At 72.2% G+C, this 56,627-nt stretch carries 52 protein-coding genes, 1 tRNA gene and 1 riboswitch (2 of these 54 running past the window's edge); of the genes, 35 read left to right on the forward strand and 18 right to left on the reverse strand.

The features are described from left to right. On the reverse strand, window positions 1–671 hold the 5' portion of the coding sequence (locus tag ACIPXM_RS17445) for a helix-turn-helix domain-containing protein (protein ID WP_401656015.1). 172 nt of this gene lie to the left of the window's left edge; only the first 671 of its 843 coding nucleotides appear in the window; the start codon lies at window positions 669–671; its stop codon lies beyond the left edge, outside the window. 146 nt (window positions 672–817) lie between these two features. Between ACIPXM_RS17445 and ACIPXM_RS17450 the strand changes: the two genes are divergently transcribed. Beyond that, window positions 818–1,213 (forward strand): hypothetical protein, encoded by a 396-nt coding sequence (locus ACIPXM_RS17450; protein ID WP_401656017.1) that lies wholly within the window; start codon window positions 818–820, stop codon window positions 1,211–1,213. Here the strand turns inward: ACIPXM_RS17450 and ACIPXM_RS17455 are convergent. After that, complete coding sequence (locus tag ACIPXM_RS17455; RefSeq protein WP_401656019.1) at window positions 1,202–3,559, reverse strand: YfhO family protein; 2,358 nt, start codon at window positions 3,557–3,559, stop codon at window positions 1,202–1,204. The genes ACIPXM_RS17450 and ACIPXM_RS17455 overlap by 12 nt on opposite strands. Before the next feature lie 124 nt (window positions 3,560–3,683). Between ACIPXM_RS17455 and ACIPXM_RS17460 the strand changes: the two genes are divergently transcribed. The 4 genes from ACIPXM_RS17460 (at window position 3,684) to ACIPXM_RS17475 (ending at window position 7,005) form a co-directional block, all read left to right on the forward strand. Next, a complete protein-coding gene (locus tag ACIPXM_RS17460; protein ID WP_401656197.1) occupies window positions 3,684–4,721 on the forward strand; it encodes a glycosyltransferase family 2 protein in 1,038 nt (345 codons plus the stop codon). Between the two features lie 2 nt (window positions 4,722–4,723). After that, entirely contained in the window at window positions 4,724–5,140 is a 417-nt protein-coding gene (locus ACIPXM_RS17465; protein ID WP_401656199.1) for a GtrA family protein, read from the forward strand. A 90-nt stretch (window positions 5,141–5,230) separates the two neighbouring features. Continuing rightward, the gene (locus ACIPXM_RS17470; protein WP_401656022.1) at window positions 5,231–5,872 is read left to right on the forward strand and encodes a SurA N-terminal domain-containing protein; all 642 of its coding nucleotides are present in this window, start codon (window positions 5,231–5,233) and stop codon (window positions 5,870–5,872) included. Window positions 5,873–5,982: 110 nt separating this feature from the next. Further along, the gene (locus ACIPXM_RS17475) at window positions 5,983–7,005 is read left to right on the forward strand and encodes a nucleoside triphosphate pyrophosphohydrolase (protein ID WP_401656024.1); all 1,023 of its coding nucleotides are present in this window, start codon (window positions 5,983–5,985) and stop codon (window positions 7,003–7,005) included. Between the two features lie 68 nt (window positions 7,006–7,073). Here ACIPXM_RS17475 and ACIPXM_RS17480 read toward each other — a convergent pair whose 3' ends face one another. Continuing rightward, window positions 7,074–8,285: a globin domain-containing protein gene (locus tag ACIPXM_RS17480; RefSeq protein WP_401656026.1), complete on the reverse strand. Its 1,212-nt coding sequence runs from the start codon at window positions 8,283–8,285 to the stop codon at window positions 7,074–7,076. A gap of 106 nt (window positions 8,286–8,391) precedes the next feature. Here ACIPXM_RS17480 and ACIPXM_RS17485 point away from each other — a divergent pair, with 106 nt between their 5' ends. From ACIPXM_RS17485 to ACIPXM_RS17530, 10 genes are all read left to right on the forward strand, one after another. Next, the gene (locus ACIPXM_RS17485; protein WP_401656028.1) at window positions 8,392–9,759 is read left to right on the forward strand and encodes a cytochrome P450; all 1,368 of its coding nucleotides are present in this window, start codon (window positions 8,392–8,394) and stop codon (window positions 9,757–9,759) included. Window positions 9,760–9,977: 218 nt separating this feature from the next. Continuing rightward, complete coding sequence (locus tag ACIPXM_RS17490; protein WP_401656030.1) at window positions 9,978–11,012, forward strand: transglycosylase family protein; 1,035 nt, start codon at window positions 9,978–9,980, stop codon at window positions 11,010–11,012. 257 nt (window positions 11,013–11,269) lie between these two features. Beyond that, window positions 11,270–11,444, forward strand: a riboswitch (cyclic di-AMP (ydaO/yuaA leader). Between the two features lie 3 nt (window positions 11,445–11,447). Further along, on the forward strand, window positions 11,448–12,191 hold the full coding sequence (locus ACIPXM_RS17495; protein WP_401656032.1) for a transglycosylase family protein: 744 nt from the start codon (window positions 11,448–11,450) through the stop codon (window positions 12,189–12,191). A 333-nt stretch (window positions 12,192–12,524) separates the two neighbouring features. Continuing rightward, window positions 12,525–13,811, forward strand: coding sequence for a phosphopyruvate hydratase (gene eno, locus ACIPXM_RS17500; protein WP_401656034.1), 1,287 nt, complete (start codon window positions 12,525–12,527; stop codon window positions 13,809–13,811). A gap of 119 nt (window positions 13,812–13,930) precedes the next feature. Then, entirely contained in the window at window positions 13,931–14,401 is a 471-nt protein-coding gene (locus ACIPXM_RS17505; protein ID WP_401656036.1) for a septum formation initiator family protein, read from the forward strand. A 16-nt stretch (window positions 14,402–14,417) separates the two neighbouring features. Then, window positions 14,418–14,987 (forward strand): DUF501 domain-containing protein, encoded by a 570-nt coding sequence (locus tag ACIPXM_RS17510; RefSeq protein ID WP_401656038.1) that lies wholly within the window; start codon window positions 14,418–14,420, stop codon window positions 14,985–14,987. Continuing rightward, window positions 14,984–15,898, forward strand: a complete 915-nt coding sequence (locus ACIPXM_RS17515) for an exopolyphosphatase (RefSeq protein WP_401656040.1) — start codon at window positions 14,984–14,986, stop codon at window positions 15,896–15,898. The genes ACIPXM_RS17510 and ACIPXM_RS17515 overlap by 4 nt, the downstream gene beginning before the upstream one ends. A gap of 413 nt (window positions 15,899–16,311) precedes the next feature. Then, entirely contained in the window at window positions 16,312–17,697 is a 1,386-nt protein-coding gene (locus ACIPXM_RS17520) for an NAD(P)/FAD-dependent oxidoreductase (RefSeq protein WP_401656042.1), read from the forward strand. A 185-nt stretch (window positions 17,698–17,882) separates the two neighbouring features. Beyond that, a complete protein-coding gene (locus tag ACIPXM_RS17525) occupies window positions 17,883–19,286 on the forward strand; it encodes a class I SAM-dependent methyltransferase (protein WP_401656202.1) in 1,404 nt (467 codons plus the stop codon). A gap of 143 nt (window positions 19,287–19,429) precedes the next feature. Further along, window positions 19,430–20,638, forward strand: a complete 1,209-nt coding sequence (locus ACIPXM_RS17530; RefSeq protein ID WP_401656044.1) for a phosphatidylserine/phosphatidylglycerophosphate/cardiolipin synthase family protein — start codon at window positions 19,430–19,432, stop codon at window positions 20,636–20,638. Window positions 20,639–20,740: 102 nt separating this feature from the next. On the opposite strand, the gene ACIPXM_RS17535 is transcribed toward ACIPXM_RS17530, so the two are convergent. Together ACIPXM_RS17535 and ACIPXM_RS17540 are read right to left on the reverse strand one after the other, a co-directional pair. Next, entirely contained in the window at window positions 20,741–23,272 is a 2,532-nt protein-coding gene (locus tag ACIPXM_RS17535) for an ABC transporter permease (protein WP_401656046.1), read from the reverse strand. 87 nt (window positions 23,273–23,359) lie between these two features. Beyond that, complete coding sequence (locus tag ACIPXM_RS17540; RefSeq protein WP_401656048.1) at window positions 23,360–24,130, reverse strand: ABC transporter ATP-binding protein; 771 nt, start codon at window positions 24,128–24,130, stop codon at window positions 23,360–23,362. Window positions 24,131–24,597: 467 nt separating this feature from the next. Here ACIPXM_RS17540 and ACIPXM_RS17545 point away from each other — a divergent pair. Together ACIPXM_RS17545 and ACIPXM_RS17550 are read left to right on the forward strand one after the other, a co-directional pair. Then, a tRNA-Leu gene (locus ACIPXM_RS17545) sits at window positions 24,598–24,679 on the forward strand. A 111-nt stretch (window positions 24,680–24,790) separates the two neighbouring features. Further along, the gene (locus ACIPXM_RS17550; RefSeq protein ID WP_401656050.1) at window positions 24,791–25,693 is read left to right on the forward strand and encodes a Bax inhibitor-1/YccA family protein; all 903 of its coding nucleotides are present in this window, start codon (window positions 24,791–24,793) and stop codon (window positions 25,691–25,693) included. Window positions 25,694–25,783: 90 nt separating this feature from the next. Here the strand turns inward: ACIPXM_RS17550 and ACIPXM_RS17555 are convergent, their stop codons facing one another. Continuing rightward, window positions 25,784–26,014, reverse strand: coding sequence for a DUF4287 domain-containing protein (locus tag ACIPXM_RS17555; RefSeq protein ID WP_401656052.1), 231 nt, complete (start codon window positions 26,012–26,014; stop codon window positions 25,784–25,786). Window positions 26,015–26,123: 109 nt separating this feature from the next. Between ACIPXM_RS17555 and ACIPXM_RS17560 the strand changes: the two genes are divergently transcribed. Further along, window positions 26,124–26,453 carry a hypothetical protein gene (locus tag ACIPXM_RS17560; protein ID WP_401656054.1) on the forward strand — a complete coding sequence of 110 codons (330 nt, stop codon included), beginning with the start codon at window positions 26,124–26,126 and terminating at the stop codon, window positions 26,451–26,453. Between the two features lie 52 nt (window positions 26,454–26,505). Here ACIPXM_RS17560 and ACIPXM_RS17565 read toward each other — a convergent pair whose 3' ends face one another. The 3 genes from ACIPXM_RS17565 to ACIPXM_RS17575 all read right to left on the reverse strand — a co-directional run bounded on the left by ACIPXM_RS17565 (window position 26,506) and on the right by ACIPXM_RS17575 (window position 30,482). Next, entirely contained in the window at window positions 26,506–27,393 is an 888-nt protein-coding gene (locus ACIPXM_RS17565) for a hypothetical protein (protein WP_401656056.1), read from the reverse strand. A gap of 556 nt (window positions 27,394–27,949) precedes the next feature. Next, the gene (locus ACIPXM_RS17570) at window positions 27,950–29,170 is read right to left on the reverse strand and encodes an acetyl-CoA C-acetyltransferase (RefSeq protein WP_401656059.1); all 1,221 of its coding nucleotides are present in this window, start codon (window positions 29,168–29,170) and stop codon (window positions 27,950–27,952) included. 241 nt (window positions 29,171–29,411) lie between these two features. After that, the gene (locus tag ACIPXM_RS17575) at window positions 29,412–30,482 is read right to left on the reverse strand and encodes an SGNH/GDSL hydrolase family protein (protein WP_401656061.1); all 1,071 of its coding nucleotides are present in this window, start codon (window positions 30,480–30,482) and stop codon (window positions 29,412–29,414) included. Between the two features lie 142 nt (window positions 30,483–30,624). Between ACIPXM_RS17575 and ACIPXM_RS17580 the strand changes: the two genes are divergently transcribed. Further along, on the forward strand, window positions 30,625–32,013 hold the full coding sequence (locus tag ACIPXM_RS17580) for a cystathionine beta-synthase (protein ID WP_401656063.1): 1,389 nt from the start codon (window positions 30,625–30,627) through the stop codon (window positions 32,011–32,013). 339 nt (window positions 32,014–32,352) lie between these two features. Beyond that, window positions 32,353–33,186: a MurR/RpiR family transcriptional regulator gene (locus ACIPXM_RS17585; RefSeq protein WP_401656065.1), complete on the forward strand. Its 834-nt coding sequence runs from the start codon at window positions 32,353–32,355 to the stop codon at window positions 33,184–33,186. Between the two features lie 34 nt (window positions 33,187–33,220). Here the strand turns inward: ACIPXM_RS17585 and ACIPXM_RS17590 are convergent, their stop codons facing one another. From ACIPXM_RS17590 to ACIPXM_RS17615, 6 genes are all read right to left on the reverse strand, one after another. Next, on the reverse strand, window positions 33,221–33,592 hold the full coding sequence (locus tag ACIPXM_RS17590) for a hypothetical protein (protein ID WP_401656067.1): 372 nt from the start codon (window positions 33,590–33,592) through the stop codon (window positions 33,221–33,223). 101 nt (window positions 33,593–33,693) lie between these two features. Then, a complete protein-coding gene (locus tag ACIPXM_RS17595; protein ID WP_401656069.1) occupies window positions 33,694–34,086 on the reverse strand; it encodes a roadblock/LC7 domain-containing protein in 393 nt (130 codons plus the stop codon). Between the two features lie 41 nt (window positions 34,087–34,127). After that, window positions 34,128–34,946: a transcriptional regulator gene (locus tag ACIPXM_RS17600; protein ID WP_401656071.1), complete on the reverse strand. Its 819-nt coding sequence runs from the start codon at window positions 34,944–34,946 to the stop codon at window positions 34,128–34,130. Beyond that, on the reverse strand, window positions 34,943–35,362 hold the full coding sequence (locus ACIPXM_RS17605) for a hypothetical protein (protein ID WP_401656073.1): 420 nt from the start codon (window positions 35,360–35,362) through the stop codon (window positions 34,943–34,945). The genes ACIPXM_RS17600 and ACIPXM_RS17605 overlap by 4 nt, the downstream gene beginning before the upstream one ends. A gap of 206 nt (window positions 35,363–35,568) precedes the next feature. Beyond that, a complete protein-coding gene (locus tag ACIPXM_RS17610) occupies window positions 35,569–36,048 on the reverse strand; it encodes an SRPBCC family protein (RefSeq protein WP_401656075.1) in 480 nt (159 codons plus the stop codon). Continuing rightward, on the reverse strand, window positions 36,045–37,445 hold the full coding sequence (locus tag ACIPXM_RS17615; RefSeq protein WP_401656077.1) for a diaminopimelate decarboxylase: 1,401 nt from the start codon (window positions 37,443–37,445) through the stop codon (window positions 36,045–36,047). Before ACIPXM_RS17615 ends, ACIPXM_RS17610 begins: the two co-directional genes overlap by 4 nt. A gap of 115 nt (window positions 37,446–37,560) precedes the next feature. Here ACIPXM_RS17615 and hutU point away from each other — a divergent pair, with 115 nt between their 5' ends. Genes hutU through hutI form a run of 4 tightly spaced genes read left to right on the forward strand, consistent with a single transcriptional unit; the run spans window position 37,561 to window position 43,122 of the window. Next, window positions 37,561–39,273, forward strand: a complete 1,713-nt coding sequence (hutU, locus tag ACIPXM_RS17620) for a urocanate hydratase (protein ID WP_401656079.1) — start codon at window positions 37,561–37,563, stop codon at window positions 39,271–39,273. A 17-nt stretch (window positions 39,274–39,290) separates the two neighbouring features. Then, window positions 39,291–40,490: an allantoate amidohydrolase gene (locus ACIPXM_RS17625; protein ID WP_401656204.1), complete on the forward strand. Its 1,200-nt coding sequence runs from the start codon at window positions 39,291–39,293 to the stop codon at window positions 40,488–40,490. Further along, window positions 40,481–41,821 carry a formimidoylglutamate deiminase gene (locus tag ACIPXM_RS17630; protein ID WP_401656081.1) on the forward strand — a complete coding sequence of 447 codons (1,341 nt, stop codon included), beginning with the start codon at window positions 40,481–40,483 and terminating at the stop codon, window positions 41,819–41,821. Before ACIPXM_RS17625 ends, ACIPXM_RS17630 begins: the two co-directional genes overlap by 10 nt. A 35-nt stretch (window positions 41,822–41,856) precedes the next feature. Beyond that, window positions 41,857–43,122: an imidazolonepropionase gene (gene hutI, locus ACIPXM_RS17635; protein WP_401656083.1), complete on the forward strand. Its 1,266-nt coding sequence runs from the start codon at window positions 41,857–41,859 to the stop codon at window positions 43,120–43,122. Between the two features lie 52 nt (window positions 43,123–43,174). Here the strand turns inward: hutI and ACIPXM_RS17640 are convergent, their stop codons facing one another. Beyond that, on the reverse strand, window positions 43,175–44,008 hold the full coding sequence (locus ACIPXM_RS17640; RefSeq protein ID WP_401656085.1) for an RNA polymerase sigma factor SigF: 834 nt from the start codon (window positions 44,006–44,008) through the stop codon (window positions 43,175–43,177). Between the two features lie 197 nt (window positions 44,009–44,205). Between ACIPXM_RS17640 and ACIPXM_RS17645 the strand changes: the two genes are divergently transcribed. From ACIPXM_RS17645 to ACIPXM_RS17670, 6 genes are all read left to right on the forward strand, one after another. Next, window positions 44,206–44,577, forward strand: coding sequence for an STAS domain-containing protein (locus tag ACIPXM_RS17645; protein WP_401656087.1), 372 nt, complete (start codon window positions 44,206–44,208; stop codon window positions 44,575–44,577). Between the two features lie 91 nt (window positions 44,578–44,668). Beyond that, window positions 44,669–45,100, forward strand: coding sequence for an ATP-binding protein (locus ACIPXM_RS17650; RefSeq protein WP_401656089.1), 432 nt, complete (start codon window positions 44,669–44,671; stop codon window positions 45,098–45,100). 184 nt (window positions 45,101–45,284) lie between these two features. Beyond that, window positions 45,285–45,986, forward strand: coding sequence for a peptidase (locus ACIPXM_RS17655; RefSeq protein WP_401656206.1), 702 nt, complete (start codon window positions 45,285–45,287; stop codon window positions 45,984–45,986). Beyond that, window positions 45,986–46,960 (forward strand): hypothetical protein, encoded by a 975-nt coding sequence (locus tag ACIPXM_RS17660; protein ID WP_401656091.1) that lies wholly within the window; start codon window positions 45,986–45,988, stop codon window positions 46,958–46,960. Before ACIPXM_RS17655 ends, ACIPXM_RS17660 begins: the two co-directional genes overlap by 1 nt. After that, complete coding sequence (locus ACIPXM_RS17665) at window positions 46,957–48,075, forward strand: hypothetical protein (RefSeq protein WP_401656093.1); 1,119 nt, start codon at window positions 46,957–46,959, stop codon at window positions 48,073–48,075. The genes ACIPXM_RS17660 and ACIPXM_RS17665 overlap by 4 nt, the downstream gene beginning before the upstream one ends. A gap of 47 nt (window positions 48,076–48,122) precedes the next feature. After that, window positions 48,123–49,553 carry a hypothetical protein gene (locus tag ACIPXM_RS17670; protein ID WP_401656208.1) on the forward strand — a complete coding sequence of 477 codons (1,431 nt, stop codon included), beginning with the start codon at window positions 48,123–48,125 and terminating at the stop codon, window positions 49,551–49,553. Window positions 49,554–49,692: 139 nt separating this feature from the next. On the opposite strand, the gene ACIPXM_RS17675 is transcribed toward ACIPXM_RS17670, so the two are convergent. Beyond that, the gene (locus tag ACIPXM_RS17675) at window positions 49,693–51,213 is read right to left on the reverse strand and encodes a peptide MFS transporter (RefSeq protein WP_401656095.1); all 1,521 of its coding nucleotides are present in this window, start codon (window positions 51,211–51,213) and stop codon (window positions 49,693–49,695) included. Window positions 51,214–51,697: 484 nt separating this feature from the next. On the opposite strand from ACIPXM_RS17675, the gene ACIPXM_RS17680 reads away from it, so the two are divergent. Together ACIPXM_RS17680 and ACIPXM_RS17685 are read left to right on the forward strand one after the other, a co-directional pair. After that, window positions 51,698–52,375, forward strand: a complete 678-nt coding sequence (locus ACIPXM_RS17680) for a response regulator transcription factor (protein ID WP_351577187.1) — start codon at window positions 51,698–51,700, stop codon at window positions 52,373–52,375. A gap of 58 nt (window positions 52,376–52,433) precedes the next feature. Then, the gene (locus ACIPXM_RS17685) at window positions 52,434–53,708 is read left to right on the forward strand and encodes an ATP-binding protein (RefSeq protein WP_401656097.1); all 1,275 of its coding nucleotides are present in this window, start codon (window positions 52,434–52,436) and stop codon (window positions 53,706–53,708) included. Between the two features lie 82 nt (window positions 53,709–53,790). Here the strand turns inward: ACIPXM_RS17685 and ACIPXM_RS17690 are convergent, their stop codons facing one another. After that, window positions 53,791–54,306, reverse strand: coding sequence for a GtrA family protein (locus tag ACIPXM_RS17690; RefSeq protein ID WP_401656099.1), 516 nt, complete (start codon window positions 54,304–54,306; stop codon window positions 53,791–53,793). Window positions 54,307–54,504: 198 nt separating this feature from the next. On the opposite strand from ACIPXM_RS17690, the gene ACIPXM_RS17695 reads away from it, so the two are divergent. The 3 genes in view from ACIPXM_RS17695 to ACIPXM_RS17705 are tightly spaced (at most 50 nt apart) and all read left to right on the forward strand, a layout consistent with a single transcriptional unit that may run on beyond the window. After that, window positions 54,505–55,656, forward strand: coding sequence for a 5-(carboxyamino)imidazole ribonucleotide synthase (locus ACIPXM_RS17695; protein ID WP_401656101.1), 1,152 nt, complete (start codon window positions 54,505–54,507; stop codon window positions 55,654–55,656). A gap of 43 nt (window positions 55,657–55,699) precedes the next feature. Continuing rightward, a complete protein-coding gene (purE, locus tag ACIPXM_RS17700; RefSeq protein ID WP_401656210.1) occupies window positions 55,700–56,197 on the forward strand; it encodes a 5-(carboxyamino)imidazole ribonucleotide mutase in 498 nt (165 codons plus the stop codon). Between the two features lie 50 nt (window positions 56,198–56,247). Continuing rightward, a protein-coding gene (locus tag ACIPXM_RS17705; protein ID WP_401656212.1) for a dipeptidase crosses the window boundary here: on the forward strand, window positions 56,248–56,627 show its start. The gene runs 823 nt beyond the window's last position; only the first 380 of its 1,203 coding nucleotides appear in the window; its start codon is at window positions 56,248–56,250; the stop codon falls past the right edge of the window.

Consider the following 56,627-nt stretch of genomic DNA (forward strand, 5'->3'; position numbering starts at 1 on the left):
GCACCACCCTCTCCGGGTTGGAGGAACATGGTGTGTGTGTTCCCCATCGCGTGCGGCCCGGCCGAGAACGGCAGTACCTGGACGGTCACATTGCGGCGCTCGCTCATCATCAGCAAGTCGTTCAGCTGCTCCTGCCAGTGCTCCCGCTCGGGCAGGGGCGTACGCAGCACCGCCTCCGAGAGGATCGAGCGGAACGTAGGGGCGGGATCCTCCGTCAGGAGGTCCCGGCGCCCTATGCGCGCCTCCACCTGTTTGGTCAGCTCTTCGCCCTCGAATCCGCCCTCGCTGAGCAGCGTGTGGGCGTACGCCCGGGTCTGGAGCAAGCCGGGCAGTGCGCTCACCGCGTAGTGCCACAGGCTCAGGGCCTCCGCCTCCAGGGCCATGTACTGCTGGTATCGCGCCTTGAACTGCGACTTGTCCCCTGCCGCCAGCTCCCACAGCGTCAGTAGCAGCCCCGGCAACCGGTAATACGTGTCCAGCGCCTGGACGACCTCCGGCCCGCCGATCGTCTCCCCCTTCTCCATCTTCGAGAAGAGCGTCGCGTCCCAGCCCGGCGCGGCCCCCAGCATCCGGTAGCTCAGCTTGTGTTCCAGTCGGAGCTTGCGCAGCTCCTCCGCGAAGCGCTTCCTCGGCTCCTGGCTGCGTCCCGTGATCACCCGTCTCGGTGGCATCGCACCACGCGCCTCTCGTGGAAGGTGTGGAAGTACCGGAACGGCCACGGGATCAACAGCCGCGAATCCGGCCTCTCCACCCTGCCCCGGCTCCATTCTCGACATGCCTCATTACGGAGGGTAGCCCAACACCTAGGACGGTTGTCATGAAGCTCGGCGATTTCGTGTACGACGAAGTGGCTTGCGTGGTAGCGGAGTTCATGGGCCACCTCGGCCCCTACGCCATGCTCCGCCCCCTCGGCGGCGGCCGTGAATGGCAGGCCGAGCCCGCCCGCGTACGCCCCGCCACCCCTGATGAGCGGCTGACCGCCGGAGTGCGCGCGGTCAACGCGCGGGCGCGGGCCGCTGCCGTCGTGCCGCTCGACGTGGAGCTGCCCCCGCTGCCCCGGCCCGTACCCGGGTGTGCGGAGTGTGACGGTCTTGCCGCGCGGCGGCGGGAGGCGCGGCTGGGGTACGACGGGAGTGCGGAGGCCGACGCGAACGTGTTGCTCCGCCGCCACTTGAAGGCGGCGGCGGAGCAGCACGCCCCGCTACACCGGTGACGCCGTCTCCAGCGGTTCGCTCGCCGCCGGGGCGGACGGGCCCCGCGCGTCGGCCGTGGCCCGGCGGCGGGTCCGTACCGTCGCCAGGGTCACCCACAGGGCGAGGCCCAGCAGACCCGCGCCGCCCGCCGCGAGGCCCGCGGTCAGGCCCGGTGGGCGGAAGGTGCAGGAGACTTCGCGCTGGCCCGCCGTGACCGGGGCGGCGAGCAGGCCGCCGTACGTGCCGGCCGGGTGGCCCTGGCAGGTCCAGCCGTCGATGCTCGGGGCGGAGAGGACGACCGTGCCGGGGCCCGCGCCCGGGCGGAGTTCGGCGCGGAAGCCGTTGTCCGTGACGTGGACGGCGGTCGGGGCGGTGGCGCGCAGCCGGTCGACGGCGGCGCGCAGGCGCGTGTGGTCCAGGCAGGCCAGTTCGCCCTTGGGCGGGAGCTGCGGGCGCTGGCCCGCGACCTTCTGGACGCCGAGGGAGACCATGGCGGCCCGCCACTTCAGGAGCTGGCCGCGCAGCTTCACCGTGCGCTTCCCGAGCCGCGCGGTGCCGGTGTAGTCGGGGGACCAGAAGAAGACCTCGGTGCCGACCCGGCAGGCGCCGGAAGCGGTCGGGGGCTCGTACACCCGCGCGCCGAGCAGCGCTTCCTGGTTGCGGAAGGCGGAGGCCCCGTACACCGGTCCGGGTCCCGGCGGCCGGACCGTCACCAGCGGCAGCCGGGTGTCCGTACGGATCACCTTGCCGTCGCGCCAGCGGGCGCCGACCGCGAACAGGGCGTCGGTGACCGGGTTGTCCAGGCTCTGCAGGTTGCGGCCGCGTGAGGTCCAGCCGCCGCCGAGCGCGGCCATGGTGCGGGTCAGCACGTCCGGGGTGAGGCTGCTGTAGTAGGAGCCGCCCTGGGTGCCGAGCGCCAGCGGTTCGTTGCCGACCCGCTGCGGGCGGCCGGAGTCGGTGCGGTAGACGGGCCAGCCGTCGGCCCGGCGCAGCGCGTCGGCGCGCCGGGTGTCGGACGCCTTCCACGCCGGATAGTCGTCGAGCCGGGCGAGCCGTTCCTTGTCGCCCCAGGCGGTGGTCGCGGCGGCCTGCGCGAGCAGCACACCGACCACCAGGGCGGCGGCCAGCCGCCGGTGGCGCAGCAGGACGAGGCCGACGGCGGCGGCGAGACCGGCCGCGAACAGGATCCAGCTGACCGCCGTCGTCTCCTCGTTGCCGATCGCGGCGAGCGCGAGCACGCCGACGACGGCGGTGCCGCCGAGCACCTGGCGCCGCTCGGGCAGGCCGTCGGCGACGGCGGCCCAGGCGCCGATCACCAGGACGCCGGTGAGGACGAAGGTCTGCCGGTACGGGCTGCCGTTCGGCGTCGCGAAGATGTGCCAGGCCAGGTGGGTCGGGCCGAACTGCAGGGACAGCGCGATGCCGGTGGCGAGCGCGGGCCACAGCCACTGGCGGCGGAACAGCAGCGACGCGGCGAGCACCGGGACGGCGGTGAAGACGAACAGCGCCGGGGTGGAGAAGCCGTAGGTGGCGGGCAGCAGCCGGGCGGCGAGGTCGCCGCCGCCGGCCGGGGCGAAGTCGCGGACGACGCCGGGGTACGCCTGCTTGGTGCCGAGGTAGAGCGGGACCAGGACCGGGGCCGACAGGGCCACGCCGGTCAGCACGGTGAGCGCGCCGCGCAGGATGACCCGCCAGTGCGGGGCGGTCACGATCAGCACGAGGGCCGCGCCGAGGGTGGCCATGTAGGCGGTGTAGAAGTTCGCGGTCCAGCAGACGGCGACGACCAGCGGTCCGAGCAGCGGGCGGCGGCGCTCGCGCGCCCACACGCCCACCAGGCAGAGCAGCGGAAAGGCGATCAGGCCGTCCATCCACATGGGGTTGTAGACGGCTTCGAGGACCGACCAGCCGCACAGTCCGTAGGCGGCGCCGAGCAGGCCCGCCGCCCACCAGGCGCGCGGGTCGCCCGCCGGGCGCAGCCGCCCCAGCAGGAAGGCCATCGCGGCGGCGGCCGCGGCCATCTTCAGAAGGGTGACGGCGTACAGCGCGTATTCGAGGTCCGCGCGCGGCGCGAGGGCGACCAGCGGGGCGAACGGGCTGGTCAGATAGGTGCCCAGGTCGGGCAGGAAGCCGGTGCCCCAGCCGGACTGCCAGTTCAGGAACAGGCCGCCGTCGGCGCGGCCGTGCAGCAGGTCCCACAGGTGCGCGTGGAACGGGACGAACTCGTTGCCGAGGTCGTTGACGCTGCGCCGGTGGTGGCCGAAGGGGAAGGTGGTGGCGACGGCGTCCCCCGCGCACACGGCGACGGCGGTGAGCAGTGCCGCGAGCAGGGGGGCCCGTCCGGTGGTTCGCGGAATCGGGATCTTCATCGTGGTTCGAATATCGCACTCGAATGCACGAAATGGTCACCCGCGCCGGGCAGTTCATTCATTGGTCGCCTCGTTGTCACCGCCGGAATCCGGGCCGGACATCCTGACCGGTTGTGGTGTCGTGGTGCTGCTCTCGATCGTGGTCCCGTGCTTCAACGAAGAAGAGATCATCGGTCGCTTCCACGACCATGTGACGAAGGAACTCTCCCGCATCGACGGAGATTTCGAGATCGTCTACGTGGACGACGGAAGCCATGACCGAACGCTCCCCCTCCTGGAAGGGATCGCCGCCGACGATCCCCGGGCGCGCTATGTCTCGTTCAGTCGCAACTTCGGCAAGGAGGCCGCCATGCTGGCCGGTCTCCAGCACGCGAGCGGTGACGCCGTCGTGATCATGGATGCCGACCTCCAGCACCCGCCGGAGCTGGTGCACCGCATGCTGGCGCTGCATGCCGAGGGATACGACCAGGTCATCGCCCGGCGCACGCGCAAGGGCGACCGGGTCACCCGGACGGTGACCGCCCGCGCCTACTACTGGGCGATAAACCGCCTGGTGGACGTCGAGCTCGTGGACGGCGTCGGCGACTTCCGGCTGCTCTCGCGCCGTACCGTCGACTCGATCCTGGAACTCAGCGAGTACAACCGGTTCTCCAAGGGCCTGTTCGCCTGGGTCGGATTCAAGTCGACGACCTTCGAGTACGAGAATGCGATCCGCGAGGACGGGCGTTCCAAGTGGACGTTCGGAAAGCTCCTCAATTACGGACTCGACGGACTCCTCTCGTTCAACAACAAGCCACTCCGGGCGGCCGTCTATCTCGGTTTGACCCTGGTCGCCGTGGCATTCGCGTACGCCGCGTGGATCGTCGGTGTCGCCATGGTGAACGGCGTGGACACCCCCGGTTATGTCACCCTGCTCGTGACGGTCACGGCGCTCGCCGGCGTCCAGATGGTGATGCTGGGACTGGTCGGCGAGTACGTCGGCCGTATCTACTACGAGGTGAAGCGCCGCCCGCACTATCTGGTGAAGGCCACCAACGCGGCCGTGCCGACCCCGCGCGCCCGCGACCAGCGGCCCGCGCACCGGGCGGACGACGGTACGGACAACCAGGTGGACGACCGCGTGGACGACCGCGTGGACGACGAGGAGCTGCTCCGCCGATGAGCATGACCACGACCTGGCAGGTGATCCGCTTCGGCCTGGTCGGCGTCGTCAACACCGGCACGTACTACGGGCTCTACCTGCTGCTCGGCCTGCGGCTGCCGTATCTCGTCGCCCATGTCACCGCGTTCGCGCTGTCCATGGTGGGGTCCTTCTTCCTCACCACGTACTTCACCTACCGCACCCGGCCCACCTGGAAGAAGTTCCTGCTCTTCCCGTTGACCAACGCGGCGAACTTCGTGATCACCACGGTCGGCGTGTACGTCCTCGTCGACCTGCTCGGCATGGACAGCCGGTACGCCCCGCTGGTCGCCGCCGCGTCGGCCATCCCCATCACGTTCGTGCTCTCCCGGACGATCATGCTGGGGCCCGACACCACCCGAACACGTGAGTCGTTGACCGAAACAGTCGCATCGAAGTAATCGAAGTAGTGGCCCGGGCCACGGCGACTGCCTAACATCGATCACCGCACGGTCGTCCCACTGACGCACGACCCACGCCGGGAGGCTCCTTTGCACCGCCGCACCGCGCTCTCCTTCTCCGCCGCCGCCCTGATCGCCGCGGCCCCGTTGCTCACCGCCTGCGGCGGCGACGCCCACCCGGGCGCGGCGGCCGTCGTCGGCGGGCAGCGGATCGAGGTGTCCAGTCTCCAGGCCCAGGTCGCGGACGTGCGCAAGGCGCAGGAGCGCTCGCCCGACGCCACCCGGCTGATCCAGGAGAGCGGCGGACTCAGTCGGCAGAAGCTGCACGACATGATCTTCGACCGGGTGGCGGACAAGGTCGCCGAGGACAACGGCGTGACCGTCAGCCGCGGCGAGATCCAGCAGGCCAGGGCCGACTTCGTGAAGCAGAGCGGCGGCGAGGAGCAGCTGCGCAGCGCGCTGCTCCAGCAGCGCGGGGTCGCGCCGGACCAGATCGACGACGTGGCCCGGCGGGCGGTCCTGATGAACAAGCTCGCCGAGAAGCTGGGGGTCACCAACACCCCCGAGGGCCAGAAGAAGCTCACCGACGCCTTCAGCCAGGCGTCCAAGGCCCTGAAGATCGACGTGAACCCGCGCTTCGGCGCCTGGGACGACGCGAAGATCCAGCTGGGCACGTACACGGCGCCGTGGGTGCGGCAGATCAGCAAGGCGCCCGAGCCCCAGACCCTCTGACCTGCGGCTGACCGCCCGGCTGACCGCCCGGCTGACCGCCCGGCCGAGAGGCCGGGCGGGTGGCCGGGCGGGGCGTTCGACGCCGCGCGGTGGGGCGGTAGGTTCGAGGGGTGAACACCCAGAGCCCCGACACCCCCGCGCAGCCCGGCGCCACCGGCCGCGTCGTCCTGCTCACCGCCAGCCACCGGGTGGCGCCGGGACTGCTGTCCTGGCCCGCCTGGCAGACGCTGCGGGCGGCGGACCGGGTGCTGTGCCCGGACCCGGACCACCCCCAGCTGCCGTATCTGCGCGAGGCCGGGGTGGCCGTCGAGGTGCTGCGGCCGACCGCCGCCGAACTGGTCGAGGCGTGCGCCGGTGACCGTACCGTCGTCGTCCTGCCGTCCGGCGAGGGCGACCAGGCGCTCACCGACGGGCTGGCCAGGATGGCCGGGTCAGGACGCTTCGCCATGCCCGACCTGGAACTGCTGCCCGGCTCGTACGACCTGCCGGGCGCGCGGCTGCTCGACCTGGTGCAGGTGATGGACCGGATCCGGCGCGAATGCCCCTGGTCCTCCCGGCAGACCCACCAGGGCCTCACCAAGTACGGCATCGAGGAGGCGTACGAACTCGTCGAGGCGATCGAGGACGACGACCGCGAGGCGCTGCGCGAGGAACTCGGCGACGTGCTGCTCCAGGTGGTGTTCCACGCCCGGATCGCCGAGGAGGACGCCGAGGAGCCGTTCTCGGTCGACGACGTCGCCGGGACCATCGTGGAGAAGCTGATCCACCGCCACCCGCACGTCTTCGGCGACGCCGTCGCCGAGACCCCCGAGGACGTCAAGGCGCACTGGCTGCGCACCAAGGCCGAGGAGAAGCAGCGCGCCTCGGTCACCGACGGGGTGCCGCTCGGCCAGCCCGGGCTCGCCCTCGCGGCGAAGCTCGCGGGCCGGGTCCGCACCGCGGGGCTCGACGTGACGCCGCCCGGCGGGGACGGTTTCGGGTACGAACTGCTCGCGCTGGCCGTACGGGCGGAGGCCGCCGGGGTCGACCCGGAGGCGGCGCTGCGGGCGGCCGGACGGGTCTACCGGGACGCGATCCGGGCGGCGGAGGGCGTGGACGGGGTGGACGGCGTGGACGGCGTGGACGGCGTCTGAGGAGGCGTCCGTGGAAGGCGCCTGACGGCGCACCGGGACCTGCCGGTACGGCCTGACGGCCTGACGGCCTACGGCTCGCGCGGGGCGCGGGCCTCGGGGTTGTGCCAGTGCAGCGGGGGCGGTTCGAGCAGCCACTCGGCCCGGCTGCCGGGGCGGGCCGGGATCCGGCCGACGGCGGGCAGCCGGTCGTGGAACACCCGGGCCGGATCGGCGCCGAGCGCGGTCAGCTCCTCGGTGGCCTCGGTGAGCAGCGCGGGCGGCCCGGCGAGATAGACGTCGTGGGCGGGCCACTGCACCGAGGCCCGCAGCGCCTGGAGCAGCCGCTCGGTGGCCTGGTCGCGCGGTCGGCCGGGGGCGGCGGTGATGCAGGTGACGTGGAGTCCGGGGAGCAGTACGGACAGCCGCTCGGCCTCGGCGAGGCCGTACAGGTACTCCCTGGCGCGGGCCACCAGGAACAGTCGCCCCGCCAGCTCCGGCTCGTCCTCGGCGGCCTCCTCCAGGAGCGCCCGTATCGGCGCCCAGCCGGTGCCGCCCGCTATATAGGTGCGGGGTTTGCCGGGCGGGGTGCGGGCGGTCAGCGCGCCGCCGGGGGTGCTGAGCCGCAGCGTCTCGCCCACCCGCAGCCGGTCGGTGAGCGCGGTGCTCATCAGCCCGCCCTCGATCCGGCTGATGTGCAGCTCCAGGATGCCGTCCGGGCGCGGGGCGCCCGCGAGCGAGTAGGTCCGCCAGACCCGGGGCACGTGGAGGCTGCTGACGCTGACGTACTGGCCCGCGGTGTACGGGTAGGGGCGGCGCGGCCGCAGGGTGAGCCGGGTCAGGTCGTCGCCGTACCGCTCGTGGCCCACCACGTCCGCGTCCCACCAGGCGGGCTCGCCCTCGGCCGCCGACTCCTCGGCGCCGGCCAGCATCAGCTCGGCGACCCGTCCGTACGCCTCCGTCCACTCCTTCTCGGCCTCGATCGACCAGGCGGCCCCGGCGGCGTGCGCGAACGCGGCGACCAGGCTGCCGCCGACCGCGCTGTAGAGCGCCGGGGTGGCGAGGAACTTCCGGTGGTCGCGGCCCAGCTGCCCGAGGTAGTGCGCGAGCCCGGGGTCCTCCAGGTGCGTCACCAGATGAGTGAGGGCGGCGAACAGCCGGTCGCGCTGCGGGGTCAGGTCCTTCGGGAACAGCTCGCGTACGCCCGGGTTGTGCCAGAAGAGGTGCGAGTAGAAGAACGTGACGGCGTGCTCGGCGCGTCTTTCGACGACCGCGAACGTGCTTCTGAGCAGCTGGGCATCCACCCGGGTGAATCTAGTTCACGGAGTGTCACCGCGCGTGCCGTCTTCGTACTTCCGCGGCCTTCCCCTTGTTCTCCCCGCTCCGCGAGCGCCTTGTACGGTCGGGGGCGTGAGCACCACCGGCACCGCCCCCGACCAGCCCCCCGTACCGCACGTACCGCACGTACCGCACGCACCGCACGCACCGGCCGTACCGGCCGTCCCGCACGGTCCCGCGCCCGAGCTCTTCACCTGGGAGTTCGCCGCCGACCCCTACCCGGCGTACGCCTGGCTGCGCGAGCACGCGCCGGTGCACCGGGCGAAGCTGCCGAGCGGGGTGGAGGCATGGCTGGTCACCCGGTACGCCGACGCCCGGCAGGCGCTGGCGGACCAGCGGTTGTCGAAGAACCCGGCGCACCACGACGAGCCCGCGCACGCCAAGGGCAAGACGGGGATCCCCGGGGAGCGCAAGGCCGAGCTGATGACGCATCTGCTCAACATCGACCCGCCGGACCACACCCGGCTGCGGCGGCTCGTCTCCAAGGCGTTCACGCCCCGCCGGGTCGCCGCCTTCGAGCCGCGGGTGCGGGAGCTGACCGACCGGCTGATCGACGGGTTCGCGGAGCGGGGGAGCGCCGACCTCATCCACGAGTTCGCGTTCCCGCTGCCCATCTACGCGATCTGCGACCTGCTCGGCGTGCCGCCGGAGGACCAGGACGACTTCCGGGACTGGGCCGGGATGATGATCCGGCACGGCGGCGGGCCGCGCGGCGGCGTCGCCCGCTCGGTGAAGAAGATGCGCGCCTATCTCGGCGAGCTCATCCACCGCAAGCGCGCCGGTCTCGGCGACGACGGCGCCGACGACCTCATCTCCGGCCTGATCCGCGCCTCGGACCACGGTGAGCACCTCACCGAGAACGAGGCCGCCGCGATGGCCTTCATCCTGCTCTTCGCCGGGTTCGAGACCACGGTCAACCTGATCGGCAACGGCGTCCACGCGCTGCTGCGCAACCCCGGCCAGCGCACCCGGCTGCAGGACGCGCTCGCCGCCGGGGACACCGGGCTCCTGGAGACCGGGGTCGAGGAGCTGCTGCGCTACGACGGCCCGGTGGAGCTGGCGACCTGGCGGTTCGCGACCGAGCCGCTGACGCTCGGCGGGCAGCGGATCCCGGCCGGTGACCCGGTGCTCGTGGTGCTTGCCGCCGCCGACCGCGACCCCGAGCGCTTCGACCGGCCGGACACCCTGGACCTGGCCCGGCGGGACAACCAGCACCTCGGGTACGGGCACGGCATCCACTACTGCCTGGGCGCGCCGCTCGCCCGCATGGAGGGGCAGATCGCGCTCGCCACGCTGCTGACTCGGCTGCCGGACCTGCGACTTGGGGCCGATCCCGACGAACTGCGCTGGCGCGGCGGGCTCATCATGCGGGGGCTTCGTACCCTTCCGGTGGAGTTCACCCCGGAAGTCCGGCCGGGCACGGGGCCACGGCCCGTCTGAACGGAACGGGCGCAACAGTCCTGACGGGTCATCAGAACTGTGATCTTCGCGTGATCTCCGCTGCATCGACTTGTGACTCACGTTCGAATGCCGCTACGTTCACCCGCAGCCCAGCAGTCACGCGAAAGGCCCTCCGCATGCGCTCCGGGAACGGACGTCACCGCAGACCCCGCCAGGCCCCCGCCCTCGTCGTCGCGGCGGGAGTCACCGGATCGGCCATGGCACTGCCGTTGCTCGCCACCGGCTCCGCCTCCGCCGCCGATGCCCCGACCTGGGACCGGGTCGCCGAATGCGAGTCGGGCGGCGCCTGGAGCGCCAACCTCGGCAACGGCCTCTACGGCGGCCTGCAGTTCACCCAGGAGAGCTGGGAGCGGCACGGCGGCCTCGCCTACGCGCCCAGCGCCGACCTGGCCAGCCGCGCCCAGCAGATCGCCGTCGCGGACCGCGCCTTCGCGGCCGGTGACACCCAGTGGGCCACCTGCGCCCCGATCGCCGGACTGACGCACGACGGCAAGAAGCCCGCCGTGCACCCCGGCCCCGGCACCGCCCCGCGCGCCACCGGCCCGGTCGGCGAGTCGAACCGCACCTCCGGCCTGCCCGCCGGACCCGCCACCCCGGCCGCCCCCGGCAGCGGTGCCGACGGTCGTACGGCGACCCCGTCCGCACCGGCCACCGGACCGGCGACGCCCACCACCCCGGGCACACCCACCACTCCGGGTACGCCCACCACGCCGGGCACCCCGGGCTCCACGGTGACTCCGACCACGCCCGCCACTCCCGGCACGCCCACCACACCCGTATCGCCGGGCACGCCGGGCACGCCGGGCACGCCGGGCTCATCGGTGACGCCCGGTACGCCGGGAACGTCCGGAACGCCGGATGCGTCCGCGACCCCCGGTAACGGCAAGCACCGGGGTGACGCCGCGACAGATGAATCGGGCATCCCGGGCAACAGCTCTGATTCCGGACGGCATGCCGCTCCGACTGACGGGGTGAAGGGTGACGCAACCGACGGTAAGGCGCCGGGGAGTGGGCTCGGCGGGGTGCTCGGCTCCGACAAGACGGACAAGGCGGACGAATACACCGTCAGGCCGGGCGACAGCCTCTCGGCGATCGCACACGACAACGGCCTCACCGGCGGCTGGACGGCGCTCTATGACGCCAACAAGAACACGGTCGGATCCGACCCCGACCTCATCCTCCCTGGTCAGAGCCTTGAGTTGGGATCCGGGGCGGTTCCGTCCGAGGGGTAGTCAGTCCCTGAATGTCCGTTCTGCGTAAGTGAGACATGGGTCTCTCTTGCCGAACTGGCGTGTCACGTCCGCAAACTTTGCCCGCTTCGCCCCTCACCTGCGCAAACAGCAGCTGACGGGGCGCAAGTAGGGGCGATTTTTCCGGGTTGATGGTCTTTGAACTTCTCCCGGGCTTGTGTCTACGGTCGTCACCGCTCGCCACCGCGGGCCCCGTCACCGGAACGCCGAATCCTGCCGCCGGCCCGACGGGAACAGTCGTCGCGCAAGCGCCGTAGGCAGGAGCGGGGGACCCAAGGTAAGTGCCGGCCCCGGCCGTTGAGACAGACGGCCGACGATCGGCTTGGGGTGAAGCCGCGTGCTAGGTCACGCGGCCGGGCAACTCACTACGCCCGAACCCGACAGCTCACCTCGTAGGCGTCGGTGAGGAGAATTTCCATGCTGCTTTCCGGCAAGGGCAAACACCGTCGTCCCTCCAAGGCCACCCGCGTCGTCACGCTCGCCGGTGTGGCGGGCGTCGCCGTCGCCGCCCCGCTGATGACCGCGGGCTCCGCCAACGCCGCCACCGCCTCCGAGTGGGACCGGGTCGCGCAGTGCGAGTCCGGCGGCAACTGGTCCATCAACACGGGCAACGGCTACTACGGCGGCCTGCAGTTCTCGGCCTCCACCTGGGCCGCGTACGGCGGCACCGCCTACGCCTCGACCGCCAACCAGGCTTCGAAGTCGCAGCAGATCGCCATCGCCGAGAAGGTCCTCGCGGGCCAGGGCAAGGGCGCCTGGCCGAGCTGTGGCGTGGGCCTCTCCGGCGCCTCGTACAACGGCGGCGGCTCCTCGTCCTCCTCCTCGAACGACTCCGGCAGCGCCTCGAAGCCGTCGAGCTCCGCCAAGAACTCCACCAAGCGCAGCACGCAGCAGCCGACCACCCGCAGCGAGCAGCGCCAGGCGCCGAAGAGCACCCCGAGCGCCAAGCCGAGCACCTCGCAGAAGACCGTCACCACGCCCACCGGCAAGACGGTCAAGAAGGGTGACGGCGAGTACAAGGTCGTGGCCGGCGACACGCTGAGCAAGATCGCCCAGGCGCACGGCGTCAAGGGCGGCTGGCAGAAGCTGTTCCAGCTGAACAAGGACGTCGTCCAGGACGCCGACCTCATCTACCCGGGTCAGCAGCTCCACCTGAAGTGAGCTGAGGGGCGCATCGCGCCCCTGACGACCCCGCGGTGACCACCCCGGTCCGGAGCGCCCTTCCCCCGTGCGCTCCGGACCGGGGTTTCCCATGCCAGGGCCCCGCCGGTACGGGGTTCCCGGCCGGGTCCCCGGCCGGGTTCCGGGCCGCCGGTCCGTTACCGATCAGTAGGTCTTGGGCCTTTCGCCTCTAAATGCATGCCCTTGGGTCCTTTTTCGTCCCAGCGGGCGGTCGCCCGGCTGGCCGGACCCGCTGAGCCGGTTAGGCTCTTGTCGCAAGGCGAACGAGACCTTGCCGCATGCGTCACAACCAGCGTCACATCCCAGAAGGAGATGCTCGTGCCGTCCATCGACGTCGTCGTAGCCCGGGAAATCCTGGACTCCCGAGGCAACCCCACGGTCGAGGTCGAGGTCGGCCTCGACGACGGCAGCACCGGTCGTGCTGCTGTTCCGTCCGGTGCTTCCACCGGTGCGTTCGAGGCCCTCGAGCTCCGCGACGGTGACCCCAACCGTTACCAGGGCAAGGGCGTGGAGAAGGCCGTTCTCGCCGTCATCGAGCAGATCGGCCCCGAGCTGGTCGGCTACGACGCCACCGAGCAGCGTCTGATCGACCAGGCGATGTTCGACCTGGACGCCACCCCGGACAAGTCCTCGCTCGGCGCCAACGCCATCCTCGGCGTCTCCCTCGCCGTCGCGCACGCCGCCTCCGAGGCGTCCGACCTGCCGCTCTTCCGCTACCTCGGCGGCCCGAACGCGCACCTGCTGCCCGTTCCGATGATGAACATCCTGAACGGCGGCTCGCACGCCGACTCCAACGTGGACATCCAGGAGTTCATGATCGCGCCGATCGGCGCCGAGTCGTTCTCCGAGGCCCTGCGCTGGGGCACCGAGGTCTACCACACCCTCAAGTCCGTCCTGAAGACCAAGGGGCTGTCGACCGGTCTCGGCGACGAGGGCGGCTTCGCCCCGAACCTGGACTCCAACCGCGCCGCCCTCGACCTCATCGTCGAGGCCATCAAGCAGGCCGGCTACGTCCCCGGCAAGGACATCGCGCTCGCCCTCGACTGCGCCGCCTCCGAGTTCTACAAGGACGGCAAGTACGAGTTCGAGGGCAAGTCCCGCTCGGCCGCCGAGATGACCGAGTACTACGAGGAGCTCGTCGCCGCGTACCCGCTGGTCTCCATCGAGGACCCGCTGTTCGAGGACGACTGGGCCGGCTGGAAGGTCATCACCGACAAGCTCGGCGCCAAGGTGCAGCTCGTCGGCGACGACCTGTTCGTCACCAACCCGGAGCGCCTCGCCCGCGGCATCGAGGAGGGCAGCGCCAACGCCCTCCTGGTCAAGGTCAACCAGATCGGTTCGCTGACCGAGACCCTGGACGCCGTCGAGATGGCCCAGCGCAGCGGCTTCAAGTGCATGATGTCGCACCGCTCCGGCGAGACCGAGGACGTCACCATCGCCGACCTGGCCGTCGCCACCAACTGCGGCCAGATCAAGACCGGCGCCCCGGCCCGCTCCGAGCGCGTCGCCAAGTACAACCAGCTGCTGCGCATCGAGGAGATCCTCGACGACGCCGCGGTCTACGCCGGCCGCAGCGCCTTCCCGCGCTTCAAGGGCTGACACCCGCACTGATCCGTACGTCCCCGCACTCGGTCCCGTACCGTGTGCGGGGACGTACGTCTGAGCAGGGCGGGCGACGGGAAGCCGAGGCGAGCAGCGCGAAGGGGAGTGCGGACGACATGGCCGTGAAGGACCGGGACCGCTTCTCGACCGCGACCCGGATCAAGCTGCTCGGGGAGCAGACCGCCGCCCGCGTCTACCGCTCCCAGACCCGCCGCCAGGCCCGCCGCTCCCGGCTCACCGGCCGTGCGGCGTTCCTGGCGCTCGTCGTCTGCTCCCTGGTGGTGGCGCTCGCCTACCCCATGCGGCAGTACGTCTCCCAGCAGGGTGAGATCGCCGACCAGGAGCGCAAGGCCGCCGAGGCCGCGCAGCGGGTCGAGGAGCTGCGGGACGAGAAGGCCCGGCTCCAGGACCCGGCGTACGTACGCCGCCTGGCCCGCGAGCACCTGCACTACGTGATGCCCGGCGAGACCGGCTTCACCGTGAACGACCCGGAAGCGGAGCACCGGCCCCGCACCGACCAGGGCGCGACGGACCGCCCCTGGTACGACAACCTGTGGGACGGCGTGGACAACGCCGACCGCCACTGACCAACCCAGGATCATGATGGAAACGCCCCCTCCGCAGACCGAACGCACCGAGCCGACCGACGCGGACGTCGCCGCGTTCGAGGCCCAGCTCGGCCGGCCGCCGCGCGGCCTGCGCGCCATCGCCCACCGCTGCCCGTGCGGCAACCCCGACGTCGTCGAGACCGCGCCCCGGCTGCCGGACGGCACCCCGTTCCCGACCACGTACTACCTGACCTGCCCGCGTGCCGCCTCCGCGATCGGCACCCTGGAGGCCAACGGGGTCATGAAGGAGATGCAGGGCCGGCTCGCCACCGACCCGGAGCTCGCCGCCGCCTACCGCGCCGCGCACGAGGACTACATCGCCCGCCGCGACGCGATCGAGGTCCTTGAGGGCTTCCCGAGCGCCGGTGGCATGCCGGACCGGGTCAAGTGCCTGCACGTGCTCGTCGGCCACTCGCTGGTCGCGGGCCCCGGGGTCAACCCGTTCGGCGACGAGGCGCTCGCGATGCTGCCCGAGTGGTGGGCCAAGGGCCCCTGCGTGAACCCGTGCGGCGACAAGCCGCAGGCCGGGGCCGCCGCGGAGGAGAACAAGGAGGGCGGCGCGTGACCCGGGTCGCCGGAATCGACTGCGGTACGAACTCCATCCGCCTCCTCGTCGCCGACGTCGACCCGGAGACCGGCGAGCTGACCGAGCTCGACCGCCGGATGACCGTGGTCCGGCTCGGTCAGGGCGTGGACCGCACCGGTCGGCTCGCGCCCGAGGCCCTGGAGCGCACCTTCGCCGCCTGCCGCGACTACGCGGCCGTCATCGAGGAGCTCGGCGCCCGCAAGATCCGCTTCGTCGCCACCTCCGCGTCCCGCGACGCCGAGAACCGCGACGAGTTCGTGCGCGGGGTCGTCGACATCCTGGGCGTCGAGCCCGAGGTGATCACCGGCGCCCAGGAGGCCGAGTTCTCCTTCACCGGCGCCACCGGCGAGCTCACCGGGGACGACCGCCGCCTGGTCGTCGACATCGGCGGCGGCTCCACCGAGTTCGTGGTCGGCAACCGGCACGTCGAGGCGGCCCGCTCGGTCGACATCGGCTGCGTCCGGCTCACCGAGCGGCACGTCCAGAACGACCCGCCGACCGCCGACGAGGTCGCCGCGATCCGCGCCGACGTCCGGGCCGCGCTCGACCTGGCCGCCGAGACGGTGCCGCTCACCGAGGCGGACACCCTGGTCGGCCTGGCCGGCTCGGTCACCACCGTCGCCGGAGTGGTGCTCGGCCTCCCCGCGTACGACTCCACCCGCATCCACCACGCCCGGCTCTCCCGGGCCCAGGTCGACGCGGTCGTCGAGCGGCTGCTCGGCTCCACCCACGACGAGCGCGCCGCGATCCCCGTGATGCACCCCGGCCGGGTCGACGTGATCATCGCCGGGGCGCTGATCCTGGCCGAGATCATGGAGCGCAGCGGCGCCGCCGAGGTCGTCGTCAGCGAGCACGACATCCTCGATGGGATCGCGCTATCCGTCGCATAGCGGGGGCCTATACCTCCCTGTGAGGGGCCTGCGAGGGCCCCTTCGGACCCTCCCCGATGCGGTTTGGCGACGGGTCGTCGAAAAGGTTCGTGAAGTTCTTCACAAGAGAAAGGGCCCTGTTGGAGGCCACGGACGGGCTTTGGTCCCTCCGAGGGGCTTCGCAGGGCCCTTTCGTAGGCGGGAAGCCCTCTTCGCTCGAAGTTTCCATCGTGTGAACGCGCCCTGCGGTTCGGCGTCAAGGAAGCCTCTCCAGGCCAGTTCACAAGGGGTGAACAACGTTCCCCGGGGACCGGTGGTTCCTTTGCTGGACCATGACCTCGGTCACGTGGGCGGCGGAGTGTAGCAGAGGTGGTCCAGAAGCTTGTGAAGGGGCGCACGAGCCACCCCTCCCAGGGGGGTGGATACTCGGATGCATGAGCACCACGGAGCGTCCCAGGATCCTCGTAGTAGGCGGTGGGTACGTAGGTCTGTACGCAGCTCGGCGCATCCTGAAGAAGATGCGCTACGGCGAGGCGACCGTCACGGTCGTCGACCCGCGGTCGTACATGACCTACCAGCCCTTCCTCCCCGAAGCCGCCGCCGGCAGCATCTCGCCGCGCCATGTCGTCGTCCCGCTGCGACGCGTCGTGCGCGGAGCCGAGGTGCTCACCGGCCGGGTCACCACCATCGACCAGGACCGCAAGGTCGCCACCGTCGCGCCGCTCGTCGGCGAGGCGTACGAGCTGCCCTTCGACTACCTGGTCATCGCGATGGGCGCGGTCTCGCGCACCTTCCCGATCCCCGGCCTCGCCGAGCAGGGCATCGGCATGAAGGGCATCGAGGAGGCCATCGGCCTGCGCAACCACGTTCTCGAGCAGCTCGACAAGGCCGACTCGACCACCGACGAGGACGTCCGCCGCAAGGCGCTGACCTTCGTCTTCGTGGGCGGCGGCTTCGCGGGCGCGGAGACCATCGGTGAGGTCGAGGACATGGTCCGCGACGCGTCGAAGTACTACCAGAACGTGAAGCGCGAGGACATGCGCTTCGTCCTGGTCGACGCCGCCGACAAGATCCTCCCCGAGGTCGGCCCGAAGCTCGGTCTGTACGGCAAGGAGCACCTCGAGAGCCGCGGCATCGAGATCTACCTGCAGACCTCCATGGACTCCTGCGTCGACGGCCACGTCGTGCTGAAGAACGGCCTCGAGGTCGACTCCAACACGATCGTGTGGACCGCCGGTGTGAAGCCCAACCCGGCGCTCGCCCGCTTCGGTCTGCCGCTCGGCCCCCGCGGCCACGTGGACTGCAACGAGAAGCTCCAGGTCAACGGCCTCGACCACGTGTGGGCCGCGGGCGACAACGCCCAGGTCCCGGACCTGGCCGCGATCAAGGCCGGCGTCCCGGCCGAGCGCGCCTGGTGCCCGCCGAACGCCCAGCACGCGCTGCGCCAGGCCAAGGTCCTCGGCGACAACGTGGTCTCCGGCATGCGGGGCTTCCCGCAGAAGGAGTACGCGCACTCCAACAAGGGCGCGGTCGCGGGTCTCGGCCTCCACAAGGGCGTCGCGATGATCGTCATGGGCAAGATGAAGATCAAGCTCAAGGGCCGGCTCGCCTGGTACATGCACCGTGGCTACCACGGCATGGCCATGCCGACCTGGAACCGCAAGATCCGCGTCTTCGCCGACTGGACCCTGGCGATGTTCCTCAAGCGTGAGGTCGTCTCCCTCGGTGCCATCGAGACGCCGCGCGAGGAGTTCTACGAGGCGGCCAAGCCCGCCCCTGCGCCGGCCGCCCCGGCGCAGGAGAAGGCCAAGGCTTCGTAGTACGGAGGGCCTCGCCGCCCAGCAGTACCCCCGCAAGGGCCGTCCGCCATCCGTGGTGCGGACGGCCCTTCGCGTGTTTTTCCGTACTCATTGCCCCGTCGCGGGAGTGGAACGCCTACCCACGGTGTTCCCATGGTGACAAGCATTTCTGGGGCATGAGATCACGGAGGTGTTTCACCATGGCCATGGCCGACGCCGCGTCGCGGCTGACCGCCCTCGCCGAGGACGTCCTGGGAGCGCCGCTCCCGGTCCGTCTGCGCGCCTGGGACGGCAGCGAAGCCGGCCCCGCCGACGGCCCCGTACTGATCCTGCGCGAGCGGCGCGCCCTGCGCCGACTGCTGTGGAAGCCGGGGGAGCTGGGCCTCGCCCGGGCCTGGGTGGCCGGTGAGATCGATGTCGAGGGCGATCTGTACGAGGTCCTCGACCGGCTCGCCGGACTGCTGTGGGAGCGGCCCGCGGAGTCCCGGGGCGCCCTGGAGACGGTCCGCGATCCCAGGGTGAGGGCCGCCGCGAAGGCGCTCCTCAAGCTCGCGGGCCCGTTCCCGCCGCCGAAGCCGCCGGCCGAGGAGATGCGCGGCCGCAGCGGCGTCCGGCACACCAGGCGCCGCGACAAGCAGGCGATCAGTCACCACTACGACGTGGGCAACGACTTCTACGAGCTGGTGCTCGGCCCGTCGATGGTCTATTCGTGCGCCTATTGGACCGACGGTGGCACCCTGGAGCAGGCCCAGTACGACAAGCTCGACCTGATCGCCCGCAAGCTGCGCCTGAAGGAGGGCGACCGGCTGCTCGACGTGGGCTGCGGCTGGGGCTCGATGGCCATCCACGCGGCCCGGGAGTACGGGGCGCGGGTCGTCGGCATCACGCTGTCCCGGGAGCAGGCGGCGTACGCGCGCAAGCGCATCGCCGAGGCGGGCCTGACCGACCGGATCGAGATCCGGGTGCAGGACTACCGGGACGTCACCGACGGCCCGTACGACGCCATCTCGTCGATCGGCATGGCCGAGCACGTCGGCGCGGCCCGCTACCGGGACTACGCGGACATACTCCACCGGCTGCTCAAGCCCGGCGGGCGGCTGCTCAACCACCAGATCGCGCGCCGCCCCGAGCCCGACGAGGAGGCGTACGAGGTGGACGTCTTCATCGACGCGTACGTCTTCCCGGACGGTGAACTGGCCCCGATGGGGCGGACCTTGACGATCCTGGAGGACGCCGGGTTCGAGGTGCGGGACGTGGAGGCGCTCCGCGAGCACTACGCCCTGACGCTGCGCCGCTGGGTGGCGAACCTGGAGGCGGACTGGGACCGCGCGGTCGGTCTCACCTCGGCGGCCAGGGCCCGGATCTGGCGGCTCTACATGGCGGCGTCGGCGGTGTCGTTCGAGCGCAACAGGATCGGGGTGAACCAGTTCCTGGCGGTGCGGACGACGGCGCCGGGCGGTTCCGGGCTCCCGCTGCGGTCGCGCGCGTGGACCGAGGGCGGGGACACCGGACCGGCCGGGGACGCCGGGGCCGCCGGTGGGGCAGGGGCGGCCGGTGAGTCCCAGGAGTCTCAGCAGCCCCAGGAGACCCAGGAGGCCCAGAAGGGCTGATCCGGGCGGGCGTTGATACGTTCGGAGCTTCGGATTCCGGGCAGGCGGGGTGCCGTGACGCTCGGCACCCCGCCCGTTTCCGGGGTCCGGATTGTCATGTCTGCATCCAGATCATCGCATCTGCTCCGTTTCGAGGGGGAACGTTGCGCCGTCCCACCCATGCGCTGCTCGCGCTGGCCGCCGCCGTCGGCCTGCTCACCGCCGCCCCGGCCCCGGCCGGTGCCGAGGCCGCCGCGCCCGTCACCACCACCGCCACCTTCAACGACCCGGCGGGCGACAGCGCCGCCCAGAACCGGATCCGCGACCACGTGGTCGACCTGATCACCCGGGCCGAGCCCGCGTCCACGATCAGCATCAGCATGTACACCTTCACGGACGACGCCGTCACCCGCGCGCTGACCGCCGCGAAGGACCGCGGGGTCGACGTCCGGGTGATCCTGGACCACTCCACCCTCGCCAAGGACGGCAGCGAGTACCCCGCCCTGGCGGGCGCGCTCGGCACCGACCGGAGCCAGGGCTCCTGGGTGTACGTCTGCCCCGAGCGGCGCGGCTGCATCGGCGGCCGGGTCCTGCCGGGTGACAAGGACGGCGCGATGAACCACAACAAGTTCTTCCTGTTCTCCGCCACCGGCGGCGCGAAGGACGTGGTCGTGCAGTCCTCCGCCAACCTCAGCGGCATCCAGCGCACCGACCTGTTCAACAACGCCGTCACCCTCGTCGACAGCGGCCTCTACGGCATCTACCAGGACTACTTCGCCGACCTGCTGGCCTACGGCACCACGTCCCCGACCGGGCTCACGCACTACTACCGGACCCCGGCCTCGGGCCCGTACAAGGCGTACTTCTTCCCCCGCAAGGAGGCCGCGGGCACCACGTACGACGCCGATCCGAGCACCGACACGATCAAGCTGATCCTCGACAACGTGAGCTGCGCGGGCGGCACCCAGGTCAGGATGGCGGCCAACCTGTTCACCCGGCGCGAGGTCGCGGCCAAGCTGGTCGCCCTGAAGAACGCCGGCTGCACCGTGATCCTCGCCCACGACGGCGCCGCCGGGTCCATGAGCGGTGACGTCGAGTCGATCGTCTCCGGGAAGCTCAGCAAGCGCGTCGAGTGCGCCGAGAGCCGTGGCACCGGCGTCGCCAAGGTCGGTCTGCACTCCAAGTACCTGCTGATCGAGGGCGGTTACGACGGGGTCGCGGGCCGCAAGCTGGTGTGGACCGGCAGCCACAACTACACCTACCCGGCGCTGCGGTCCGGCGACGAGACCCTGCTGAAGATCGACGACCCGGCGCTGTACGCGCGGTTCCGCGCCGACCACGACCATCTGATGGCGTACTGCGCGGGCAGCTGACCGAACGCGCCCCGGGCGCGGCGAAGCGCACGGCGAAGGGCCGGTCCCCCTCCTCGGGGGACCGGCCCTTCGGTCACGCGCGTGCCCGTGCCGGGCGGACCGCTACTCGGCCTTGATGGCGTTCAGCATGTTCAGCCGCGCGGCGCTGCGGGCGGGCCACAGCGAGGCGAGGACACCGACCAGACCCGCGAGGAGCAGGAAGATCGCGATCCGGCCCCAGGGGAGGACCAGGGCGTAGTCCGGCAGGCTGTTCTTGAGGGTCTCGCCGATCGCCCAGCCGAGGAACGAGCCGAGGCCGATGCCGACGACCGCGCCGAACAGCGAGATGACCACGGCCTCCAGGCGGACCATCCGCTTCACCCGGCGCCGGTCGAGACCGATCGCCCGCAGCATCCCGATCTCCTGCTGGCGCTCGAAGACCGACATGGCCAGGGTGTTCACGACGCCCAGGATCGCGATGAGCAGGGCCATCGCCAGCAGGCCGTACATGATGTTCAGCATAGTGTTGATGACGCCGCCGAACGAGTCGCGGATGTCCTGCTGGTCCATCACCGTGATCGCCGGGTTGTCGCCGAGCGACTTCATGATGGCCTGCTCGGCCGCCGCCGACGGGCCGCCGTCCATCTTCACCAGGATCTGCGGGATGTACGGGTGGGCGTCGTGGGCGTTGAGGATCTTCGTGTCCAGGACGATCGGCGAGACGAACTCGCTGCCCTCGTAGACCGCGCCGACCTTCAGCGTGCCCTTCTTCTCGTCGGTGAACTCGACCGGCAGCACGCTGCCGACCTTCCAGCCCCGCTTCTCGGCCGTCTTGTCGTCGACCGCGACCTGGCCCTTGGCCAGCGAGCCGAGCGAGCCCTCGACGACCTTCAGGTTGAGCACCTTCTCGACGGCGCCCGGGGTGACACCGGAGGCCGACGTGAAGTCGCCCTTCACCTTCACGTACCCGGCCTGCTGCGGGGAGATCGCGGCGGCGCCCGGGGTCTTCAGGACGGCGTCCAGGGCGGCCTGGTTGAGGCCGCGCCCGCTCGCCATGCTGATCATGTAGTCGGCCTTGACCTGGTCGGTGGTCATCCGGTCGACCGCGGAGCCGACCGTGGCGCCGAGCACCGAGAGACCGGTGACCAGGGTGAGGCCGATGGCGAGCGCGGAGGCGGTGGCGCCGGTGCGGCGCGGGTTGCGGACCGCGTTCTGGCCGGCCAGGGTGCCCGCCACGCCGAACGACCTCAGGACCGGACGGGCCAGCGCGATCACCGGCCGGGACAGCAGCGGGATCAGCACGATGACACCGATGAGGGCGAAGAACGCACCGGCGGCGATCAGCATCCGGCCGGTCTCACCACCCTGCGAGGCACCCATGGCGATGCCGCCGAAGCCCATCGCGGTGATGACGGCGCCGATGGTGTTGCGGACGACCAGCGACTTGGTGGTGGCGACCGCGTGGACGCTGCTCATGGCGGCGACCGGCGGGATCTTCGCGGCGCGGCGGCCGGGCAGCCAGGCGGCCAGCATGGTGACCAGGACACCGACGGCGAGCGCGGAGACCGGCGCGGTGGCGCCGATGACCAGGTCACCGGCCGGGACCTTGAGCCCGAAGGCGTTCATGCCGGCGCGCAGTCCGGCGGCGAGGCCGACACCGAGCACGAAGCCGACCGCGGAGGCGATCAGACCGACGATCGCGGCCTCGCCGAGCACGGAGCGGGTGATCTGCTTGCGCGAGGCACCGACGGCGCGCATCAGCGCCAGTTCCTTGGTGCGCTGGGCGACCAGCATGGTGAAGGTGTTGGAGATCAGGAAGACACCGACGAAGAGCGCGATGCCGGCGAAGCCGAGCAGCATCTGCTTGAGCACGCCGAGGCCGGACTCGATGTCCTTGGCCTGCTGGTCGGCGAGGGCCTGGCCGGTCTGGGCCTCGCCCTGGTCGCCGAGGACCGGCTTGGCGGCGGCGAGGATCTTGTCCGCGTCGGCGCCGGGCTTGGCGCTCAGGTTGATGTCCGAGAAGGAGCCGGGGCGCAGGAACAGCTTCTGGGCGACCGGGGTGTCGAACAGGACGAGGCTGCCGCCCGCGTTCACGGCGCCGTCGGCGGTGGTGAACACACCGGCCAGGGTGTAGGTCTCGACGGGGCCGTTGGTGGCCACCCGGACCTGGTCGCCGACCTTGTAGCCGCCCTTGTCGGCGGTCTCCTGGTCGAGGGCGATCTCGTCGGCCTTCACCGGGCCGTTTCCGGTGGTGAAGGTGTACGAGGCGTCCTTGCCGTCCTTGCCGGGGGCGAAGTTGCCGCCCTTGTTGGACCAGCCGGCGCCGATCAGCTTGCCCGCCTTGTCCGGCACCCCGGCGAAGCCGCTGACCCGGCCGGTGGCCTCGGCGACGCCGTCGAGGGCGCCGAGCTTCTGCCGGACGGCCTCGGAGAGCGACGGGTCCTGGTTCGGGTCCTGCTTGGCGCCGCTGGTGGCGGTGACGGCGACCGCGACGTGGTCGTAGCTCTTGGCGGACTGGTTGCGGAAGGCGTTGGTGAGGGTGTCGGTGAAGACCAGGGTGCCGGACACGAAGGCCACGCCGAGCATCACGGCGAGCACGGTCATCAGCAGCCTGGCCTTGTGCGCGAGCACATTGCGCAGGGCGGTACGGAACATGGGGTGTCCTGAACGGAGGTGGGGCGGCGGACGGGAGGAAGGGGGGCCGGGAGGCGGCGGGCCGTGCCGGGGCGGCGCGGCCCCGGCTCAGCTCGTACGGCCCTTCGCGTCGAACGCCTTCATGCGGTCGAGGACGCCGTCCGCGGTCGGGTGGAGCATCTCGTCGACGATCCGGCCGTCCGCGAGGAAGATGACGCGGTCCGCGTAGGAGGCGGCGACCGGGTCGTGGGTCACCATCACCACGGTCTGGCCGAGCTCGCGCACCGAGTTGCGCAGGAAGCCGAGGACCTCGGCGCCGGAGCGCGAGTCGAGGTTTCCGGTCGGCTCGTCACCGAAGATGATCTCCGGCTTGGAGGCGAGCGCGCGGGCCACGGCGACCCGCTGCTGCTGACCGCCGGAGAGCTGCGCGGGGCGGTGACTGAGCCGGCCGGACAGGCCGATCATGTCGATGACCTTCTGCACCCACTGCTTGTCGGGCTTGCGGCCCGCGATGTCCATCGGCAGCGTGATGTTCTCCAGGGCGGTCAGCGTCGGCAGCAGGTTGAACGCCTGGAAGATGAAGCCGATCTTGTCCCGGCGCAGCTGGGTGAGCTGCTTGTCCTTCAGGGTGCCGAGCTCGGTCTCGCCGATCCGGACCGAGCCGGAGCTGAACGAGTCGAGGCCCGCCACGCAGTGCATGAGGGTCGACTTGCCGGAGCCGGACGGGCCCATGATCGCGGTGAACTCGCCCTGCGCGAAGTTCACGGTGACCCGGTCGAGCGCGACCACCTGGGTCTCACCCTGTCCGTAGACCTTCGACAGGTCGGTGGCGCGTGCGGCGACCGCGGTGGCGCGGGGCACGGTGGGGGTGGTGGTCACGACGGCGACTCCTCGTCACTGCGGTTGCTCGGGAACCACTCCATCGTGTCGGGCGTTGAGGGGGCCCGGCGTCCGTCCACATGCCCGTTCCGGCAGCAGCCTGGAGTCGGACGCTCCGCTCCGGTCTCCTCCTGAGGTATGACGGTCGACCCCGAGACCGGGCAGGGGGGAGACCGGGGGAGACCGCGGCAGGGGCACGGTGGGGGCGCCGCCGGGGGGCGTGCGCGGGGCCCGGGTGCACACCGGCGCGGAGGTGACGAAGTCGGGACGGATCAGGCGGCGACTTTCCGTCAATCCACCCCTGACGCCTTTGCGGGCGCGACGGCGGTCACGCCATGTCACAGCGCTCCCGACCTGCACTGACGCACCCTCAGGTGTCAATAAAATAAGACAACATCGCGCAGGCGTTCCGCTGAACGGGCGACCCGCCCCGATAGGCTCCTGTGCCAACGCGGAGCTTCGCGCATGCCCGGATGGTGGAATGCAGACACGGCGAGCTTAAACCTCGCTGGCCTTCGGGCCGTACCGGTTCGAATCCGGTTCCGGGCACTCCTCGAACACGATCGTGTAAAGATCCTCCCCCAGCACGAGGGAGTTTCTTTTGCCGTCGCATTACTCTTGACGCAAGGCCGCGCAGTGCGGCTGCCATGGAGGAGTGAGATGAGGAGCAGCAACCCGGTCTTCTCGCGACGGGGGTTCAGCCGCGACACCGGCTACGCGGGGTTCAACGCGCAGCAGCTGCAGGCCGGGGGCCCCGCCGTCGGAGCCAACCCGTACGCGACCGGCAACCCGTACGCGCAGGATGCCGCCAACCCGTACGCGACCAACCCCTACGCGCCGCAGGACACCCAGCCGGGTGCGCCGCAGCAGGCCCGTGCCGATGTGATGACGATCGACGACGTGGTCAGCCGTACGGCGATCACGCTCGGTACCGTCGTCGTGACGGCCGTGCTGTCCTGGCTGCTGCTCCCGGTCGACTCCGCGAACCTCGGCAAGTCCTACGGCATCGCCATCGGCGCCGCGCTGATCGCGATGGTCCTGTCGCTCGTCCAGTCCTTCAAGCGCACCCCGGTGCCGGCGCTCATCCTGGCCTACGCGGCCTTCGAGGGCGTCTTCCTGGGCGTGCTGTCCTCGGTCGTCTCGACGTACATCGCGGACGGCGTGGTCACCCAGGCGGTGCTCGGCACGATGGCGGTCTTCGCCGGTGTGCTGATCGCCTACAAGATGCGCTGGATCCGCGTCACCCGCCGTTTCTACGGCTTCGTGATGGCCGCCGCGATGGGCTTCGTGCTCCTCATGCTGGTCAACCTGCTGTTCGCCGTGATCGGCGGCGGTGACGGCCTCGGCTTCCGCAGCGGCGGCCTCGGCATCCTGTTCGGCGTCATCGGCATCATCCTGGGCGCCTGCTTCCTGGCCCTGGACTTCAAGCAGGTCGAGGACGGCATCACGTACGGCGCCCCCCGCAAGGAGGCGTGGCTCGCGGCCTTCGGTCTGACCCTCACCCTGGTGTGGATCTACCTGGAGGCGCTGCGCCTGCTGTCGATCCTGCAGGGTGACGACTGACCCCGGCAGACGTGCGGAAGGGCCCGTCCGGCGAACGCCGGACGGGCCCTTCCGCGTGTCCGTGGACCTGGGTGCGGACGCGGTGCGGGGTCACAGCATCCGGCGGGCCGCCCGGCGCAGGTCGTGCTCGTGGATGATCGCCTTGGCGTGGCCGTAGGCCAGGCCGTGCGCGCCGCGCAGCCAGCTGACCTTCTCGTCGAAGCGGATGAGTGACGGGCCCTCGTCCACGGCCCTCAGCCAGTCGGACACCTCACGACCGGTACAGCCGGGGATTCTGGCGAGCAGATTGCGATGGGTCTCTTCGGAGAAAGTGTGGGACATCGGCGCCTCCGGACGCGTCGTACCGGGTACTCCTCGTACTCCTTCACGTCACCGTGCCCGAGCGTTCGCCTGTTGGCAATGGTCCCCGGACGGCGCGTAGGGTCGCGGCGTGCGCGATACGACCGAACTGAACGCCGCCGCCGAGCGGTTCGCCGACCGGCTGCGGGCCGCCCCGCAGAGCCGTCTCCAGCGCGGTGCGGCCGCCGAGGGTCTCGCCCTGGCCAGGGAGTTGGCGCTGCGCGCGCAGCGCCTGGAGCGCCCGGAAACGGAACCGCTGGTGATGCCCGACGCGGGCGTCTTCGCGGTCGCCGACCAGCTCGTCGTCGCCGCGACGGATCTGGCCGAAAACATGCGATCGGCCCCGGCGGACTCCCCTGCGGGGGACCTGGCCGAGGCCGTACGTCTGGTGCGGGAGGCGGAGGCCCGCTCGGGCCTCTGACGCCTGCCGTGGGGTGCGGCCGCCCGTCCGGCCGCCGTGCTGCCCGGGCGCCTCAGGTGGAGGCGATCACCCGGTCCGCGAGGATGTACACGTTGTCCTCGGCGGCCTCGCCGCACGAGAAGGTCAGGGCGTAGGCGCCCGAGACGCCCGAGCCGCCGAGCAGCACCGGCGCGTGACCGCGGCGCAGCGCCTCGGCGAGCCGCTCCGCCGTCTCCCGGTGCCCCGGGGTCATGCAGAGCGTGGTGCCGTCGGCGAAGACGTACACGTCCAGGGTGCCCAGCGGGCCCGGCCGGACGTCGGTCAGCGCGGTCGCGGTGTCGGCCAGCTCCTCCAGGCGCGCCACGGTGCGCTCGTGGTCGGTGACGACGGGGGTGCGGACCGGCACGAAGTCGGGGTGCGAGGGGTGGCGGCGGCGGGCCGCGGCCAGCTCGGGGGAGTCCTCGGCGTACTCGCCGGCGCCGGTGAGCTCGGGGAACTCCTCCAGGGCGTCGAAGGTGTCGAACGGGTCCAGGGCGTCCTGCGGGGTCTCCCGGCCGTCGAGCGCGGCGGCCTCGGCCTCCATGGCCTCCAGGGCCATCGCCTCGAGACCGGCGAAGTCGGCCTGCCGCGGCACGAAGTACGGGCCCTCCTCGGCCGGGCCACCGAGCCCGCCGAGCAGCGACGGCGCGTCGGCGGCGTCCCTGGCCTCCTGCGCGGCCCAGAAGGCCCGCGCCTCCGCCAGCTCCCGCTCGCGCTCCTCGGCCAGCGCCTCGGCGACAGCGGCCCGTATCTCCTCGGCCGGCGTCCGGGCGTGCGGGACCGACGGCCCGTAGGTGGTGGCGAGCTCGCCACGCAGCGCGGTGACCTGCTTACGGAGACCGTGGGCGGCGTGCAGGGCGGCGGCACCGACGGCCGTGGCAGCGGCCGTGGTCACCAGCAGGGCAAGAGACAGTGCGCTCACTGACGTACTCCCGATTCCGAGTCGATCCCCCGACTTCCTACATCAGCTTGTCGTGAGGCCGTGCCAGCTGTCAGTGCATTACGTCACGAAATGGACAGGTATTTGTGCCTGGTGTTTAGTCCCATTACGGCTGTGACCTGCGGAAACGAGTCTCCCCCGGGACGTATGTCACATCCTGGGGGAGATTCGGTCACGGCTTGGACGCGGGGTGGTTAGTCCCGCCGCCCGAGAGGCACTGTGCTGGGCTCAGCCACGGCTCAGCTCAGCCGCTCGATCCGTCGCTCGCGCTGAGCTTCGCCACCGCTGCGGCAGGTGCCGCCCTCGTGCCTCGGACGACCCCTACCCTCCGCTACGGCTCAGCTCAGCCGCTCGATCCGTCGCTCGCGCTGAGCCTCGCCACCGCTGCGGGCAGGTGCCGCCCTCGTGCCTCGGGCGACCCCTACCCTCCGCTACGGCTCAGCTCAGCCGCTCGATCTGTCGCTCGCGCTGAGCTTCGCCACCGCTGCGGGCAGGTGCCGCCCTCGTGCCTCGGGCGACCCCTACCCTCCGCTACGGCTCAGCTCAGCCGCTCGATCACCATGGCCATGCCCTGGCCACCGCCCACACACATCGTCTCCAGACCGAACTGCTTGTCGTGGAACTGGAGGCTGTTGATCAGCGTGCCGGTGATCCGGGCGCCGGTCATGCCGAAGGGGTGGCCGACGGCGATCGCGCCACCGTTGACGTTGACCTTGTCCAGGTCGAAGCCGAGGTCGCGGTAGGAGGGGATCACCTGCGCGGCGAACGCCTCGTTGATCTCGACCAGGTCGATGTCGCTCGTGGTCAGCCCGGCGCGCTGGAGCGCCTGCTTCGACGCCTCGACCGGGCCGAGGCCCATGATCTCGGGGGAGAGGCCGGAGACGCCGGTGGAGACGATCCGGGCCAGCGGGGTCAGACCCAGCTCGCGCGCCTTGGTGTCGGACATGATCACGAGCGCGGCGGCGCCGTCGTTCAGCGGGCAGCAGTTGCCCGCCGTGACCAGGCCGTCGGGGCGGAACACCGGCTTCAGACCGGAGACGCCCTCCAGGGTGACGCCCGCGCGCGGGCCGTCGTCCTGCGAGACGACCGTGCCGTCCGGCAGCGTGACCGGGGTGATCTCGCGCTCCCAGAAGCCCTTGGCGATGGCCGCCTCGGCGAGGTTCTGCGACCGTACGCCGAACTCGTCCATCTCCTGGCGGGTGACGCCCTTCCAGCGCGCCAGGTTCTCGGCGGTCTGGCCCATCGCGATGTACGCGTCGGGCACCAGGCCGTCCTCGCGCGGGTCGTGCCAGTCCGAGCCCTCGGAGGCGGCGACGGCGGCCGTACGGGCCTCGGCCTCGGCGAAGAGCGGGTTGTGGGTGTCGGGCCAGGAGTCCGAGTTGCCCTTGGCGAAGCGGGAGACCATCTCGACACCGGCCGAGATGAAGACGTCGCCCTCGCCCGCCTTGATGGCGTGCAGCGCCATCCGGGAGGTCTGCAGCGAGGAGGAGCAGTAGCGGGTGATCGTGCAGCCGGGGAGGTGGTCCATCCCCATCTGCACGGCCACGATCCGGCCCAGGTTGTTGCCCTGCTCGCCGCCGGGCAGACCGCAGCCGAGCATCAGGTCGTCGATGTCGCGCGGGTCCAGCTCGGGGACCTTGGCGAGGGCGGCCTGGATGATCGTGGCGGTCAGGTCGTCCGGCCGCAGGTCCTTCAGGGAGCCCTTGAAGGCCCGGCCGATCGGGGAGCGGGCGGTCGAGACGATGACTGCTTCGGGCATCACGGCTCCAGGAGGATGCTGGGACGGCGGACAGAAAGGGAAGTTACCCGCACGTAGGGCACGGGGTCACCGGCTGCGCTGTGTGACGCGGGCCTCTTTTCTAAGCGCTCGCTCAGCCCCACGGTAACGCCGTGACGGTGACCGGGGCCAGGCCCGTACCCCTGCTCGTACCGCTGCCTGCGCCCCTGCCCGTACCGCTGCCCGCCCCCCTTGCCCGTACCTCCGGTGCCGCCCCCTCCCCTCAGCCGTCCTGCGGCAGCGCCGCCCCCTCGCTCGCCGGGCGGGTCCCGTGGCCCGGCCCCGTACGGCCACCGTCACCGGCCGCCCCCGCTCCCGCGTCCAGGGGCGCGGGCTCCGGCAGCCGCCGGCGGCGGCGGTGCTTGAGGAGGGCCCAGGGGGCGCGGGCGCCGGTGACCTCGGTGCCCGCCTCGCGGGCCGCCTCGGCCGCCGCCTTCGCGACCGGCAGCAGGTTCTCGTGGCGCGCCACGTCGATCCGGTCGGGCTCGGGCCACACGCCGAGCGCCGCGCAGACGGTGGGCAGCAGGGCCATCGCCGCCGTCGCGTACCCCTCCGCCGAGGGGTGGAAGTTGTCCACCCCGAACATCTCCCGCGGGTTCGCCGCGAACTCGGGCCCCAGCAGGTCGCCGAGCGACACCGTGCGCCCGCCCTGCTCGACCACCACGATCGTCTGCGCCGCCGCCAGCTGCCGCGAGGCCCGCCGGGCCAGCCAGCGCAGCGGCTGGTAGACCGGCTCGATGGTGCCGAGGTCCGGGCAGGTGCCGACCACCACCTCGGCGCCCGCCGTGCGCAGCCGCCGGACCGCCGCCGCCATGCAGCGCACCGACTGGGTGGCGGGCATCCGGTGGGTCACGTCGTTCGCGCCGATCATGATCACGCAGACGTCGGGCGGTCCGGCGGCCGCCGAGAGCAGCAGCGACACCTGCCGCTCCAGATCGTCCGAGCGGGCCCCGGAGAGCGCCACGTTCCGCAGGTCCACCGGCCGCTCGGCGACCGCGGCGAGGCCCGAGGCGAGCAGCGCGCCCGGGGTCTGGCCGGCCCGCCGCACGCCCTGCCCGGCGGCCGTGGAATCACCCAGAAGGGCCAGTCGCAGCGGTTCCCCGGGGCCGTAGCCGCGGCCGTACCGGCCGTCCACGCCGGGCGGCAGCGGCGCCACCCCGCCGCCCACCGACTTCTTCGCCAGCGCCACCTCGGCGAGCAGCACCCCGACCCCCGCCACGCCCAGCAGGCCGATGCCCCCGCCGCCGTACGCCGCGCCCGCCGCGATCCGCCGCGCCACCCTCGCCCTCGACATCGGGCCGCCACCTCCTCCACGCCGTCCCGGTGACGCCGCTCGGTCCACGCCGTCCCGGATACTCACTGCCCCGTAACGGGCACCGGCTACGCATCCCACGGAATACGCTGGCCGCACCATTACGGAGACCCCGGAGACTACGGTGCAATTCCACGACTCGATGATCAGCCTCATCGGCAACACCCCGCTGGTGAAGCTCAACAACGTCACCGACGGCATCCAGGCGACCGTCCTGGCGAAGGTGGAGTACTTCAACCCCGGCGGCTCGGTCAAGGACCGGATCGCCGTGCGCATGATCGAGGCGGCCGAGGAGAGCGGCGCGCTCAAGCCCGGCGGCACGATCGTCGAGCCCACCTCCGGCAACACCGGGGTCGGCCTGGCGATCGTGGCCCAGCAGAAGGGCTACAAGTGCATCTTCGTCTGCCCGGACAAGGTGTCGACGGACAAGATCAACGTGCTGCGGGCGTACGGCGCCGAGGTCGTCGTCTGCCCGACCGCAGTGGCCCCCGAGCACCCGGACTCGTACTACAACGTCTCGGACCGGCTGGTCCGTGAGACGCCGGGCGCCTGGAAGCCGGACCAGTACTCCAACCCGAACAACCCGCGCTCGCACTTCGAGACCACCGGTCCCGAGCTGTGGGAGCAGACGGACGGGAAGATCACCCACTTCGTGGCGGGCGTCGGCACCGGCGGCACCATCTCGGGCACCGGCGGCTACCTGAAGCAGATCAGCGACGGCAAGGTGACCGTGGTCGGCGCCGACCCGGAGGGCTCCGTCTACTCCGGCGGCTCGGGCCGCCCGTACCTGGTCGAGGGCGTCGGCGAGGACTTCTGGCCGACCGCCTACGACCGGAACGTGACCGACCGGATCGTCGCGGTCTCCGACAAGGACTCCTTCCAGATGACCCGCCGCCTCGCCAAGGAGGAGGGCCTGCTCGTGGGCGGCTCCTGCGGCATGGCCGTGGTCGCCGCCCTGGAGGTCGCGCGCGAGCTCGGCCCGGACGACGTCGTCGTGGTGCTGCTCCCGGACTCCGGCCGCGGCTACCTCTCCAAGATCTTCAACGACGAGTGGATGGCCGACTACGGCTTCCTGGAGGACACCTCCACGGCCACCGTCGCCGACGTGCTGCGCCACAAGTCGCACGGCCTGCCGTCGCTGGTCCACATGCACCCCGACGAGACGGTCGGCCAGGCCATCGAGGTGCTGCGCGAGTACGGCGTCTCCCAGATGCCGATCGTGAAGCCGGGCGCCGGGCACCCGGACGTGATGGCCGCCGAGGTCGTCGGCTCGGTCGTCGAGCGCGAGCTGCTGAGCTCGCTGTTCACGCAGAAGGCCGCCCTGGAGGACCCGCTGGAGGACCACATGTCCGCCCCGCTGCCGCAGGTCGGCTCGGGCGAGCCGGTCGCCGACCTGATGTCGGTGCTCGGTGACGCGGACGCGGCGATCGTCATCGTCGAGGGCAAGCCGACCGGCGTGGTCAGCCGCCAGGACCTGCTCGCCTTCCTCGCCGCGAGCGGCTCCGCGAAGTAATCGCGGGGGGTGCGCGGGTACGTTCGCGCAAACGGTACGAGCGCGACACGTACCCGCAGCACCCGCTTAACAACGGGGCGGCACAGTGGTCCTCGTCGGCGACTGGACCTCCGGAGCGGCTCCCGGACCTCCACACGCGCCGCGGACGCGGACCGGCCCTGACCCGGGCCCGTGTCCCTCGCGGGGACCGCCGTCGTCCCGCCCCCCGGCAACGGGGGTGCGGCGGTCCCCGCGCAATCCTCCTGCCCCGGTCCTCCGGGTCCCCGTCTTGCCTGGCTGCATATGTTCATGCAGAGTGCCGGGAGAATGAATAGAACGGGTGGGCAGAAGGGGGACGGCATGAGCGACAGCCCGGCCGGACGGCTGCAGGCGCTCTTCGAGGGGCACCGGCTGACGCCGACCCAGCGGCGGATCGCGCACTGCATGGTGCGGCGCGCCGCTGACGTCGCCTTCCTGTCCAGCGTCGAGCTCGCCGAGCTCGCCGGGGTCAGCCAGCCCTCGGTCACCCGGTTCGCGGTCGCCCTCGGCTTCGACGGCTACCCGGCGCTCCGCAAGCACCTGCGGGAGAGCGTGCCCGCGGCCGAGGCGGAGCGCGTCGAGCACAACGAGTACCAGCAGGCCGTGCTCGGCGAGATCGAGAACCTGCGGCACCTCGCCGAACTCCTCGCCGACCCGGCGCCCGTCGAGCGCGCCGGCCGGCTGCTCGCCGCCTCCCGGCCGCTGCCCGTGCTCGGCCTGCGGGCCGCGTCCTCGCAGGCCCGCGGCTTCGCCTACTTCGCGGGCAAGGTGCACCCGGACGTCCGGCTGCTCGACGAGGGCGGCTCGATGCTCGACGACCGGATCGACGCGGCGGTACGGGCCGGGGCCACCGCCCTGCTCTGCTTCGCGCTGCCCCGGCACCCGCGCGAGGTCGTCGACGCGCTGGCCTACGCCCGCGCGGCGGGCCTCACCGTGGTGACCGTCGCCGAGTCGGCGTTCGCGCCCGTCGCCGCCCACAGCGACCTGCTCATCCCGGCCGCCGTCGGCACCGGCCTCGCCTTCGACACCGCGTGCGCGCCGATGCTGCTCGGCCGGGTGCTCCTGGAGGCGATGGCCGACGAACTGCCCGACGCCCAGGCCCGCCTGGAGGAGTTCGACACCAAGGCGGCGGCGCGGGGCCTGTTCGTCGACTGAGCGTCCACGCGCGGGAGAGCCGGGGGCGTACGGGTCAGATCTCCAGCTCCGACTCGATCTTCTTCAGCTGGTGGCGGGCCATCGCCAGGTTCGCGCGGGACTTGTCCAGGGCCAGGTAGAGGAAGAGCCCGCCACCGCCCCGCGTCTTCAGGAGCCGGATCAGGTGGTACTGCCCGCCCAGGGTGATCAGGATGTCCTCGATCTCGTCGTTCAGACCGAGGGCCTCCATCGCGCGGAGCTTGGCGCGGACCACGTCCGTGTTGGCCGCCGCCGCCACGTTGAGATCGAGCTCCTTGCTGCCGCCGATGGTGCCGAGGGCCATGCCGCTCGCGTAGTCGACGAGGGCGGCGCCGATCGCGCCCTCGATCTGGGCGGCTTCCTTGAGCGAGGTCTCGGTGTTCGCCATGGTGGTGCCTTCCTTCGTTCCGGTGAGTGCGTTCTCGTGAGTGCGTTCTCGTGAGTGAGTGATCGGTGCTTCCGGTCGTGCGGGGCTCGGGCGGTGTCCGGTCAGTTCAGGTCTCTGCGCTCCAGGGCGCCGTCCACCAGCTCGCCTATCCGGGCGCTGGAGCGCCGCGCCTCCAGGTGCAGCCGCCCCACGTTGATCCGCGGCTCGGCGAGCAGCGTCAGGACGGCCGAGCCGCCCGCCGCGTACGTCGCCACATAGCCGTTCTCGCCCCGGACCAGGAGCTCCCGGAAGCCGCCCTGCCCGGTGGTGTCGGCTAGCCGCTGCCCGACGCCGAGCGCGGCGGCGGTCAGCGCGGCGACGCTCTCCGCCTCGCCGTCCACCGCGTCCTGGGCCAGGACCAGGCCGTCGGCGCTGGCCGCGAGGGCCCCGGTGAGCTGCGGCAGCCGCGCCCGCAACCGTCTCAGCTCGCCCAGGACCTCGGCTTCTGCGGTCATCAGTTGTCTCCTCTCGGCGCGCATGCGCAGGGCACGCCTCATCACAGAGCTGCCTCCAGGGCGTCACGGAGCCGGCGGAGCAGGGCGACGTCGGGGTCGTCGGTGGCCGCCGCCCGCCCGATCCAGGCGGGTACGGCCGGTGCGGGTGGCGGGGTGCTGTCGTGGGGGGTCTCGACGAGTCCGGCCGCGGCGAGCCGCCGTACGTCGAGCAGCGTGTGGAAGGCCGGGCGGCCGAGCCGCCGGGCGATCCCGGCGGGGGTGCGCACCCCGTCGGCGGCGGCGAGCAGCGCGCGCTGCCGGGTGCCGACCGGCTGGCCGGGGGCGGCCGGCCGGGGCACGACGGGGGCGTGGTCGACCGCCGGGTACGGCCAGACGTTGTCGAGGAGTTCCCGGCGGCGCCGGGTCTCGCGCTCGACGGTCTCGGTGGCGACCGGCCGCACCGCGCCGAACCAGTGCCCGACCCCGTACCGGAACCTGGTCGGTCCGCTGGCCGGGCCGAGCGCGAAGAAGGCGGCGTCGAAGACCGCGCCGAGGTGGCAGATCTCCAGCTCGCCGTCGTGCAGCGCGCCGCTGTCGACCAGGAACCGGCCGACCGCGCCGCGCGCGCCCGCCCGGTCGACGGCCTCCTGCCAGCCCGCGCGGGGCAGCCGTCCGCCCGCCATGAGCAGCACCTCGACGCCGGGCGAGCTGGGGCTCTCGGCGTGCACCACCCGGCCGTCGACGAGGTAGAGGGTGCCGTGGTCGCGCAGCAGCGCGCCGGTGGCCCGCTCGGCGGCGAGCCGGGTGAGCATCGGCGAGACCGAGTTCGGGGCGGGTGTGACGGACGCGGGTACGGAAACGGTTGCGGGTACGGGGGTCATCCGAGGACCAGCCTTTCGGCGAGGTCGCCGAGCCGGATCCGGGCGAGCGCCAGGTTCCCGGTGGTCCGGTCGAGCCAGAGGTGGAGACAGACGCTGCTGTCGAAGGCGGTCGCCACGAAACGGATCACGTGATACCCGGCGCGGGTGGTGACGATCAGGTCCTCGACGGGGGGTTCGCCGATGCCCTCACCGGCCGGTCCGCCCCCGGGGCCGCCGGGCCCTTCGCTCGCGGGCGACTCGAACTCGGCGGCGGCGCGGGCCAGTTCGGCACTCTCCGCCGCCGTGGTCTCGTGGTCGCCGACCGGTGACTCGCCCGCGGTCCCGAGGGCCAGCCCACTGGTCCAGTCGACCAGCCAGGCCCCGCGCGCCCCCGGGAGGCTCATCGCCTCCCGCAGACACTCGTCGATTCCGGGCACGCGAGATCCCCTCCCGATGCGGCGTGCGGACGAACGGCAGTAACGGCGACGCTACTCAACGTCGTGCCACGGGACAGGAGTTCTGGCATTTTCCAGCGGAATTTGTCAGCGCCCGATATGCGGTTGTCCGAAGACCGACCTCCCAGCGGTCGTCACGCCCTCGGAACCGCCCCCGAACCCGCCCCCTGCGTGCCGTCCCGCGCCCCTCACATCCGGCTCTCGACCGCCCGCGCGATGTCGTCCAGGTCCTTGCCGAGCGCCCGCGCCACCGCCCGCGAACCGAAGCGGGCCAGCAGCCGCGCGACCACCCCGGGCTTGCGGTCGTGGGCCGGGCGGGCCGTGAAGGTCATCCGCAGCACGGTCGCGGCGGCCGAGAGGGCCGGGCCCTCGGGGCGCAGCGAGATCTCGGAGACGTAGTGCATGCCGTGCGAGTCGGCGACCGTGACGTACCGCTCGGCCGGTTCGCAGACCGTGACGGTCATCTCCTCGGTGGCCTCGCGGCCCAGCATCCGCCGGGTCTCGCGCCATCGGGTGCCCACCGCGAAGCCGCCCTCGGTGAGCACCTCGACCTTCTCGACGCCCGCGAGCACCCGGGGCAGGTCCGGCAGATCGGTGATGGCCTCCCAGACCCGGCCCGGGGAGGCCGCCACCCGGCGTTCGACGACGACGGAGGTGCCAGCTGTCATGGCTCCATGGGACCACCGGCGGCCCGGCCGCGCAGCAGCGCGTCGGGCCGGTCGCCGCCCGCCTCGGCGACGATCTCGTCGAGGGTCTGGGCCCGGCGGACGGTCGCGAAGGCGACCGCGCCGTCGGCCGTCGGGGTGAATCCGTGCACGGCGGGCCGGGGCAGGCTGTTGTACGCGTAGTGGTGCGCGAAGGCGTACGCGCCGGTGTCCGGCACCGCCACCACGTCGCCGGGCCGCAGCCGGGGCAGCGCCCGGCCGGTGGCGAGCAGGTCCCCGGCGAAGCAGGCCGGGCCCGCCACGTCCTGCGGCACCTCGGGTTCGCCCGTACGGGGCCTGCCCTCGGCGTCGTACGCGAGGATCCGCAGCGGCCAGGACTCGGGGGCGTACACCGTGCGGGTGGCGAGCTGGACCCCGGCGTGGGTGACGGCGATCGGGCGGCCGCCGGAGGTCTTGGTGTACTCGACCCGGGTGAGGACCGTGCCGTGCTTGGCGAGCAGCGACCGGCCGAACTCGGTGATCAGGGCGTAGCGCCCGTCGAGAAGTCCCGGCACGGTGGCGGCGAGCAGCCGGGCGTACTCGGCGTGGCTCGGGGTCTCCTCGTCGGTGAGGAAGTTGACCGGGAGCCCGCCGCCGATGTCGACGGTGTCGATCTGCTGCCGCCCGGCCTTGGTGTTGATCTCCTCGGCGAGCCCGTACACCGCGCCGACGCCTTCGGCCATCAGCGCGAGCGGCACGCCCTGGGAGCCGGTGTGGGTGTGCAGCCGGGTGAGCCAGGGCCGGTCCAGGTACGCCTGCACGAGCGCCTGCCTGGCGCCCTCGTCGCGCAGCGGCACGCCGAACTTGGAGGTGGCGGTCGCGGTCGAGAGCGCGCCGATGGAACCGGCGCCGACCTGCGGGTTCACCCGGATCCCGAGCGGCGAGGCGGTGGGCGCGGAGGCGACGAGCGCGTCGAGCCGCGCCAGCTCCTGGAGGTTGTCGGCGTTGACCGCGATGCCGAGGGCGAGCGCCTCGCGCAGTTCGGCGGGGGTCTTGGCGGGGGAGTCGAGGACGGTACGGGACGGGGGCGCCCCGGCCGCGCGGGCCAGCGCCAGCTCGCCGGGGCTGGCGACTTCGAGGCCGAGCCCGGACTCGTACAGGAGGCGCAGGACGGGCACCAGCGGGCACGCCTTCACGGCGAAGGCGTGCAGCACGGGCGCGTCGGTGACGGCGGCGAAGGCGCTGGTCAGGGCGGCGGCGGAGGCGCGGACGCCGGTGGTGTCGAGGAGCGCGACGACGGGTGCGGCGGGGGAGAGGAGGCCCTGGTCGACGGCGGCGCGGACCGCGCGGTCACGGCGGGCGGCGGCGGAGGGAGGAGAAGCGGACGGGGGAGGGGCCGGGGAGGGCGTCGGAGAAGCCATGGGTCCCACCATGGCCGCCGCACGCCACCGGGTGGGAGACCGACGCAGCTGTTGACTAAGACTATTCAGCGGGTCAGGATGTGAATATCTGGTTCACATCCGAGGAGGCATCCCCATGTCAGGACCCCGCCCCGTACGGGCCCCGCGCGGTACGGAACTGAGCGCCCTGGGATGGCAGCAGGAAGCCGCCCTCCGGATGCTGCAGAACAACCTCGACCCCGAGGTCGCCGAGCACCCCGACAAGCTCGTCGTCTACGGCGGCACCGGCAAGGCCGCCCGCGACTGGCGCTCCTTCGACGCCATGGTGCGCACCCTGCGGACCCTCAAGCAGGACGAGACCATGCTGGTCCAGTCCGGCCGCCCGGTCGGCGTCATGCAGACCCACGAGTGGGCGCCGCGCGTCCTCATCGCCAACTCCAACCTGGTCGGCGACTGGGCCAACTGGGAGGAGTTCCGGCGCCTCGAGGCCCTCGGCCTCACCATGTACGGCCAGATGACCGCCGGTTCCTGGATCTACATCGGCACCCAGGGCATCCTCCAGGGCACCTACGAGACCTTCGCCGCCGTCGCCGCGAAGAAGTTCGGCGGCACCCTCGCCGGCACCATCACGCTGACCGCCGGACTCGGCGGCATGGGCGGCGCCCAGCCGCTCGCCGTCACCATGAACGACGGCGTCGCCATCTGCATCGACGTCGACCCGCGCGCCATCGAGCGCCGCATCGAGCACCGCTACCTCGACGTCAAGGCCGACGACCTCGCGCACGCGCTGCGGCTCGCCGTCGAGGCCCGCGACGCCCGCCGTCCGCTCTCCATCGGCCTGCTCGGCAACGCCGCCGAACTGGTGCCGCAGCTGCTCGCCGAGGGCGCGCCGATCGACATCGTCACCGACCAGACCTCGGCCCACGACCCGCTGGCCTACCTGCCGGTCGGCGTCGCCTTCGAGGACATGGCCGACGCCGCCGCCAAGGACCCGGCCGGTTTCACCACCCGGGCCCGTGAGTCGATGGCCCGGCACGTCGAGGCCATGGTCGGCTTCATGGACGCGGGCGCCGAGGTCTTCGACTACGGCAACTCGATCCGCGGCGAGGCCCAGCTCGCGGGCTACGACCGCGCGTTCGCCTTCCCCGGCTTCGTCCCGGCGTACATCCGCCCGCTGTTCTGCGAGGGCAAGGGCCCGTTCCGGTGGGCCGCGCTGTCCGGCGAGGCGTCCGACATCCACAAGACCGACAAGGCGATCCTCGACCTCTTCCCGGAGAACGAGTCGCTGCACCGCTGGATCAAGATGGCCGGCGAGCGCGTCCACTTCCAGGGCCTGCCCGCCCGGATCTGCTGGCTCGGCCAGGGCGAGCGCGACAAGGCGGGCGACATGTTCAACGACATGGTCGCCGACGGCACCCTCGCCGCCCCGCTGGCCATCGGCCGCGACCACCTCGACTGCGGCTCCGTCGCCTCCCCGTACCGGGAGACCGAGGCCATGCTCGACGGCTCCGACGCCATCGCCGACTGGCCGCTGCTCAACGCCATGGTCAACGTGGCCTCCGGCGCCTCCTGGGTCTCCCTCCACCACGGCGGCGGCGTCGGCATGGGCCGCTCCATCCACGCCGGTCAGGTCAGCGTCGCCGACGGCACCAAGCTCGCGGGCGAGAAGATCCGCCGGGTGCTCACCAACGACCCCGGCATGGGCGTCATCCGGCACGTCGACGCGGGCTACGACATCGCCGAGCGGGTCGCCGACGAGAAGGGCGTCCGCGTCCCGATGCGCGAGGGCGGCGACGCCGACGCCGACGCCGCCGGTGCCACCGGTGACGGGACCGGGGCCTCCGCGTGAGCGAGAGCTTCCACGCCATGTGGCGTTCGCTGCGGCCGATCGGCCGCAGCGACGCCTCCGGCGGATACCGCCGCTACGCCTGGACCGGCGCCGACGCCGACTGCCGCCTCTGGTTCCGGATGCAGGCCGAGGCCCGCCGCCTGGACGTCGAGACCGACCGCAACGGCAACCAGTGGGCCTGGCTCGGCGACCCCACCGCGGGCAACGCCGTCGTCACCGGCTCGCACCTGGACTCGGTGCCGGACGGCGGCGCCTTCGACGGGCCGCTCGGCGTCGTCTCCGCCTTCGCCGCCCTCGACGAACTCCGCGCCCGCGGCGTCTCGTTCCGGCGGCCCCTCGCCATCGTCAACTTCGGCGACGAGGAAGGCGCCCGCTTCGGGCTCGCCTGCGTCGGCTCCCGGCTCGCCTCCGGGCAGCTGACCAAGGAGAAGGCGTACGAGCTGCGCGACGGCGACGGCATCAGCCTGCCCCACGCCATGGAGGCCGCCGGGTACGACCCCGAGACCATCGGCGCGGACCCGGAGCGGCTCGCCCGGATCGGCGCCTTCGTCGAGCTCCACGTCGAACAGGGCCGCGCCCTCGACCTGACCGGCGACCCGGTCGGCATCGCCTCCGCGATCTGGCCGCACGGCCGCTGGCGGCTGGACTTCCGGGGCGAGGCCAACCACGCGGGCACCACCCGCCTGGTCGACCGGCGCGACCCGATGCTGCCGTACGCCGAGACCGTCCTCGCCGCCCGGCGCGAGGCCGAACTCGCGGGCGCCGTCGCCACCTTCGGCAAGATCGCGGTCGAACCGAACGGCGTCAACGCCATCCCCTCCCTGATCCGCGGCTGGCTCGACCTGCGCGCGCCCGACCAGGCCGCGCTCGACGCCACCCTCGGCGGCATCACCGACGCGGCCACGGCCTACGCCGAACGCCATGGCGTCGAACTCGCCCTCACCCGTGAGTCGTTCACCCCGGTCATCGACTTCCAGGACGCGCTGCGCGACGAGATGGCCCGGATCCTGGCCGACAGCCTCGGCAAGGTCCCGGTGCTCGGCACCGGCGCCGGTCACGACGCGGGCATCCTGTCCGCCGCCGTCCCCACCGCCATGCTGTTCGTCCGCAACCCCACGGGCGTCTCGCACTCCCCGGCCGAGTCCGCGGCCGAGGACGACTGCGTGGCGGGCGTCCGCGCACTCGCCGACGTACTGGAGGGCCTGGCGTGCCACTGACCACGACGTACTGGCTCGAGCATGCCTGGCTCGACCCCAATGTCGAGCCGGGAGTGCTCCTGGAGGTGGCCGACGGGCGGATCACGGCCGTACGGACCGGGGTCGACGCCCCGCCGCCCGGCGCCGAGATCCTGCGCGGCCTGACGATTCCCGGCCTCGCCAACGCCCACTCGCACGCCTTCCACCGCGCCCTGCGCGGCACCGTCCAGGTCGGCTCCGGCACCTTCTGGACCTGGCGCGAGGTGATGTACACCGTCGCCCAACGCCTCACCCCCGACTCCTACTTCGCCCTCGCCCGCGCCGTCTACGCGGAGATGGCCCTGGCCGGCATCACCTCCGTCGGCGAGTTCCACTATCTGCACCACGCGCCCGGCGGCAGCCCGTACGCCGACCCCAACGCCATGGGCGAGGCGCTGATCGCCGCCGCGGGTGAGGCGGGCATCCGGATCACCCTGCTCGACACCGCCTATCTGTCCTCAGGCTTCGGCGCCGCCCCCGAACCGCACCAGCTCCGCTTCAGCGACGGCACCGCCGACGCCTGGGCCGAGCGGGTCGCCGCCCTCAAGGACCGCGAGGGCGTCCGGATCGGCGCGGCCGTCCACTCCGTACGGGCCGTCCCGGCCGGGCAGCTGGCCACCGTCGCCCGCTGGGCCGAGGAACGGCGGGCCCCGCTGCACGTCCACCTCTCCGAGCAGACCGCCGAGAACGACGCCTGCCTCGCCGCCCACGGCCGCACCCCCACCCAGCTGCTCGCCGACCACGGTGTGCTCGGCGCGCGCACCACCGGCGTCCACAACACCCACCTCACGGACGGCGACATCGCCCTGATCGGCGGCTCGGGCACCGGCACCTGCATGTGCCCGACCACCGAACGCGACCTGGCCGACGGCATCGGCCCGGCCGTCGCCCTCCAGCGCGCGGGCTCCCCGCTGTCCCTCGGCAGCGACAGCCACGCCGTCATCGACCTCCTGGAGGAGGCCAGGGCGATGGAGCTGGACGAGCGGCTGCGCACCCGGATCCGCGGCCACTGGACGGCGGCGGCGCTGCTGCGCGCCGCGACCGCCGACGGCCACGCGGCGCTCGGCTGGGCCGACGCGGGCACCCTGGAGGCGGGCGCGCTCGCGGACTTCACCACGATCGCGCTCGACTCGGTCAGGACAGCGGGGCCGGTACCGCGTCTGGCAGCCGAGACGGCGGTATTCGCAGCGTCGGCAGCGGATGTGCGGCACACCGTCGTCGGCGGCCGTCACGTGGTCCGGGACGGCGTCCATACGGCGCTGCCGGACGCGGCCGGCGCCCTCGCGGACTCGATCGCCGCCCTGCGCGGCTGAAACGGCTGAAACGGCTGAAGGAGACACCTCTCACCATGAACACGGGCCACGCGGCGACGAACAACCCGGCGGCGACCACCGGTCCCACCAGCGCGAACAGCGCCGTGGCGACGGAGGCCACGCAGACCACGGCCATCGTCAACATCGCACTTCTCGTCACCAACGACCCCTCCCTCGGTGATGGTTCGCCACTCGGTCTGATCCAGGACGCGGCCGTCGTCATCGACGGCGACCGGGTCGTCTGGGTCGGTGGATCAAGCAAAGCACCCGCCACTGACAACCGGGTCGACGCGGGCGGCCGGGCCGTGATCCCCGGCTTCGTCGACTCCCACTCGCACCTGGTGTTCGCGGGCGACCGCACCGCCGAGTTCAACGCCCGGATGTCCGGCCAGGCGTACCGGGCGGGCGGCATCCGCACCACGGTCGCCGCGACCCGGGCGGCGACCGACGCCGAACTCTCCGCGAACGTGGCCCGCTTCATGCGCGAGGCGCTGCGCCAGGGCACCACCACCTTCGAGACCAAGTCCGGCTACGGCCTCACCGTCGAGGACGAGGCCCGCGCGCTGCGGATCGCGGCCGAGCACACCGACGAGGTCACCTACCTCGGCGCGCACATCGTGTCGCCCGACTACGCCGACGACCCGGCCGGGTACGTCGACCTGGTCACCGGCGAGATGCTGGAGGCGTGCGCGCCGTACGCCCGCTGGGTGGACGTCTTCTGCGAGAAGGGCGCCTTCGACGGCGACCAGGCGCGGGCGATCCTCACCGCGGGCCAGGCGAAGGGCCTGATGGCCCGGGTGCACGCCAACCAGCTGTCGTACGGCCCCGGCGTCCAGCTCGCGGTCGAACTGGACGCGGCGAGCGCCGACCACTGCACCCATCTGACGGACGCGGACGTCGACGCGCTGGCCTCCGGGAACACGGTCGCCACCCTGCTGCCGGGCGCCGAGTTCTCCACCCGCGCCCAGTGGCCGGACGCCCGCCGCCTGCTCGACGCGGGCGTCACGGTGGCCCTGTCCACCGACTGCAACCCCGGCTCGTCCTTCACCTCGTCGATGCCGTTCTGCCTCGCGCTCGCGGTCCGCGACATGCGGATGACCCCGGACGAGGCCCTCTGGTCCGCGACGGCGGGCGGCGCGTCGGCCCTCCGCCGCACCGACGTGGGCCGCCTCACCCCGGGCGCCCGCGCCGACCTGACCCTCCTGGACGCCCCGTCCCATGTGCACCTGGCCTACCGGCCGGGGGTGCCGCTGGTGGCGGGGGTGTGGCGGAGGGGCGTGCGGGAGTACGTGGCGGGCTGATCCGCCTGGTCCGCCTGGTCCGGCCGGACCAGGCGCGGCCGGGCGGAGCGGGTCAGTCCTCCGCCGTCAGGCCGCGGCGCAGGCGCGCCAGGGTCCGGGACAGCAGGCGGGAGACGTGCATCTGGGAGATGCCCAGTTCCTCGCCGATCTCCGACTGGGTGAGGCCCGCCGTGAAGCGCAGGGAGAGGATGCGGCGTTCGCGGGTCGGCAGGGAGGCGATCATCGGCTTCAGGGACTCGATGTACTCGATGCCCTCCAGGCCGTGGTCCTCGTAGCCGAGGCGGTCCGCGAGGGACGTGCCCTCGCCCGCGGTCTCCTCCGGGGGCGCGTCCAGCGAGCTCGCGGTGTACGCGTTCGCCGCGGCCATGCCCTCGACGACCTCGTCCGTGCCGATGCCCAGTTCCCGGGCCAGCTCCTCCACCGTCGGCGCCCGGTCGAGCCGCTGCGCCAGCGCGTCGCCCGCCTTCGCCAGGTCGATCCGCAGTTCCTGGAGCCTGCGCGGCACGTGCACCGACCACGAGGTGTCCCGGAAGAAGCGCTTGATCTCACCGATGATCGTCGGCATCGCGAAGGTCGGGAACTCCACCCCGCGCGCCAGCTCGAACCGGTCGATCGCCTTGATCAGGCCGATCGTGCCGACCTGGACGATGTCCTCCATCGGCTCGCTGCGGGTGCGGAACCGCGCCGCCGCGAACTTGACCAGGGCCAGGTTCAGTTCGATCAGGGTGTTGCGGACGTAGGCGTACTCGTGGGTGCCCTCCTCCAGGTCGCCGAGGCGGGCGAAGAGGGTCTTCGACAGAGCGCGCGCGTCGTGCGGCGCGATCTCGTCGGCGGGCGGGATCGGCGGCAGTTCCGCGCGCTCCGGGGCGTCGAGCCGGGGGGACATCGATCGTCTCCTCAAGGTTGAGGTCGGGGTCGTCTCTCGCTGCGGTTTGCGGCGCCTCCAAAGCCGGCAGGTGGAATGCTTCCTTCTAGCCCTACCTGCTCGACCCCGATGGTTGCAAGTGGCAATTGTCTGTTTAGGTACGGTTTGTCATGGAGCTTGTGTGCGCCGTACAGGGGACCGCTTGTATGGTTCGACGCATGTACCGCCAGCACATCGGCAGCGCACCCGAGCGGTTCCGGGTCGACGTCACCACCGTGGGAGCGAGCGAGGTGCTCACCCCGGTGGGTGAGCTCGATCACCACACCGCCGAGTTGTTGCGCGCGCCACTCGACCGGGCCCTCGACGAGGGCCGCACCCGGCTGGTGCTCGACTGCTCGCGGCTCGACTTCTGCGACTCCACCGGCCTCAACGTCCTGCTCGCCGCCCGGCTCAGAGCCGAAGCGGGCGGCGGCGGGGTCCATCTGGTCGCCATGCGGCCCGTGGTGGCCCGGGTCTTCGAGATCACCGGGGCCGAAGCGGTCTTCACCCTCCACGACTCGCTCGACTCCGCGCTTCCGCCGCCGGACTAGCGCCCTCCCGGCTCCGGCTCGTCCCGGCTCGTCCCAGCCCGTTCCCCGTCCTGTCGAATCCTGTCGAAACCGGTATCGGTGAGGTGAAGCGTTGAAGGAGACCGCCTCCGGCGACCCCGACGTCCGCGTCCTCGCGCTCGGGGCCACCAGCGGCACCGTTCCGCTCGCCCGCGACTTCACCCGCAAGGCGCTGTACGACTGGGGCTGGCTCCCGGCCGCCACCGCCGACCGGCGGGCCGCCGCCGAGGACGTCCTGCTCGTCGTATCCGAACTCGTCACCAACGCCTGTCTGTACGCCGAGGGCCCGGAGAGCCTGCGGGTCCTCCGGCTGGCGGAGGTCCTCCGCCTGGAGGTCGCCGACCGCGGCGCCGGGCAGCCCGCGCCCCGCACCCCGCACCGGGCCGGACGCCCCGGCGGGCACGGCATGTTCATCGTGCAGCGGCTCTGCCGCGCCTGGGGCATCGACCGGGTGCCGGGCGCCCCCGGCAAGACCGTCTGGGCCGAACTCGCCGCACCCGCCTAGCGGTTGGCCCCCGGGCCCCGCCCGGGCCCCGTCGCCGGTCCACCCCGGCACCCGCACGGACTTTCACAACCTTCTGCCTTTCCTCTCTCTTCCCTCCGCAGGGCCCCGGGCGTACCTTGACGGCCAATCTGATGAACCGTCAGTAACGTGACGCAGCGTCGAGGGGTGCAACGAGATGCGCGAGATGCCGTACCGGAGGAGAAAAGCCTGTGGCCTGGCGGCCGCCATCGCCGTGGCGGGCGGGTCCGTCCTGCTCGCCGCGCCCGCCGCCCAGGCCGCCGTCGTCGACGTCAACTACGCCTGCGAGACGAAGATCGGCCCCAAGGGCGCCGTCTCGCCCGTCGGCATCACCGCCGTGAAGAGCGGCAGCGGGTACACCGTCACGATGTCCTTCGAGAAGGGCGTCTCCGACAGCCCGGTCGAACTGCCCAAGGGCGTGATGGTGCCGCGCGCCGAGCTCGTCGTCGGCGGCGCCGAGAGCGCCACGGTCCAGGTCAAGGGCGTACCGAACGCCGCCGTCATCCCACCCAGCACGCCCATCAAGATCGGGCAGCTGACGGGCACGTACACCCCGAAGAAGAGCGGCAAGGTCACCTTCACCGCCGGGAAGCTCACCGTGCACGCGCTCGGCATGGACGCCGCCGTCTGCACCCCGACCAACCATCCCAAGCCCGCCCTCGAACTCGACGTGACCGGCGCGGGCGGCTCCGGCGGCAGTGGCGACAACGGTGGCTCCGGCTCCGGCGGTTCGGGCGACCAGCTGCCCAAGACGGGACCGCTCGACTCCGCCGCCGCGCTCGGCACCCTCGGCGGCACGGTGCTGCTCACCGGCACGGCCGGGGTGCTCTGGCTCACCCGGCGCACGGCCCGGCACACGGCGCGCTGATGCGGGCGGCACCGGCGGCACCGGCGACCAGGGCGGTCCGGAGGGCACGGGCGGCACACCGTACGGCCAAGGGCCCCGCACCCGCCCTCGGTCTGTGCGGCGCGTTCACCGGGCTCGCCGCGCTCGCCCTGGCCGCCGCGCCGGGCCCGGTGGCCCACGCGGCGACGCCCAGGGCGGCGACGCCGACCGCCACGACGGCCGTCACGGCGAAGCCACCGGCCAGGGCGACGGCCGCACCCCCATCGCCCGCCACCGCCGCGACCGCCACCACCGCCTGGTCCGCCGCGCCCGCCGCCGGCCGCCCGTACGTCTATCTGGAGGGCGCCGCGGGCAGCGTCCTCGAGGACACCCTCTCCGTCACCAACCCCGGCCCGAAGCCGCTCACCGTGCGGCTCACCGGCCGGGGCGCGCCCGTCGCCTTCGCCGCCCGCACGGTGACCGTGCCCGCCAGGACCCGCGCCGACGTGCCGTTCGCGGTGACCGTCACCGCGGGCACCCCGCCCGGTGACCACCAGGGTTCGGTACGGGCGAGCGCGGGCGGCCGGGAGAGCGTCATCCCGCTCCATCTGCGCGTCGGCGGGCCCCGGCTCGCCGCGCTCACCGTCGAGGACGTCCGGGTGGAACGCTCGGGCACGCTCCGCTACACCCTGGTCAACCGGGGCAACACGGTCCTCGCGCCCACCCTCGCGGTACGGGCCGACGGCCTGCTCGGCACCGTCCTCGACCGCCCCTCGCACGCCCTCCCCCTCGCCCTGCGCCCCGGCGAGCGCGTCACCCGCACCGAGCCCTGGCCGGACCCGCCCGCGCTCGACTCGGTCACCGTCCGACTCACGGCCGACGCCCCCGGCGCGGCCACCGCGACCGCCCGCGCGGACGCCTCCTTCGCCTCCCCGGCGGGCCTCGGCGCACTCACGGCCGCGCTGCTCGCGGCGGCCGGGGCGACCACGTACGCGCTACGACGGAGGAAGCGATGAGGTCCGCACGTACCCGTGCCGCCGCCCTGGCCATCCGCCCGCTGCTCGCCGCCCTGCTGCTCGCCCCGCTGTGCGCCGTGCTCCCGGTGCTCCCGGCCGCCGTCGCGAGCGCGGCCGAACAGCCCAAGGTGGCGCTGTCGCAGACCGAGGGCGGCAAGGGCGGCGAGATCACCGTCAGCGGCTCCGGCTGGCGGCCGGGCGCGCTCCTGATGCTGCTGATCTGCGGCAAGGCCGCACCCGGCAAGGGCGTCATCGGCGGCACCAACTCCTGCGCCAACACCGACGGGCGCGCCGCCACCGTCGATGCCAAGGGCTCCTTCAGTCAGAAGCTGCCGGTCGCCGAACCGCCCGAACCCTGCCCCTGCGTCGTCCACGTCGCCGGGGTCACCGGTCAACAGGACACCGTGGACGTCGAGTTCACCGTCGCCGGACATCCCACCGCGCCGCTCCCGCAGGACTCGGGGGCGGGCCGCCTCGTCGTCCTCACCTCGGCCCGGCTCGACGGCGACAGCGGGGTCCTGGTCTGGTTCGGCGCCCCGGCCCGCCGCGAGATCGTGGTCACCCTCGGCAACCTCGGCCAGGGCCCGGTCAAGGACCCCGTCTTCGAAGTCGGCACCAGCCACGGGGTGTTCGCGCCGCAGTACGAGGAACGCCAGTGGCGCGGCACCATCGCACCCGGCCGCAAGGCCCTGGTGAAGCTGCCGGTCGAACTGACCGCGGGCGCCCACGGCGACTACCAGGTCTCCGTGCGGTACGCCGGGAAGGTCGTCCTGGAACAGCCCTGGGGCGTCGGCCGCCCCTGGGGCGTCACGCTCTTCTGGCTGCTGCTCGCCGTTGTCGTCCCGGCCGGACTGTTCCGGATCGGCATGGCCGTGGTCGACAAGCTGCGCCCGGCCGGGCCCGCGCACCGCACCGGCGGCAGCCGGGCGAGGCCGCGCGGCCGGTCCCGTACCGCGGCCGGGCCGCGCACCGCGCCCGGCGGCCCCGGCCGCGTACCCCTGCCCGTACCGGCGGCCCGTCCGGCCGCCGGGGACGAACCGACCGTGGTCCTCCCGTGGTTCACCCCTGACTCCGCACCGTCAGAGAACAGCCCGACGACGAAGGGACAGGCGTGACGACGACACGCACGGCACGGAGGATCGGCGCGGCGGGTGTCGCGCTGATGCTCGGCGGCGCGGGACTCCTGCTGACAGCGGGCCCCGCCATGGCGGCGGAGGTCTCCTACAAGACCGAGTGCATCCCGCCGTCCATCTCCGGCCTGCCGCCGGTCCAGGGCACCACCAAGGTGCTGATCACCGCGCCCGCCACGGCGAAGGTCGGCGACGAGGTCGAGGTGGTCTGGAAGACGGTCGAGGCCGCGTCCAAGAACCCGGACGTGCTCGACCTCGACGCCAACACCGTGAAGCCGAGCGGCACCATCAAGCTGGGCGGCGCGGGCAGCGGCACGCTGGCCGTGGAGGGCCCCCGGCAGAACCCGCCGATCAAGAAGAACAGCCCGATGATCCTGCCGGAGATGAAGGGGAAGCTGAAGCTGGACACGGCGGGCGACGTCACGCTGACGCCCGACAAGTACACGATCAACGTCTCCAAGCCGCTGTCCACCGACACCAAGTGCTCCCCGAAGGAGACGGTCGGCGCCGCGGCCACCATCAAGGTGACGGCGGCGGGCGGCACGTCCGGCGGTACGACGACCTCGTCCGGCGGTACGACCAGCGCGTCCGGCGGTACGACGGCCGGCAGCGGTGGCACCACCACCTCCTCCGGCGGCACCACCACCTCCTCGGGCGGCACCACCACCTCCTCGGGCGGTACGACGACCTCCTCCGGCGGTACGACGACCTCCTCGGGCGGTACGACGACCTCGTCCGGCGGCACCACCACGGCCTCCGGCGGCACCGCGGCCGGTGGTTCCTCGGGCGGTTCCGGCGGGCAGACCGACTTCCCGGGCAAGGAGGTGGCCGTCCAGTTCGCCTGCAAGTCGCCGGGCCCGGCTGCCATCACCTCCAAGGTGACGATCAACGCCAAGAAGAACGGCGGCTCGTACACCCTCACCGTGAAGACCGCCAAGGGCGTCATGAACAGCCCGGCGCCGCTCCCGGCGGGTGCCCTCAAGCCGTCCATGGCGATCAGGATCGGCGGCGCGGACAGCGGCTCCGTCACCGTCACGGGCGCCGCCAACCCGACGCCCCTGGAGATGGGCCAGCCGGTCAGCCTCACCGACATGACCGGCACCTACAAGCCGGGCGCCACCGGCAAGGCCACCCTCACGCCCGGCACCCTGACGATCGACGTGTCGCTCGGCGGCGCGAAGATCAACATCCCGTGCACGGTCAAGGGCGCGCCGCAGGCATCGCTCACCCTCGACACCGAGAAGCAGTCGGGCGGCGCGGCCGGCGGCACCGGTGACTCGGGCGCCGCCAGCAACGGCAGCGCGAGCAACGGCTCCGCCACCAGCGGCAGCGGCGGCGAGCTGCCGCAGACCGGCGCCGAGGACGGCGGCGCGCTGCGCGCCCTCGCCCTGGTCGCGGGCACCGTGATCCTGCTGGGCGGCGCGGTGTTCACGTTCACCCCGTGGGCGAAGCTCCGCCGGTGACCGCGAGCCGGTGACCGTACCCGCATGACCGTCAGGCCGTCAGGCCGTAAGGCCGTCAGGCCGTACGACGAAGGAGGGCCCGCCGCACCGAATCCGGTGCGGCGGGCCCTCCTTCGTATCGGTCGGACCGGGCGGTGCGTCAGTGCACGGTGCCCATCATCGTCTGGACCTTCTTGCGGTACATGAAGACCGCGAATCCGGCGAGCGCGGCCAGCGATGCCTGCATCGCGATGATCCCTGTCCCGTTGAGGTCGACACCCGCGATGGAGAGCAGACCCGTGGTGCAGTCACCGGCGGTGACGGCGAGGAACCAGACACCCATCATCTGGGAGGCGTACTTCTGCGGTGCCATCTTCGTGGTGACCGAGAGGCCGACCGGGGAGAGGCACAGCTCACCGATGGTCTGGATCATGTAGATCGAGACGAGCCACATCGGGGAGACCTTGGTGCCGTCGCCCGCCATGTTCATCGGGACGATGAAGACGAAGAACGAGGCGCCGACCAGGACCAGACCCATCGAGAACTTCACGATGGTGTTCGGTTCCTGGTTCTTGCGGGCCAGCCACAGCCACAGCCAGGCGAACACCGGGGCGAGCGCCATGACGAACAGCGGGTTCAGGGACTGGTACCAGGTGGCCGAGAAGCCGAGGCCGAGGACGGTGTCGGCGGTCTTGCTGTCGGCGAACAGGGACAGCGTCGAGCCGCCCTGGTCGTAGATCATCCAGAAGATGGCGGCGGCCACGAAGAACCAGATGTAGCCGTTCATCTTGGACTGCTCGGACTTGCTGAGGTCCTTGTCGCGCTTGATGCGGGTCAGCACGGCGACCGGGATGATCAGACCGGCCAGGGTCAGCGGCACGAGCGCCCAGTTCAGGGTGTACATGCCGAGGGCGACGACGGCGCCGTAGAAGACGGCGGCGGCGACCAGGACCAGGCAGACCTTGACGAGGATGCTCTTGCGCTCCTCGGCGGACAGCGGGTTCGGGACCTCGCTGCTCTTCGGGTTCAGGCTCTTGCCGAAACCGAGGAAGACGGCGAGGCCGAGGCCCATGCCGACGGCGGCGAGCGCGAAGCCCACGTGCCAGTTGACTTCCTTGCCGATGGTGCCGATCACGAACGGCGCGATGAAGGCACCGAGGTTGATGCCGATGTAGAACAGCGTGAAGCCGCCGTCACGACGCGGGTCCTCGGGACCGTTGTAGAGGTGGCCGACCATCGTGGAGATGTTGGCCTTGAGCAGACCGGAGCCGACCGCGACCAGCGCGAGACCGGCGAAGAACGCCGCCTGACCGGGGATCGCGAGCGCGATGTGACCACCGATGATCACGAAACCGGCGATGGTGACCGTCTTGCGGGCGCCCCAGACGCGGTCACCGAACCAGCCGCCGGGCATGGCCATCAGGTAGACCATCGACACGTACACGGAGTAGATCGCCGTGGCCGTGGCCGCCGTCATGGCGAGGCCGCCGCCCTGGCTCCCCTTCGCGGCGTCGACGCCGCCGGAGACCAAGTAGTAGACCAGCAGGGCCCTCATGCCGTAGTAGGAGAAGCGCTCCCACATCTCGGTGAAGAAGAGGGTGGTCAGACCCCGGGGGTGTCCGAGGAACGTCTTCTGGTACTGGGCCTGCCCAGGAGAAGCCGTCGTCATGCTCGACGCCATGTCGATCCTTGCTCTGTCGGGACGCGCGCTTCGTGAGCGTGGGGCGCCCGGTGGGGGAGGCCGGCACCGGAGGGGAGCGGTCGCACTCCTCCGGGATCCACGCCCCGACGCTTCATCGCGCCGGAACCCGGCCCACAGGTCATTCACTGTCCTCAAGCGGCACTGTCCTCAAGGCTGCCGACGGCCGCCTTGTGCAGAAAAGAGACCCTTGGCGTGTCAAGACGGCCAAAGGTCCCCGATTACCGCTACAGAACTCTCGACACCATACGACACGACAGTGGCGGATATGGAAGGACTTGAGAGATGGATCACAGGCGGGTCCGGAACCAATCTCCTTCATTCGAAGGCGAGAAGGGGCTTGCGGGCAAGATCCACAGGCCCTCGCCGGTACCCCGGACCGTCTCAGGGCCGCCCCCGCACCGCCCCCGCGCCGGGCGTGGCGATCGCGCCCCGGCCCGGTCCCGGTGCGGACTACCATCACCCCATGACCCGTGTACTGCTCGCCGAGGACGACGCATCCATCTCGGAACCGCTGGCCCGCGCCCTGCGGCGGGAGGGATACGAGGTCGAGGTCCGCGAGGACGGCCCCACCGCCCTCGACGCCGGCCTCCAGGGCGGCGTCGACCTGGTCGTGCTCGACCTGGGTCTGCCCGGCATGGACGGCCTGGAGGTCGCCAGGCGGCTGCGCGCCGACGGGCACACCGTGCCGATCCTGGTGCTGACCGCGCGCGCCGACGAGGTCGACACCGTGGTGGGTCTCGACGCCGGGGCCGACGACTACGTCACCAAGCCGTTCCGGCTCGCCGAACTGCTCGCCCGGGTCCGGGCCCTGCTCCGGCGCGGCGCCACCGAGCCGGCCGCCGCGCCCGCCACCCACGGCGTACGGATCGACGTCGAGTCGCACCGCGCCTGGATGGGCGACGAGGAGCTCCAGCTCACCGCCAAGGAGTTCGACCTGCTCCGGGTCCTGGTCCGGGACGCGGGCCGGGTGGTCACCCGCGACCAGCTGATGCGCGAGGTCTGGGACACCACCTGGTGGTCCTCCACCAAGACCCTCGACATGCACATCTCCTGGCTGCGCAAGAAGCTCGGCGACGACGCGGCCAACCCGCGCTACATCGCCACCGTCCGGGGCGTCGGCTTCCGCTTCGAGAAGAGCTGAGCCGGGCCGAGCCGGACCCGGCCGCCCGGCTGTGAACAGAAAGAGCTGATCCCGCCCCGTGCGCCGCCGTCTGATCAACTCCACGCTCGCCGTGGTGCTCGTCGTCATCGCCGTCTTCGGCGTCTCCCTGGTCATCGTCGAGACCCGCACGATCTCCAGCAGCGCCCAGGAGAGCGTCGACTCCGAGGCCCTGCGGATCGCCTCGATCATCGACAGCAGGCTGGCGGGCGGCGAGCCCGTCGACCCGGCGGTGCTCGCCGAGCTGAGCGGCGCCAAGCGGTACGCGACGGTACGGATGCCGGGCCACGACCCGATCCAGATCGGCACCCGCCCCACCGGCAGCGTCATCCGCGGCTTCGCCGAGGGCGAGCGCGGCGAGACCGTGGTCGTCGAGGAGGCCCGCTCGGTGGTCACCAGCGAGGTCGGCAGGACCCTGCTGATCATCGCCGCGGTGGCGCTGCTCTGCGTCGTCGCCGCCGTGCTGCTCGCCGTACGCCAGGCCAACAAGCTCGCGTCGCCGCTCACCGACCTCGCCGAGACCGCCGAACGGCTCGGCTCCGGCGACCCGCGGCCCCGGCACAAGCGGTACGGGGTGCCCGAGCTCGACCGGGTCGCGGACGTCCTGGACGCCTCCGCCGAGCGGATCGCCCGGATGCTCACCGCCGAGCGCCGGCTCGCCGCCGACGCCTCCCACCAGCTCCGTACGCCGCTGACCGCGCTCTCCATGCGCCTGGAGGAGGTCGCCGTCGCCGACGACCTGGAGACCGTACGGGACGAGGCGACGATCGCCCTCACCCAGGTGGAACGGCTCACCGACGTCGTCGAACGGCTGCTCACCAACGCCCGCGACCCGCGCACCGGCTCGGCCGTCGCCTTCGACCTGGACGAGGTCATCCAGCAGCAGCTGGCCGAATGGCGCCCCGCCTACCGCAGCGCGGGCCGCGCCGTCGTCCACTCCGGCAAGCGGGGCATGCGCGCGGTCGGCACCCCGGGCGCGGTCGCCCAGGTGCTCGCCGCGCTGATCGAGAACTCGCTCATGCACGGCGGCGGCACGGTCGCGCTGCGCACCCGGGTCACCGGCAACCAGTCGGTGATCGAGGTCACCGACGAGGGCCCGGGCGTCCCCGCCGACCTGGGCGCCCGGATCTTCGAGCGGGCCGTCAGCGGCCGCAGCTCCACCGGGATCGGCCTGGCGGTCGCCCGGGACCTCGCGGAGGCCGACGGCGGCCGTCTTGAGCTGCTCCAGCAGCAGCCGCCGGTGTTCGCGCTCTTCCTGAGCCGCGAGGTCAGGAGCCGCTCGGAGCGGCCGGAACAGGAACGCCCGGTCCGCTGAGGGACCGGGCGTCGATGACGTACAGGCAGGGCGTCGACGGCGCTGATATGGGGGCGGGCCGGGCGGGTCGGAAGCGGGCGGCTCAGACCCGGTCGGGCTGCTTGCGGCCCGCCTGCCGGGGCGTCTGCTCCAGGAACGATTCGGCGGCCTGCACCGCCTCCTTCGCGGGCAGCGTCCGGAACACCCAGGTGCGGTAGGACCAGAAGCGGAACAGGGTCGCGACGCCGATGCCGAAGAACTTGAAGAAGTTGCTCTGCAGCGGGGTGTCCCAGCCGAAGCCGTACGTCGCCGCGTACAGCACACCGTTCTCGATCACCATGCCGACCGCGCTGAACAGCAGGAACAGCACCAGTTCCTTGGTGCGGCCGGACTTGTCGCGGTCGCGGTACGTGAAGTAGCGGAACCCCACGTAGTTGAAGAGGATCGCCGCGGCCGTGGCGATGATGCTGGCCCGCACCACCGGAAGGTCGGTGAGGTGCCGGACCAGGTTGAAGACGGCCAGGTTGACCAGGACGCCCAGACCGCCGACCACGCCGAATTTGGCGACCTCGCGGACGAGCCGGTCCACTCGCATGCGCAGCGCGCCGGGTTCACTCATCGTGATGGCTCTGTCCCGTCAGTTCCGGATGTGTTCCGTCGGCGCCCGGGCGGGCGTCAACCCAGCCATGCTAACCACCCCTCCTGGCACCTGCCCGGGATGTTCCCGATCCGTGTGCGAACCGTGTGCGAGCACACCCCGACTGTGACAAAACACAGCCGGACGAGGCTCCGGAACTTGTGCGGATACCCTAAGAGGGTGACGTTCCCGGTAGTCGGCATGGTCGGTGGCGGTCAGCTCGCCCGTATGACCCACGAGGCGGGCATCCCCCTCGGCATCAAGTTCAAGCTGCTCAGTGACACCCCGCAGGACTCGGCGGCCCAGGTGGTGAGCGAGGTCGTCATCGGCGACCATCGCGACCTGGACACGCTGCGTGACTTCGCGCGCGGCTGCGACGTGATCACTTTCGATCACGAGCATGTGCCCGCGGAGCACCTCGCTGCCCTGGAGGCGGACGGCGTCGCCGTCCGGCCGGGCCGCGCGGCCCTCGCGCACGCCCAGGACAAGGGGGTGATGCGGGCGAAGCTCGACGAGATCGGCGCGCCGAGCCCGCGGCACCGGATCGTGGCCGATCCGGCCGACGCGGTGGCGTTCGCCGCGGAGGCCGGCGGTTTCCCGGTGATCCTGAAGACCGTCCGCGGCGGCTACGACGGCAAGGGCGTGTGGTTCGTGCGCTCCGCCGCCGACGCCGAGGAGCCGTTCCGGGCCGGGGTCCCGGTCCTCGCCGAGGAGAAGGTCGACTTCGTCCGCGAGCTCGCGGCGAACATCGTGCGCTCCCCGCACGGCCAGGCCGTCGCCTATCCGGTGGTGGAGTCCCGGCAGGTCGACGGGGTGTGCGACACGGTGATCGCGCCCGCGCCCGGCCTCGACGACGAACTCGCCGGGCAGGCGCAGGAGCTGGCCCTGCGGATCGCCAAGGAGCTGGACGTCGTCGGCCATCTGGCCGTCGAGCTGTTCGAGGTGGCGGACGCGGACGGCGGCCGCCGGATCCTCGTCAACGAGCTCGCCATGCGCCCGCACAACTCCGGTCACTGGACCCAGGACGGCGCGGTGACCTCGCAGTTCGCCAACCACGTCCGGGCCGTCCTCGACCTTCCGCTGGGCGATCCGCGCCCCCGCGCGAAGTGGACCGTCATGTGCAATGTTCTGGGCGGTGACTACCCGGACATGTATCAGGCGTACCTGCACTGCATGGCCCGCGACCCCCAGCTCAAGATCCACATGTACGGCAAGGACGTGAAGCCCGGCCGCAAGGTGGGGCACGTCAACACCTACGGCGACGACCTGGACGACGTGCTGGAGCGCGCCCGTCACGCCGCCGACTACCTGCGAGGAACGATCGTTGAGTAACCCCACCGCTTCGAGCGCTCCGACGCCGCTCGTCGGCATCGTCATGGGCTCCGACTCGGACTGGCCGGTCATGGAGCTCGCGGCGCAGGCCCTGGACGAGTTCGAGATCCCGTACGAGGTCGACGTCGTGTCCGCGCACCGGATGCCGCGCGAGATGATCGCGTACGGCGAGCAGGCCGCGGACCGCGGTCTGAAGGCCGTCATCGCGGGCGCGGGCGGCGCCGCCCATCTGCCGGGCATGCTCGCCTCGGTCACCCCGCTGCCGGTCATCGGCGTGCCGGTGCCGCTCAAGTACCTCGACGGCATGGACTCGTTGCTGTCCATCGTGCAGATGCCGGCGGGCGTGCCGGTGGCCACCGTCTCGGTCGGCGGCGCGCGCAACGCGGGCCTGCTCGCGGCCCGGATCCTGGCCGCGCACGATCCCGAACTGCTGACCCGGATGCGGGAGTTCCAGCGCGAGCTGAGCGAGCAGGCGACGGACAAGGGCAAGCGGCTGCGCCAGAAGGTCGAAGGCGCGAGCGGCTTCGGGTTCGCCCAGTGAGCGCCGGGGACGCGGTGACCGCCGGGACCGCCGGGACCGCCGGCTCGGCAATCGGCGGCGGCGCGGCGGCCGAGCGGCTCGCGGAGGCGCGCGAACTGCTCGCCGAGCACCCCGTCGTCGACGGCCACAACGACCTCCCGTGGGCGCTGCGGGCCCAGAGCGGCTACGACCTCGACGCGCTCGACATCGCCCACGACTGCTCCGCCACCCTGCACACCGACCTCGGCCGGCTGCGCGCCGGTGGCGTCGGCGCCCAGTTCTGGTCGGTGTTCGTGCCCGGCCGGATGGCGGGGGAGGACGCGGTCAGCGCCACCCTGGAGCAGATCGACGTCGTCGACCGGCTGATCGAGCGGTACCCGGACGCGCTGGCGCCCGCCAGGACCGCCGACGACATGGAGGCGGCCCGCAAGGAGGGCCGGATCGCGTCCCT

It is taken from the genome of Streptomyces sp. NPDC090025, from assembly GCF_044748125.1.
In the GTDB taxonomy this organism is placed as follows: Bacteria; Actinomycetota; Actinomycetes; order Streptomycetales; family Streptomycetaceae; genus Streptomyces.

Coding starts and splice junctions, on each gene's coding strand:
- ACIPXM_RS17490 (WP_401656030.1), top strand. CDS start 9,978: ATGGCACTGCCGTTGCTCGCCACCGGCTCCGCCTCCGCCGCCGATGCC.
- ACIPXM_RS17690 (WP_401656099.1), bottom strand. CDS start 54,306: ATGAGTGAACCCGGCGCGCTGCGCATGCGAGTGGACCGGCTCGTCCGC.
- ACIPXM_RS17680 (WP_351577187.1), top strand. CDS start 51,698: ATGACCCGTGTACTGCTCGCCGAGGACGACGCATCCATCTCGGAACCG.
- ACIPXM_RS17610 (WP_401656075.1), bottom strand. CDS start 36,048: ATGACAGCTGGCACCTCCGTCGTCGTCGAACGCCGGGTGGCGGCCTCC.
- ACIPXM_RS17495 (WP_401656032.1), top strand. CDS start 11,448: ATGCTGCTTTCCGGCAAGGGCAAACACCGTCGTCCCTCCAAGGCCACC.
- ACIPXM_RS17590 (WP_401656067.1), bottom strand. CDS start 33,592: ATGGCGAACACCGAGACCTCGCTCAAGGAAGCCGCCCAGATCGAGGGC.
- ACIPXM_RS17510 (WP_401656038.1), top strand. CDS start 14,418: ATGGAAACGCCCCCTCCGCAGACCGAACGCACCGAGCCGACCGACGCG.
- ACIPXM_RS17450 (WP_401656017.1), top strand. CDS start 818: ATGAAGCTCGGCGATTTCGTGTACGACGAAGTGGCTTGCGTGGTAGCG.
- ACIPXM_RS17535 (WP_401656046.1), bottom strand. CDS start 23,272: ATGTTCCGTACCGCCCTGCGCAATGTGCTCGCGCACAAGGCCAGGCTG.
- ACIPXM_RS17575 (WP_401656061.1), bottom strand. CDS start 30,482: ATGTCGAGGGCGAGGGTGGCGCGGCGGATCGCGGCGGGCGCGGCGTAC.
- ACIPXM_RS17645 (WP_401656087.1), top strand. CDS start 44,206: ATGTACCGCCAGCACATCGGCAGCGCACCCGAGCGGTTCCGGGTCGAC.
- ACIPXM_RS17625 (WP_401656204.1), top strand. CDS start 39,291: ATGTGGCGTTCGCTGCGGCCGATCGGCCGCAGCGACGCCTCCGGCGGA.
- ACIPXM_RS17505 (WP_401656036.1), top strand. CDS start 13,931: ATGGCCGTGAAGGACCGGGACCGCTTCTCGACCGCGACCCGGATCAAG.
- ACIPXM_RS17570 (WP_401656059.1), bottom strand. CDS start 29,170: ATGCCCGAAGCAGTCATCGTCTCGACCGCCCGCTCCCCGATCGGCCGG.
- ACIPXM_RS17640 (WP_401656085.1), bottom strand. CDS start 44,008: ATGTCCCCCCGGCTCGACGCCCCGGAGCGCGCGGAACTGCCGCCGATC.
- ACIPXM_RS17670 (WP_401656208.1), top strand. CDS start 48,123: ATGCTCGGCGGCGCGGGACTCCTGCTGACAGCGGGCCCCGCCATGGCG.
- ACIPXM_RS17555 (WP_401656052.1), bottom strand. CDS start 26,014: ATGTCCCACACTTTCTCCGAAGAGACCCATCGCAATCTGCTCGCCAGA.
- ACIPXM_RS17465 (WP_401656199.1), top strand. CDS start 4,724: ATGACCACGACCTGGCAGGTGATCCGCTTCGGCCTGGTCGGCGTCGTC.
- ACIPXM_RS17675 (WP_401656095.1), bottom strand. CDS start 51,213: ATGGCGTCGAGCATGACGACGGCTTCTCCTGGGCAGGCCCAGTACCAG.
- ACIPXM_RS17595 (WP_401656069.1), bottom strand. CDS start 34,086: ATGACCGCAGAAGCCGAGGTCCTGGGCGAGCTGAGACGGTTGCGGGCG.
- hutI (WP_401656083.1), top strand. CDS start 41,857: ATGAACACGGGCCACGCGGCGACGAACAACCCGGCGGCGACCACCGGT.
- ACIPXM_RS17660 (WP_401656091.1), top strand. CDS start 45,986: ATGCGGGCGGCACCGGCGGCACCGGCGACCAGGGCGGTCCGGAGGGCA.
- ACIPXM_RS17520 (WP_401656042.1), top strand. CDS start 16,312: ATGAGCACCACGGAGCGTCCCAGGATCCTCGTAGTAGGCGGTGGGTAC.
- ACIPXM_RS17600 (WP_401656071.1), bottom strand. CDS start 34,946: ATGACCCCCGTACCCGCAACCGTTTCCGTACCCGCGTCCGTCACACCC.
- purE (WP_401656210.1), top strand. CDS start 55,700: ATGGGCTCCGACTCGGACTGGCCGGTCATGGAGCTCGCGGCGCAGGCC.
- ACIPXM_RS17525 (WP_401656202.1), top strand. CDS start 17,883: ATGGCCGACGCCGCGTCGCGGCTGACCGCCCTCGCCGAGGACGTCCTG.
- eno (WP_401656034.1), top strand. CDS start 12,525: ATGCTCGTGCCGTCCATCGACGTCGTCGTAGCCCGGGAAATCCTGGAC.
- ACIPXM_RS17615 (WP_401656077.1), bottom strand. CDS start 37,445: ATGGCTTCTCCGACGCCCTCCCCGGCCCCTCCCCCGTCCGCTTCTCCT.
- hutU (WP_401656079.1), top strand. CDS start 37,561: ATGTCAGGACCCCGCCCCGTACGGGCCCCGCGCGGTACGGAACTGAGC.
- ACIPXM_RS17455 (WP_401656019.1), bottom strand. CDS start 3,559: ATGAAGATCCCGATTCCGCGAACCACCGGACGGGCCCCCCTGCTCGCG.
- ACIPXM_RS17585 (WP_401656065.1), top strand. CDS start 32,353: ATGAGCGACAGCCCGGCCGGACGGCTGCAGGCGCTCTTCGAGGGGCAC.
- ACIPXM_RS17550 (WP_401656050.1), top strand. CDS start 24,791: ATGAGGAGCAGCAACCCGGTCTTCTCGCGACGGGGGTTCAGCCGCGAC.
- ACIPXM_RS17655 (WP_401656206.1), top strand. CDS start 45,285: ATGCCGTACCGGAGGAGAAAAGCCTGTGGCCTGGCGGCCGCCATCGCC.
- ACIPXM_RS17665 (WP_401656093.1), top strand. CDS start 46,957: ATGAGGTCCGCACGTACCCGTGCCGCCGCCCTGGCCATCCGCCCGCTG.